This window comes from Floridaenema aerugineum BLCC-F46 (assembly GCF_041929345.1).
GTDB classification, from domain to species: Bacteria; Cyanobacteriota; Cyanobacteriia; order Cyanobacteriales; family Aerosakkonemataceae; genus Floridanema; species Floridanema aerugineum.
Window position 1 is genome coordinate 1 of record NZ_JBHFNQ010000003.1, and the last position, 56,791, is coordinate 56,791.

General features: G+C 40.4%; 44 protein-coding genes and 2 pseudogenes. 17 read left to right on the forward strand and 29 right to left on the reverse strand.

Annotated elements, in window-relative coordinates; translation table 11 throughout:
- From ACE1CC_RS00075 to ACE1CC_RS00085, 3 genes and pseudogenes are all read right to left on the reverse strand, one after another.
- Window positions 1-1,602, reverse strand: a pseudogene (locus ACE1CC_RS00075) (hypothetical protein); the annotation flags it as partial.
- Window positions 1,603-1,832: 230 nt separating this feature from the next.
- A complete protein-coding gene (locus tag ACE1CC_RS00080) occupies window positions 1,833-2,147 on the reverse strand; it encodes an NfeD family protein (protein ID WP_413268435.1) in 315 nt (104 codons plus the stop codon).
- A gap of 205 nt (window positions 2,148-2,352) precedes the next feature.
- Window positions 2,353-2,634 (reverse strand): hypothetical protein, encoded by a 282-nt coding sequence (locus ACE1CC_RS00085; protein ID WP_413268436.1) that lies wholly within the window; start codon window positions 2,632-2,634, stop codon window positions 2,353-2,355.
- Between the two features lie 132 nt (window positions 2,635-2,766).
- On the opposite strand from ACE1CC_RS00085, the gene ACE1CC_RS00090 reads away from it, so the two are divergent.
- Window positions 2,767-2,895, forward strand: a complete 129-nt coding sequence (locus ACE1CC_RS00090) for a hypothetical protein (protein ID WP_413268437.1) — start codon at window positions 2,767-2,769, stop codon at window positions 2,893-2,895.
- A gap of 25 nt (window positions 2,896-2,920) precedes the next feature.
- On the forward strand, window positions 2,921-4,885 hold the full coding sequence (locus ACE1CC_RS00095; RefSeq protein ID WP_413268438.1) for an NB-ARC domain-containing protein: 1,965 nt from the start codon (window positions 2,921-2,923) through the stop codon (window positions 4,883-4,885).
- 223 nt (window positions 4,886-5,108) lie between these two features.
- Here the strand turns inward: ACE1CC_RS00095 and ACE1CC_RS00100 are convergent, their stop codons facing one another.
- Window positions 5,109-5,336, reverse strand: coding sequence for a hypothetical protein (locus ACE1CC_RS00100; RefSeq protein ID WP_413268439.1), 228 nt, complete (start codon window positions 5,334-5,336; stop codon window positions 5,109-5,111).
- Between the two features lie 147 nt (window positions 5,337-5,483).
- Here ACE1CC_RS00100 and ACE1CC_RS00105 point away from each other — a divergent pair, with 147 nt between their 5' ends.
- The 3 genes from ACE1CC_RS00105 (at window position 5,484) to ACE1CC_RS00115 (ending at window position 9,010) form a co-directional block, all read left to right on the forward strand.
- Window positions 5,484-6,476: a DUF1822 family protein gene (locus tag ACE1CC_RS00105; RefSeq protein WP_413268440.1), complete on the forward strand. Its 993-nt coding sequence runs from the start codon at window positions 5,484-5,486 to the stop codon at window positions 6,474-6,476.
- A 103-nt stretch (window positions 6,477-6,579) separates the two neighbouring features.
- Window positions 6,580-8,139 (forward strand): CHAT domain-containing protein, encoded by a 1,560-nt coding sequence (locus ACE1CC_RS00110; RefSeq protein ID WP_413268441.1) that lies wholly within the window; start codon window positions 6,580-6,582, stop codon window positions 8,137-8,139.
- 352 nt (window positions 8,140-8,491) lie between these two features.
- The gene (locus tag ACE1CC_RS00115; RefSeq protein ID WP_413268442.1) at window positions 8,492-9,010 is read left to right on the forward strand and encodes a DUF2690 domain-containing protein; all 519 of its coding nucleotides are present in this window, start codon (window positions 8,492-8,494) and stop codon (window positions 9,008-9,010) included.
- A 172-nt stretch (window positions 9,011-9,182) separates the two neighbouring features.
- Here ACE1CC_RS00115 and ACE1CC_RS00120 read toward each other — a convergent pair whose 3' ends face one another.
- The 5 genes from ACE1CC_RS00120 to ACE1CC_RS00140 all read right to left on the reverse strand — a co-directional run bounded on the left by ACE1CC_RS00120 (window position 9,183) and on the right by ACE1CC_RS00140 (window position 15,271).
- Window positions 9,183-10,157 (reverse strand): tyrosine-type recombinase/integrase, encoded by a 975-nt coding sequence (locus ACE1CC_RS00120; protein WP_413268443.1) that lies wholly within the window; start codon window positions 10,155-10,157, stop codon window positions 9,183-9,185.
- 33 nt (window positions 10,158-10,190) lie between these two features.
- Window positions 10,191-13,079, reverse strand: a complete 2,889-nt coding sequence (locus tag ACE1CC_RS00125) for a bifunctional DNA primase/polymerase (RefSeq protein WP_413268444.1) — start codon at window positions 13,077-13,079, stop codon at window positions 10,191-10,193.
- A gap of 485 nt (window positions 13,080-13,564) precedes the next feature.
- Window positions 13,565-14,206: a hypothetical protein gene (locus ACE1CC_RS00130; RefSeq protein ID WP_413268445.1), complete on the reverse strand. Its 642-nt coding sequence runs from the start codon at window positions 14,204-14,206 to the stop codon at window positions 13,565-13,567.
- Window positions 14,207-14,374: 168 nt separating this feature from the next.
- Window positions 14,375-14,857, reverse strand: coding sequence for a hypothetical protein (locus ACE1CC_RS00135; RefSeq protein ID WP_413268446.1), 483 nt, complete (start codon window positions 14,855-14,857; stop codon window positions 14,375-14,377).
- 195 nt (window positions 14,858-15,052) lie between these two features.
- A complete protein-coding gene (locus ACE1CC_RS00140) occupies window positions 15,053-15,271 on the reverse strand; it encodes a hypothetical protein (protein WP_413268447.1) in 219 nt (72 codons plus the stop codon).
- Window positions 15,272-15,418: 147 nt separating this feature from the next.
- Here ACE1CC_RS00140 and ssb point away from each other — a divergent pair, with 147 nt between their 5' ends.
- Together ssb and ACE1CC_RS00150 are read left to right on the forward strand one after the other, a co-directional pair.
- Window positions 15,419-15,829: a single-stranded DNA-binding protein gene (gene ssb, locus ACE1CC_RS00145; protein WP_413268448.1), complete on the forward strand. Its 411-nt coding sequence runs from the start codon at window positions 15,419-15,421 to the stop codon at window positions 15,827-15,829.
- Between the two features lie 28 nt (window positions 15,830-15,857).
- Window positions 15,858-16,169 carry a single-stranded DNA-binding protein gene (locus ACE1CC_RS00150; RefSeq protein WP_193979129.1) on the forward strand — a complete coding sequence of 104 codons (312 nt, stop codon included), beginning with the start codon at window positions 15,858-15,860 and terminating at the stop codon, window positions 16,167-16,169.
- Between the two features lie 141 nt (window positions 16,170-16,310).
- Here ACE1CC_RS00150 and ACE1CC_RS00155 read toward each other — a convergent pair whose 3' ends face one another.
- The 4 genes from ACE1CC_RS00155 to ACE1CC_RS00170 form a co-directional block, all read right to left on the reverse strand.
- Window positions 16,311-16,940, reverse strand: a complete 630-nt coding sequence (locus ACE1CC_RS00155) for a response regulator (protein WP_413268449.1) — start codon at window positions 16,938-16,940, stop codon at window positions 16,311-16,313.
- A 24-nt stretch (window positions 16,941-16,964) separates the two neighbouring features.
- Entirely contained in the window at window positions 16,965-17,987 is a 1,023-nt protein-coding gene (locus tag ACE1CC_RS00160; RefSeq protein WP_413268450.1) for an ATP-binding response regulator, read from the reverse strand.
- Entirely contained in the window at window positions 17,980-24,318 is a 6,339-nt protein-coding gene (locus tag ACE1CC_RS00165) for an AAA family ATPase (RefSeq protein ID WP_413268451.1), read from the reverse strand. The genes ACE1CC_RS00160 and ACE1CC_RS00165 overlap by 8 nt, the downstream gene beginning before the upstream one ends.
- A gap of 257 nt (window positions 24,319-24,575) precedes the next feature.
- Window positions 24,576-34,271, reverse strand: coding sequence for an nSTAND1 domain-containing NTPase (locus tag ACE1CC_RS00170; RefSeq protein WP_413268452.1), 9,696 nt, complete (start codon window positions 34,269-34,271; stop codon window positions 24,576-24,578).
- Window positions 34,272-34,820: 549 nt separating this feature from the next.
- On the opposite strand from ACE1CC_RS00170, the gene ACE1CC_RS00175 reads away from it, so the two are divergent.
- Together ACE1CC_RS00175 and ACE1CC_RS00180 are read left to right on the forward strand one after the other, a co-directional pair.
- Window positions 34,821-35,450 (forward strand): DEAD/DEAH box helicase, encoded by a 630-nt coding sequence (locus ACE1CC_RS00175; RefSeq protein ID WP_413268453.1) that lies wholly within the window; start codon window positions 34,821-34,823, stop codon window positions 35,448-35,450.
- Complete coding sequence (locus tag ACE1CC_RS00180) at window positions 35,414-35,833, forward strand: Zn-binding domain-containing protein (protein WP_413268454.1); 420 nt, start codon at window positions 35,414-35,416, stop codon at window positions 35,831-35,833. Before ACE1CC_RS00175 ends, ACE1CC_RS00180 begins: the two co-directional genes overlap by 37 nt.
- Window positions 35,834-35,904: 71 nt before the next feature.
- On the opposite strand, the gene ACE1CC_RS00185 is transcribed toward ACE1CC_RS00180, so the two are convergent.
- The 5 genes from ACE1CC_RS00185 to ACE1CC_RS00205 form a co-directional block, all read right to left on the reverse strand.
- Window positions 35,905-36,204 (reverse strand): hypothetical protein, encoded by a 300-nt coding sequence (locus tag ACE1CC_RS00185; protein WP_413268455.1) that lies wholly within the window; start codon window positions 36,202-36,204, stop codon window positions 35,905-35,907.
- A 2-nt stretch (window positions 36,205-36,206) separates the two neighbouring features.
- A complete protein-coding gene (locus tag ACE1CC_RS00190) occupies window positions 36,207-38,360 on the reverse strand; it encodes a GTPase (RefSeq protein WP_413268456.1) in 2,154 nt (717 codons plus the stop codon).
- Window positions 38,361-38,418: 58 nt separating this feature from the next.
- A complete protein-coding gene (locus ACE1CC_RS00195) occupies window positions 38,419-38,877 on the reverse strand; it encodes a hypothetical protein (RefSeq protein ID WP_413268457.1) in 459 nt (152 codons plus the stop codon).
- Window positions 38,878-38,986: 109 nt separating this feature from the next.
- The gene (locus tag ACE1CC_RS00200; RefSeq protein ID WP_413268458.1) at window positions 38,987-39,340 is read right to left on the reverse strand and encodes a hypothetical protein; all 354 of its coding nucleotides are present in this window, start codon (window positions 39,338-39,340) and stop codon (window positions 38,987-38,989) included.
- Window positions 39,341-39,432: 92 nt separating this feature from the next.
- On the reverse strand, window positions 39,433-41,730 hold the full coding sequence (locus ACE1CC_RS00205; protein ID WP_413268459.1) for an ATP-dependent nuclease: 2,298 nt from the start codon (window positions 41,728-41,730) through the stop codon (window positions 39,433-39,435).
- Here ACE1CC_RS00205 and ACE1CC_RS00210 point away from each other — a divergent pair.
- A complete protein-coding gene (locus ACE1CC_RS00210; protein WP_413268460.1) occupies window positions 41,713-42,927 on the forward strand; it encodes a tetratricopeptide repeat protein in 1,215 nt (404 codons plus the stop codon). The genes ACE1CC_RS00205 and ACE1CC_RS00210 overlap by 18 nt on opposite strands.
- 30 nt (window positions 42,928-42,957) lie before the next feature.
- Here ACE1CC_RS00210 and ACE1CC_RS00215 read toward each other — a convergent pair whose 3' ends face one another.
- From ACE1CC_RS00215 to ACE1CC_RS00245, 7 genes are all read right to left on the reverse strand, one after another.
- Window positions 42,958-43,161 (reverse strand): hypothetical protein, encoded by a 204-nt coding sequence (locus ACE1CC_RS00215; protein ID WP_413268461.1) that lies wholly within the window; start codon window positions 43,159-43,161, stop codon window positions 42,958-42,960.
- A gap of 269 nt (window positions 43,162-43,430) precedes the next feature.
- Complete coding sequence (locus ACE1CC_RS00220) at window positions 43,431-43,880, reverse strand: PIN domain-containing protein (RefSeq protein ID WP_413268462.1); 450 nt, start codon at window positions 43,878-43,880, stop codon at window positions 43,431-43,433.
- A complete protein-coding gene (locus ACE1CC_RS00225; RefSeq protein ID WP_413268463.1) occupies window positions 43,877-44,161 on the reverse strand; it encodes a hypothetical protein in 285 nt (94 codons plus the stop codon). Before ACE1CC_RS00225 ends, ACE1CC_RS00220 begins: the two co-directional genes overlap by 4 nt.
- A 73-nt stretch (window positions 44,162-44,234) precedes the next feature.
- The gene (locus tag ACE1CC_RS00230) at window positions 44,235-48,032 is read right to left on the reverse strand and encodes a CHAT domain-containing protein (protein ID WP_413268464.1); all 3,798 of its coding nucleotides are present in this window, start codon (window positions 48,030-48,032) and stop codon (window positions 44,235-44,237) included.
- A gap of 32 nt (window positions 48,033-48,064) precedes the next feature.
- Window positions 48,065-48,859, reverse strand: a complete 795-nt coding sequence (locus tag ACE1CC_RS00235; protein WP_413268465.1) for a DUF1822 family protein — start codon at window positions 48,857-48,859, stop codon at window positions 48,065-48,067.
- 3 nt (window positions 48,860-48,862) lie between these two features.
- Window positions 48,863-49,489, reverse strand: a complete 627-nt coding sequence (locus ACE1CC_RS00240; protein ID WP_413268466.1) for a hypothetical protein — start codon at window positions 49,487-49,489, stop codon at window positions 48,863-48,865.
- A 318-nt stretch (window positions 49,490-49,807) separates the two neighbouring features.
- Window positions 49,808-50,023 (reverse strand): copper chaperone, encoded by a 216-nt coding sequence (locus ACE1CC_RS00245; protein ID WP_413268467.1) that lies wholly within the window; start codon window positions 50,021-50,023, stop codon window positions 49,808-49,810.
- A 187-nt stretch (window positions 50,024-50,210) separates the two neighbouring features.
- On the opposite strand from ACE1CC_RS00245, the gene ACE1CC_RS00250 reads away from it, so the two are divergent.
- Both ACE1CC_RS00250 and ACE1CC_RS00255 read left to right on the forward strand, forming a co-directional pair.
- A complete protein-coding gene (locus tag ACE1CC_RS00250) occupies window positions 50,211-51,044 on the forward strand; it encodes an aldo/keto reductase (protein WP_459563773.1) in 834 nt (277 codons plus the stop codon).
- 75 nt (window positions 51,045-51,119) lie between these two features.
- Window positions 51,120-52,364: a family 1 glycosylhydrolase gene (locus tag ACE1CC_RS00255; protein WP_413268469.1), complete on the forward strand. Its 1,245-nt coding sequence runs from the start codon at window positions 51,120-51,122 to the stop codon at window positions 52,362-52,364.
- A gap of 18 nt (window positions 52,365-52,382) precedes the next feature.
- Here ACE1CC_RS00255 and arfB read toward each other — a convergent pair whose 3' ends face one another.
- Entirely contained in the window at window positions 52,383-52,799 is a 417-nt protein-coding gene (gene arfB / locus ACE1CC_RS00260; protein WP_413268470.1) for an alternative ribosome rescue aminoacyl-tRNA hydrolase ArfB, read from the reverse strand.
- A gap of 84 nt (window positions 52,800-52,883) precedes the next feature.
- Between arfB and ACE1CC_RS00265 the strand changes: the two genes are divergently transcribed.
- Together ACE1CC_RS00265 and ACE1CC_RS00270 are read left to right on the forward strand one after the other, a co-directional pair.
- A complete protein-coding gene (locus ACE1CC_RS00265) occupies window positions 52,884-53,150 on the forward strand; it encodes a Precorrin-3B methylase (protein ID WP_413268471.1) in 267 nt (88 codons plus the stop codon).
- 222 nt (window positions 53,151-53,372) lie between these two features.
- Complete coding sequence (locus ACE1CC_RS00270; protein ID WP_413268472.1) at window positions 53,373-54,032, forward strand: hypothetical protein; 660 nt, start codon at window positions 53,373-53,375, stop codon at window positions 54,030-54,032.
- Between the two features lie 27 nt (window positions 54,033-54,059).
- Here the strand turns inward: ACE1CC_RS00270 and vapC are convergent, their stop codons facing one another.
- From vapC to ACE1CC_RS00285, 3 genes are all read right to left on the reverse strand, one after another.
- Window positions 54,060-54,467: a type II toxin-antitoxin system tRNA(fMet)-specific endonuclease VapC gene (gene vapC, locus ACE1CC_RS00275; RefSeq protein ID WP_413268473.1), complete on the reverse strand. Its 408-nt coding sequence runs from the start codon at window positions 54,465-54,467 to the stop codon at window positions 54,060-54,062.
- Complete coding sequence (locus ACE1CC_RS00280; RefSeq protein WP_413264659.1) at window positions 54,464-54,688, reverse strand: hypothetical protein; 225 nt, start codon at window positions 54,686-54,688, stop codon at window positions 54,464-54,466. Before ACE1CC_RS00280 ends, vapC begins: the two co-directional genes overlap by 4 nt.
- Window positions 54,689-54,818: 130 nt before the next feature.
- The gene (locus tag ACE1CC_RS00285; RefSeq protein WP_413268474.1) at window positions 54,819-55,484 is read right to left on the reverse strand and encodes an SDR family oxidoreductase; all 666 of its coding nucleotides are present in this window, start codon (window positions 55,482-55,484) and stop codon (window positions 54,819-54,821) included.
- 123 nt (window positions 55,485-55,607) lie between these two features.
- On the opposite strand from ACE1CC_RS00285, the gene ACE1CC_RS00290 reads away from it, so the two are divergent.
- The 3 genes and pseudogenes from ACE1CC_RS00290 to ACE1CC_RS00300 all read left to right on the forward strand — a co-directional run.
- Window positions 55,608-55,907 carry a GIY-YIG nuclease family protein gene (locus ACE1CC_RS00290; protein ID WP_413268475.1) on the forward strand — a complete coding sequence of 100 codons (300 nt, stop codon included), beginning with the start codon at window positions 55,608-55,610 and terminating at the stop codon, window positions 55,905-55,907.
- 14 nt (window positions 55,908-55,921) lie between these two features.
- Window positions 55,922-56,284: a DUF6876 family protein gene (locus ACE1CC_RS00295; RefSeq protein WP_413268476.1), complete on the forward strand. Its 363-nt coding sequence runs from the start codon at window positions 55,922-55,924 to the stop codon at window positions 56,282-56,284.
- Window positions 56,285-56,302: 18 nt separating this feature from the next.
- A pseudogene (locus ACE1CC_RS00300) lies at window positions 56,303-56,650 on the forward strand (DNA polymerase III subunit gamma/tau); the annotation flags it as partial.
- Window positions 56,651-56,791 lie beyond the last annotated feature (141 nt).

Here is a 56,791-nt window from a genome sequence, read left to right on the forward strand (position 1 = left end):
GCCTGTACCGCCATAAAAGATGTCGTTTCCTTTTTGTCCCCAAAATGTGTCGTTTCCACCTTGACCGTAGAAGATATCCTCGTAGTCTCCTCCAGTCATTTGGTCATCGAATTTTGAGCCGCTGATGATTTCGATATTTCCCAAAATGTCTTGATATCCAAAGCCATTCTCATCGGTAATTTCTTGATATCCAAAACCATCTTCTACTTTGTATACGTCAGAGTCAGCAAATTTATCGGCTTTAATCTTGATTCCGCCGGAACTGCTAGAATAATCAGCAATGTCTTTATCTCCTGGGCCACCATTTAAAATATCGTAGCCTTTACCACCAATTAGGGAATCATTTCCATCATTTCCCCACAAAACATCATTACCCTCTTCTCCTTTGATTTCATTAGGCCCGTTGTTGTCTTCTATCCAATCTCCATACTTCGTACCGTTTGTATTAGAGGTTTTGCCGTTAGGGAAGTAATATCCTGTTGGGTTTATCTTGGCAAAAGAGTCACTGAAATATTCTTTTATTTTTGGTTTCCAAATGTCATTGCCTATGTAGCCATCGGGATTCACATCGCCATTTTCTTGAGTATTTGTATGGAATTTAAAACGATTATTTATGGCAATTGGGATTGCCTGAATAATGTGAGATATCTTAGAGAAAGCACTTGATATCTCGCTGGAATTCAACTGCAATTCAACGACAGGATCTTTGCCATAGTTACTTGCTTGAAAGCCGCCCCAATTATCTATTCCACCAACAACTTGGTATAAGGTTGGGGAGCCAAGTGCGATAATTCCAACACGTGAATTTGCCTGAATTCCATAAATCTCTGATAAAGCATCTTCAAGGAAAAAATTTCCTTGGGAGTGACCTAGTAAAATAGCAGAATTCTTTTCATTTTTAAGCCAGTCTGTTAATTGGGGCACTAAATTTGTGTTAATTGCACTGCTAGGCCAAGTATCTTTGAACCAGTACTGGTTGAGAGCTTCTTTACCATCAAAGTCATTAGGAAGAGCTTGAATTAAATCATCAATTTGATTGAAGGGTGTAAACTCAAATAGAAAATCCAAGACTTTTGCTTGAAAATTATCATCGGCTGCAAGAGTAGCAAAATCTCCACCACTAGAGATAAAACGACTAATTAAATCAAAACCATCTTGAAACTGTTCGACAATTTGAAAAATTCCATCAACGCCAGTGAATCGCTCAACAGCTTCTTCAATAGCTTCCTGGAAGAGAAACAGAGTTACAGATTTAATAGTTTCACTCCAATCATTTACAACCGAATCATTATAAATTGGATTAAACCAAACTGAAGTTGCATAGTTAGATGTATTTGCTTGAAATACACCTCCATAGTTGGAGCCATTTTCAGCATAAGCATTTTCTGTCAAATTGAAAGTGCCTTTAATGGCAGGGACGATTTTATTTTGAAAGTCACCGGAAGAAACAAAAATTCCATTGACGAATACAAAACTAGTTTTTCCAGATTGTCTTACCCGTTCATCGAAAACTTTGTAACCGTCAAAGTTAGTGCTGAAGTTAGGAGTAGCCATGATTATTTTTCCTCTTGTGATATATACAAAACTTTGTGAATATTGCAAAGTGAAACTATCGACACAGCGATCGCATTAGCAATCAGCACCGTAAAGTAGATATTGCACTTAGTAGATAGAGGTTAGGTTGGTGCGATCGCCTCAACCTTTTTGTTGTTTCCAGTTTCTTTCGGGTAAAGTCTCAGTAGTTTTACGTGAAAATTTTGTTTTGTTTGCAAAACTTTACAGGAATAGCGTAAAAGTAGAGCAAAATAGAAATTCCTACGAAACTTCCTGCCTTAAAATGTTGAAACAAATGGTTCTACGAGCAGAGTAATATTGTTAATTCCGACTACATGAACCATCTGGCCTGGAAGCAGGATAATTTTGCGCTCGCACTGAGCAAACCACCAAGAACCTCGAAAATAAACCCTTCCACGCTTGTAGGGGTATATAGCTACATCAACAATCGCTTCCTCTTCTGGATAGCTGAAACTTGAATTAAGTGGAAGCTTTCTTGAAGTATTGATGCTTGGTTTTTCAGCCTCAACAGATTGAAAGCTTTTGATGATGTTGATGAAAGTTTCTAACAGTATTTCTGTAATTTTTGTCATCGCATTGCTCCTTAAAAATCAAAAAACCGGAAAAGCGGATATTTGCTCCACTTCACCGGCTTTGTGAGACTCACACCCATCAATAGCCAAATATGCAACTGGTATTGATTTGTTGTTCGTACTATCTCAGCATTGTCAAAATTTTCAACCGTGCAGTACTATCAACAAATAAATATTTAGAATCTTGTCTTGCAGTCAATAAAATCTACTTTGATGTCCACCTTTTTACGTCTTCGTCACTAAATACGAAACGGTAGTGAATCGAGCCTTTGAGAGTTACTCCAATTTTATTATGCTTTATTCTTTCGCTATCAATTTCCAAGTGTCCAAAACCTGTCTCTTTCCAGGTTTCAAAAAGAATGTTTGCGAAGCGATCAAATAATTCATTAATGGGGTTAGAAGTACTGTCCGACGGCGATACAGTTAACTTCTCCTTAGAACTCTTGATAACTTCCAGTCTTGGCAAAGCTTGTTCCTTTTGCTGCATAACGCCTCAGAAGTTGATTGACTATCAGAAGAGTGCTAGCTCTGGTGTCTCACAAAGTAGCCTCACTTTGTATAAGTTAAGTATATTCATATATATCTTGTACCTGTCAAGCTCAAAAATCAAAATTTACAGATGTTTACACGGATAGGCTCTTCTGAAGAGGTTTTCGCTGCCGAAAGCTTAGAGATGATACTCTGTGGTAATCAGCTAGAAGACCAAGCTATAGGAACATTAGCTCACATAGTAGAATCAAAAGTGTGATGTATTAGCTGTCAATTCTAAGTAAATGTTGACTTCCCAAGTTCCCCAAGACTTTTTAAAAGCTGTAGCAACTGAACGTGGTATATCAGATGGCGAGCTAAATGCTCTGTCTTTGGCTCTCGATGGTAAATCGACAACAGAGATCGCCACCCAACTGGGTATTACTGGGATCGCCGTCCGAAAAAGACTGGGCGAAGTTTACAGAAAATTTCAGATTGCGGGGAGTGGACCTGGAAAATTGGCAGAACTCAGGCATCAACTTCTTTCCCAGTATCAAGGACACCCAGTTCTAAATAATTTTTACTCCTCTAACACTGTTGCCAATTCAGAGGTAATGATCGACCCGTCCTTTGCAGACACCATCCGCCATCAAGACTGGGGTGAGACACCTGATGTATCTGTGTTCTACGGGCGCACCGAAGAGCTAACTATGCTCAAACAATGGATTGTACAGGAGCGTTGCCGCTTGATAGCACTGCTGGGCATGGGGGGAATTGGTAAAACTGCTTTATCTGTGAAGCTTGCGAAACAGCTTGAAGATGAATTTGAATATGTAATCTGGCGATCATTACAACTTACCTCACCAATCCAAGAAGTCTTGACCCAGCTGATCCAGTTTGTTTCCCAACAGCAGGCAATCAAATTATTACCAGATATTGATAAGCAAATCTCCATACTAATCGAGTATTTACGCCAGCACCGTTGTCTGTTAATACTTGATGACGTAGGAGTTGTTCTGCAAAATAGACAACTAAGTGAACACTATCAGAATGAATATAAATATTATAAAAAATTAGTCAGACAAATCGGAGAATCACATCATAATAGCTGTTTAATACTGAACAGTCGAGAAAAACTTAGTAAAATTGCTTCATTAGTAGAAGAAGAAAAACCTGTGCGAGTCTTACAACTTAGCGGTCTGGAATTAGAGGATGCCCAAAAAATTTTTTGGTCAGCTAAAACTTTTGCTGCTACAAAGAAAGAATTAGCACAACTAATTAAATTATATGAAGCAAATCCCTTAGCTTTAAAGACAGTAGCAAAAATTATTCCCGATTTTTTGAATAATAATTTAGCAGATTTTTTGCAACAAAACTTTTTAGATATTAGAAATATCATCAATGATTTCTTAGAAGAAAAATTTAAATTGACCGAATTAGAAAATAAATTAATGAATGCGTTAGCAGTTAACTTACAACCCTTATCTGTTGAAGAGCTGCAAGCAAAACTCAATTTTTCAGAAGACTTTCCTCAGTCGGTGGTCACTTTAGAAGTCATAAATATTCTAGACTCACTTAACCAACGAGGGTTGATAGAAAAACAAATGATATTGGGAGGCAATAAATTTATTCTACATTCTGAAGTTAGAAAATATATTAATAATATATTAATAGCTAAGTATCTTAATAAACTAGGATTTAAAAAATATATTGATGGAGAATTTAAAAGCGCCAAGTTTTATTTGAAGTGGGCAATTAGCTTTAATCCAAATTTAGCCGCAGCACATTATAATCTAGCTGCAACTTATGAAGAGCTAAAAGATTTACCGAATGCCCGCATTCATTATCAAGTAGCTGCCAAGTACAACAACCGGGCCGCAGATGCGGCCATTAATAACTTAGCCCGGTTGGAAATTTTTAGAGGCCACAGTACCGTAGCCATTGACATGATTTTACTAAAGTTGGATCAGGTTAAGGATGCTGAGATAAGCTCATCGCTGCACAAAAACCTCGGTTGGGCATATTGGCTACAACAGCGCTATTCCGAAGCGGAGCAACATTTGCGAAAAGCGATAGAATTAGACAGCGATCGCGCACCCGCTTATTGCTTATTAGCAAAGGTGCAGGAAAGCCTTGGGGATGAGCAAGGTGCCTTGATGTCATGGGAAAACTGCCTCAACAAGCAACCAGAAAAGACTATTTGGAAATCTCCGGAATTAGATACTTGGAGGATTGAAGCACGCCAGCGCCTAAATAGTGAAAGCAACTAAGATTTTCTACTAAAATACAGGAGCCAGAAAATCTAGCTCTGCCTCCCCATCTCATATACTAAAACAGTAGACCTCTTGCAGAATTCTTATTTTCGATTCACAGAACATTGGCTCTTATTAGGTTCTGGCGAACATATCACTAAATTAGCCAACCTCTGATATAGAAAGGGTTTCATAGTAATTCCGCAAGAGGTCTAGTATACTCTAAACCAGCTAAAAGCTCTTACTTGGCAGGAACAATTGGGTCGTCATCATCACCTTGATTCTTAGTGTCTTTAGCTTGGCTAGTCTTTGTATTATTCACCTGAGCTATTTGCACAATTTGTTCCCTGCGTGCTGTCAATATTGATGCTGAAGTAAGAGCCACATTATAGTGACCTGTTCCGAAACAAAGGTTTTCTAGCAGCATCACTACGATCGCTTCAGATAAAACTTGTCGTCCAGGTTGCATTGGTTTAACTCCGATTTCAATCAACACCCCCATGAAATCCTGATGACAACTGAGTTAAAATCGGAGAAAATTATTTTTATTAATTTGATATTGAGTTGGTATTAACTTACATTTAATATAATATTTGTACCTATTTCAGATATCTCTATGAGTCGCTCAGCCAGAGTGCATAAAGACTATATACAAAAAGTTAAATTTTGTTTACGACGCAATGGCTACATACGCCAGATAGATTTAGCTGAAAATTTGAACTTATCCCAATCGACTATTAGCAATTTTCTAAATGGCAAGCCGATTGATTATCTAAATTTTTTAGAAATTTGTGCAGCTTTGTCACTAGAATGGAAAGAAATAGTAGATTTAGAGACTCAGGACGAAAACTCATACTCACCCATCAATTTGCAGTCCGAACCGGAGCAAACGTCTCAAGCCAGAAGTAAGTTATTTATTGAATTGAAAGGTAGTATTGAGGAGGTTGACAAACCATTAGTTGATGCTCTTATTGCTCTTTTACAAGAACGATCGGAAGATATGTCTTTAACCTTGCAGAGAATTAAGACAGGTAGTGTCGTGCTAATTTTAGAAGGTTCCCAAAAAGGTTGCGAGCGAATTGAGGCTATGTTTAGAGAAGGTCAGCTGGCAGAATTATTGGGTATTGATGTTTTATCGGCGCGGGTTGAGCCTATACCAGATCTATCACCCAACGAGATACTGGAACAGCTAAGGCAAGAGCTTGAGAATCTTTTTAAGGTAAACTGGCAACCAGCAGAATTGATACTAGCTCGTAGTGGTATACGTTCTAATGAAATTAACGCTAATGCTGTAGAAAACAGCGTGAGAAGAGCTAAGGAAATTAACTTAGGAGGAGAGCAAGCAGCTGTACTAGCCGTCCAGATGATACCTGAATCTGAGTATGAAATAGGTATATGCGTATCAGTTTATCCCTCTAGCAATGCCATTCATCTCCCCCGTGGTTTACAAATTATAGTGTTAGATGAATTTGGAACCCCCATCTCAGATTTGCAGGAACAGGCCGGAAGTGCCGCCGATTCTATCAAAATCGAGTTTGAAGTCGAACCAGGAGAGCGCTTTGGTGTCAGAGTGGCTTTAGGAAATGTTAGTATTACGGAAGATTTTTGAAATTAGGTAGATAGATTTATCTAGTAGATCTATTTAGAAAGAGGAATGATAGTATAACTAAACACTGTACGCTTTAAATATTAGCTCTCATAAATAACCAGCAATGGCTAAACTTGTTGTCCTTAATCTACTAAAAGGAGACTTTGAGCAAGGGTTCCCTGCCATCCTGGAGATTGGAGAAGAAGGATCTAGAGCTGCGCTCGCAATTAGAGGCTATTTGCCAGGGACACCTAAAATATCTGAATTATTCTGTAAGTGGCAAGAAGCCTTTCATAGCAAGGTCAATCAGGGGTCTAGCGGTCAATCTGGAATTCGGTCTCGCATTACAGTTAGAAAAGTAACCAAATCTTCGTGCCATGATGCAGCAAAGGAATTAGCCGCATACCTCAACGACTGGCTCAAGTCTGGAGGAGAGTGGCAAAAAATTCGAGATGGCTTGCAGCAGCACTTGAGCAAAGACGATGAGATTCGAGTCATTATTCAAACCGAAGATTTCCGTTTGCGGCAACTCCCCTGGCAAGCCTGGGAAATATTCACCGAGTGTTATAACCAAGCAGAAATTGCTTTGAGTGCGCCAGAGTATGAATCCCCTACTGGAAAGCTAAACAGTAGGAGGCAATCAAGAGTTAGAATCCTAGCCGTTCTCGGTAATAACGACAATATTAATATCGAGTTTGACCGACAAGTACTGGAGCGCTTACGCGAACAAGGCGCAAAAATTGAGTTTCTTAACCAGCCGAAACGAGAGGAGTTACTTGACCGACTTTGGGATGAACGAGGTTGGCATATCTTCTTCTTTGCCGGACATAGTTCTAGTCAACTAAATGGTGAAATTGGTTGGTTTAATATCAATCAAGACGAAGCCTTAGAGATCAAGGAGTTAAAAAATGCCCTAAAAACTGCTATTAAAGGTGGGTTACAACTAGCGATTTTTAATTCTTGTGATGGCTTGGGATTAGCGAACCAGCTAGCCAAGTTGCATTTACCTCAAAGTATTGTCATGCGGGAACCAGTGCCGGATCGCATGGCGCAAGAATTTCTGCAAAATTTTCTTACCGCCTTTGCTAATGATAGATCTTTGTATGCCTCAGTACGGGAAGCGCGGAGCAAGCTGGAAAACTGGGAAAAGGAATATGCAGGGGCTAGTTGGTTGCCTATAATTTGCCAAAACCCAGCAGTATTACCTCCTTGTTGGCAAGATTGGTGCAGCAGACCTCTTAGTCATCTATATAAAATATTTTTTTTATTACTTGTAGCTTCAATATTGTCACTAGCAATAACTGTAGTTAAAACTACAGTGCTAGACAAACCTTTATGTAGTGGCTCTTCATGTATTGGACGCGATCCAAAAGACAATAAATGTGATAGAGATGCAATAACAGTAACATCCAGAGATCGAGAAATTTCCCCTTCAGTAGTTAAGGTTGAACTGAGATATTCAAAGCGATGCAATTCTACTTGGCTCAGGACTACGGGAGCGCTTGTTCCGAGGGTTGATTATTTAGAGGATAGTCAAGGGAAAAAATATCCGAATACTCCAGTTCCACATACTCATCCTGTATATTACAGCAATATGGGACCAGGCAAAATTGAAATCAAAGCCTGTACCCAACTCCAAAGTGGCGAACCAAAATGTACGGGCTTGGTAAATCCGTCCCTTTGATTCCCTCTATTCCACAAATTGATTATATAAAACGCAAGTGATGCCAAACAACTGGCATTATTAAACAAGCCATCTTTACAATAACTTTACACAAGCTTCACCGAGAACTTTAGCTAATGCTCTAGCTAAAACCTATGAACAGTCAGTTGTTTGATTATTTATAGACTGCAATTTATTGTGTCTTAAATTATCCAAAGTGTTTTTTTGGTAAAGGTTAAGTGAAATTACTGATTTTTTTTATTAATTATGATACTCTCTCTAAAAATGTTGAACATAGTTCAATAAAAATAAACTATGTATTGAGTGCAACTCTATAAAAATTTATTGCTACAAGAGTTTGACGTTTTAGGTTATGGTTATCCTCAAAATATTCATATTGGGAATACAATTAAAGTTTTATGATTCTGCCAAATGTAAGGAAAATTTATGTAAAAAGGCAAAGTTAGGCTTCACTTTGACTGAAATACTGCTAGTAATTTCTATTATTGGAATTCTTACTGCTATTGCTATACCTACTTATTTGAAAATAATACAGAATTTCTCTGTATTATGTCGGGAAGAGTCATGTATTAATCGCGATCCTAAAGAGCAAAAATGTGACAAAGATGCTAGAACAATAGATGTAGATATATTACTTGATGGGAGTATTATTGAACTTAGATATTCAGGTAGATGTAATGCTGCTTGGGCTAGAACTACAGCTCCTAATGGTTCCACAATCTATGTAGAGGATTATCAAGGTAACAGATACGGTCAATATACAATTCCAACTGATGAATTTAGAGAGCATTACGGTGATATGGGTCCAGGCAGTAACCTGAAAGCTTGCGTTCAATTTTCAAATGGTGAAGTGATGTGCACAACTAATTGATATCAAGTCCGGTAGTAAAGCACAGTGGCATGGCGGCGGGTGTTGCCTCTTTAATGGTCGGTCATATTGACGTAAAAGCTATGCTAAAAAGAGATTATTACTTTTTTACTTCTTCTTTTTTGTTTAAGTTCCGTCAGTGACTTCCCAGCAGTTTCATCTAACAGTTCCTCGCTCAAACTTCATCGGTAGTCACTTCTACCAATTCTGCATCGATATTTTCACCCTCAAGTCCTTGATGTGCAGCAGGCAGTATCCCCACAGTTGTTCTTCCCTCAACCTCCTTAGTAGAAATCGCCCCCAAATACAAAGCCGAACTATCTTGAGGACGGGCGTGCAAATAAAGCCCCGTCGTGGCAATCGAACGATGCCCCAACGTCGCCTGCACCAAATGAATCGGCGCACCTCTTTCCAACGAATGGGACGCATGAGAGTGGCGCAACCAGTGCGGTGAAACATTCTCCTCAATCCCCACCCGATGAGCTGCCTGCCGCACAATCTGCATCACCTGCGCTCGCTGCAAATGTCCAGACGACTTGCGACTCTTAAACACCGGGTCTTTTGACCCAGCATAGCCCTTTAACTCCATCAACTCCTGCCAAATATCCGGTGGCAGTAGCACCACCCGTGTCTTATTCCCCTTCCCACAAACCGTAACCTGACCGCACTCTCCACGCGCCCTTAAATCCTTCCACTTCAAGGCGCACAACTCACTCACTCGCAGTCCTGCCGTATAAAGCAATCCCAACATCGTTCGATTGCGAGGATTTGGCTCCGCCGCAATCATTGCCCTTACATCCTGTTCGCTCAAAATCCGCTCGCTCAATGCCTGCTTCGGTCTGGGCGATTTTACTAATGCTGCCGCATTCAACGGCAGTACCCCCAGTGCATGACCGAAATTGAGTAGCGACTTCACCACCGAAAGATTTCGTGCTGCCGTTGAAGCCGCCTTTGTCTGTCGGCCAATCAACTTATTAAACGCCTGCACGTCAGCCAGTGTCACCTCAACTAAAGGTTTGCGGACAAAGGCGAGAAACTTCTCGGCGGTAGCGCGATAGTACTGCTGCGTTTGGGGAGAAAGCCCGTCTAGCCACTGTTCGATTAGTTGGTTGTCTGCACTGACACTCATCGGTGCTTGCGGAAGTGCCATATTCCCCCTCAAATTCCGTTACGGGTTTTTTAATCAACCGCTTGAATTAAGGCATTTTATTGCATTTTCATCATACAATACAGCCCTGGCGTATGTTTGTGATAAGTCTTTGTTTTCGTCAAACCATTGAGTAGAACGAGTCTTACCTCCAGCTTGTTCAATTAACGTTTTGATTACCTTTTTGCTATAGGGCAAGTCAAAATTTTCTTTGAGTAAATCAAATACTCCTATTTCAATGGCAATGGAACGGCAGTGACCCAATTCGTCGTTGCAGCGTCGGAGGTTCCAACCGCCGAGTAAATTTTCCGCTTGGGCGGTCATCATCACGCCTAAAAAGTGGGTCAGGGCATCTTGGGAGGATTCCTCGTCGTTGGCATTTTGGCACAAAACGTCGATGAGATAACGTTTGTGTTCCTCCGGGTTGAGTCCAGCTAAGGTAGCTAATTTCATGGTGTAAACACCAATCAGTGCCAATGAGGGGGCTACACGGTCATGGGCTAGAGGTAGGTGTTGAATTAGTTCGGCGGTTAATTCGTTAACTTCTTGCTGGGGATAGCCCAACTTGATGATGCTGGTAAAAGCACCACTAGCTTGTTTTTGTGCTTTTTTTAGCTGATTCCAAGCTCGGGGGTCGGCATTTTTGGCTATTGGTATCCACAGGCGGATGAGACGGCTGAGAGTAGCGGGTAGCTTTTCACCACAGGCTTTATTGGCATTGATGATTAACGCGCAATGTGGTTGTTGGACGTTCCAGCGTCGCTTGCGAGCAGTAGCGTTGTACCAGTTGCGTATCCATTGTTCTAGTTCGTCATAAATTTTGTCGGGTGGGTCATCTAAGCAAATGGGTAGGGAACCGCAGAGTTTGCCCTGTTCCCAAAGTGCTGAAGGACTAATGTCGCCGACTATCGCCCCAGAAATCCATTCATGGCCAAATAAGCTTAAGCCGCATTCAACTGCGATCGTTTTTCCGCCTCCCGGTGGGCCGTAGGTGTTAAGAATCGGGAAACGTCCTTCAGCTTTAATAATAGTTTGGAAATGAGCAGCAGCAGCACAGTAGCCGAGTACAAAGAAAGCAGGGAGGAAGTTGGAGCCAAAAAACTGACGCATGGCGCTTACCAATTGCGGTAGGGCTTCAGGATTCGGGGGTGCAATCTTGGGTGACTTAATTTCATCAGCACCTTTCTCGCTAGCTCCCAAGTTTGGATTCCAGCAAATCCCAGTCTCATCTTCTGTGGTGGGGCTGCCATCTGATTTAAATTGGCCGTCTTTGAAGACCCAAATCCCGTTGTCTTGCTTCCCTACACGCTCGGCTAGTTGATAGGTTTTGCCTTCCCGGTAACGATAAGCTAATCGTCGTTCCCGTAGTAAAGCTTTGAGTTGGTCGGTACGAAGGTTACAGGATACATCAACGCCCAACCCCTTTTCGATCGCTATCTCAAAGTCAACGGCTCGTTTGCAATCTGAACTGGAGATGACCACACGCTTCTGCCAGCCGTCTGTGCTTCTTTTAACCTGAAGTACATAACCTCCCGGTTCGCCTGCTAATTCGCGTTCGATGGTAAAGTCAAAGTCACATAAGGGAACGAATTTGCGAAGTTTTTCTTTGATTTGATTACCTTTGGTATCAACTTCTGGTATTGTTTCCCCGGTGACGGCATTGACTTGCATCTTAATGACGGTTTCAGTTTTCCACAAGCCAATTTCACCGTTATGAGATTCAGGAGCAAACCATTCGTTAGGTTGTTCGAGGTTGTTGCTACTTTCTTGGTGTTGTTGGTTCCAGGAAGTGAGTTTTTTAATATGTGATGGACACAAAGCTTCGTAGGTGGCAGGAGCTAGGCGGCGAATTTTCTTCCAACAGCTAACATCTCCACCTTTGCGTTCTGCGGCTGGCGTGCAACTAGCTTTGTCAACTGTTTTGACGATTCGATTGATGCGGTCTGCATCAAGACCGAGCAATACCCCAGCTTGATGAGCTAAGGATTCGGCATTACCGCTATAGTTGATTCCGTATTTATGGCAGTAGTTTTCCCAACCGTACCAGTCAGCTAAGGCTGTAGCTAAAGATGCAGAGCGATCTCGACAAGGGTCTTCGCCTCTCAAGACAGTGCGACTGAAATCACTACAGAACATATCCAAACCGATGCTGCTATGAATTGGTTCGCGGATTTGGTTTAGTTGTTCTGACAGTTCTGGTGGTTTTTTGGGACTGCTAGAGGGATAGATACCAATAGCTAAGAGCGATTCTACCTCGACTGGGAGGGCGCGATTGATTGAGCGGTATGGGTTGCCGGATGGTCCGATTGTGGGAGCAAGTACGGTGAAGCGTCCCGCACCTAATGCTTCTCCTATATGCTTTCCTGCGGGTGCGAGGGCGAAGTTGGTAAAGTCTGGTGTTTTGAGAACTCGCACTCCAATTCGCCACCCATTACTTTGGGTGCGTTCTAGCCAAGTTTGTCTTAGTTGAGGATGATTTTCTAAGATAGCTGCTAGGGCGGCTTCGTAGGCTAAGTCAGAGTCAAAGTGTTTGGTATCGAAGTCAAGCCAGATTGTATTGTTCCAACCTCCTAGCGTTCCTATGCCATTGTTGGGATTGGCAAACCACACTTTTAATTCTTGCTCGTTTGGCAGGCGTTTTTGATATTGCCTGTGATTGATGAGATGAGGTTTGCCTTTCGAGTCTAAGTAACTAGGATTTTTACCAGTGTAAAGCGGTATTGGTTGGAGGTTGTCGTCGAGCGGGCAGTAATCCCCAGTTTTGTGGTTTAAGTTTTTAGTTTTAACAACTTTGTGGTACTCTCTTGGGTCTTGGGCAGGCGCAACTGGCAAAGCTGGATAATTATGGTTGCCTAGCCACTCGATTACCTCAAGGATATGGGGGTTTGGGCTAATGGCTCGATTCGAGTTGAGGTTGCTATCCATTAGTCAATTACCTCCGTGGCTAGCTCGTTGCTGACCATTTGCTCAGGTTGTAGCAATGTCTGAACGGGATGCAATCGGGCTAATGCCGAGTTATAGACTCGAATCAGCAAAGATAGGGTATCAGTTTTTGAGTGGTAAAAGGATGTGTTTCCCTGCATAGTAGCTCTTTCTCTTGATGTTGACCAAGAGCCTGAGAAGGAGCCTGCCGAGAAAACTATTTCTTTGATTACACGAATTAGTTACTAAAAAACGGGGATATTTGTACCAATCGTGCTATTCTAGAAATGGATGTGTTTTCCTGGGCCAGGCTCTAAGCATTTGATACTTTTCCCTGGCTCCTAGCATTTGATTAAAATTAGAATACCTCAGCTAGGTTCATATTGTCATTAGACTATTTAATCAACCAAGAGATTTTGTTTGATTTTTCTAGTCTAAGAAAAACTAAGTAGGGCTTGCTGAAAAAGAGCGAAAAGCTGGGATTGGCTTCAACTTTCTGGCTTTTTCCTTTGTTTATTACCTTTCTTAGATTGCCGCTTTTTGGTTGTCTCGATTTTGGATTTAAATACCTGTGCAATAAATTTAGCTTCTTTTAATATCAGTCTGTCGGCTTGGCGATAAACCTGTAACTCCCAAAATTGACCATAAGCTTCTTTAGGCATAGTACCGACAAGAGTTAACAAGAAGGGTTGGTCGTCTTTTGTCTGCTCTGGGGCATCAGATGATTTAACATTGCGGTAAACTCGAACGACAAACTTATCTGCTTTGCTGTCTATATAAGTTACTATGCCACGGACTGTAAATTGATCGACGTTGTTATGAACAATTTCTAAGTCTTTGCCCATCGGTGGTTGGCGAATTGCTCTTAGGGCGAAGTGAAGATGTGGGGGTTGTAGTTTGGTACGAGGATAAACAATCCAGATATGGAACCCCTGCAATAGTTCTTCGTGTTTTTCGAGCAAGGAGGTAGCTGCGCCTAATAGATTAGCAGGAGCCATAAAGCCATCTTCAGTGACAAAAATACCTTGGCTGAAAGAATCCTTGCCAGGTAAATACTGTCCTCGCACTAAACCAACAGCTTGGTAGTACAGCTTTTGATCTACTTGGACTGGGGTTGTATAGTCAGTCATTAATTCCCCACCTTTGGGTTACCAGTGTTACTAAAGACAATGTGAGCAGTTAACGAAAGCCTTAAACCTCACCTTCTATTTAACGGCATAGAGACAGAAATTTGCTAAAAAATTAATTTTTTATGGAAGAGGATTGATAGTCTGCTCATTTACCAAAAAGGAAATCCTTTAAGGGTATTCAATCAAAAGAGGTTCTTCCGGGATAAATCGAGATGAATAATGAGATTTTTTATGTAAGCCTTTAAGAGAGGCAATTTCAATAGGTTTTTCTAAAGATTCTAATTCTTGCACTTCCCAAAATACAGCCCAGGTAGGCTTATCAGTTAAAGTAGAAGGCGGACGAAACTTTTTATTACCTGGGTATCGACCATTACGAGAAGGGACATGACCAACATAAAGACCATGCCACGATACTTGAGTGTGTAGAGGTTGGTCGGCTGTAGAATCGCTGGCATAAATAAATACTTCTACTGATTGTAATTGCCGTAATTCATCGATTTGACGAAACACTTCAAAAGCCATACTACCAAAAGCAAGTTTAACTATTTCATTATTTGGCTCGTTGCTAAGTTGAGCCAGGGTTTCTTGTCCCGAAATCAGGTGGATTTCTGGAACTGGTGCCAGAATTGCAAAACTATTGGTTGTAGTCATAAATTCATATTATTTGTCATATTTTAACTAGAAAATATATTATACATTGAATCTGGCAAAATAAATCAAGGTAAAAGTTTTAATTAATCTACTAATACCACTTGAAACTAATTATTTATGCCTTTTTACAAAGAGCGGTTTTAGGAGGCAATTTTTGGGGCTTGGTAATAACACTATCTTGAACTTAGCAGTCAGCTAACTTTGAGAACTAGATTCCTGTTGCTGCGTAGCTAAACGTTGTGTCCTTCTTTGATAAAAAGCAGCCAGTGGACTATTATGAAACTCAGCATCTAAGCGAGCATCAAGTTCATCCAAACCAGCAATTAAAGTATCCCAACGCTGGCAGATTTCTTGTAACTTAGCAATGTGATGCGATCTGGTTTGGGCATCAGGAATTTTGGGTTGATTACTCATGGCAGTTTAAAATGTCTCCTAATTTTCTCTAGTTTTGGCTTCTGTAACAACAAACCATAATAGACTATTTTATAACAAATATTGCCCAAATACTGCTTGTAAGCACCGCCTGACGGCGAAAGAATAATGATGTTTACAAAGTAAGTTATGACTACAACTATTGATACCAACAAATTGCCTGAAGAAGCAACAGAAATACCAGCACCAAATCTCACGCTTAATTCTGTTAACTTAGTGGGAAGAGCAGGTGCTCAACCGGAAGTGAAATACTTTGAATCAGGTAGTACCAAAACAACAATTTCAATGGCAGTACGCCGACCTAGTAAAAACAGTAATCCCGATTGGTTCACCATAGAATTGTGGAACAAAGCAGCAGAAATTGCCGCTAATTATCTGCGTAAAGGTGATTTATTTGGCATTAGTGGCTATCTGAAAATAGAAACTTGGATAGACGAACACAATGATTGCTCTCGCTCCAAACCAGTGATTAAAGCCGATAAAATCTACTTACTTGGTAGCAAGCACGCAGATAACGCTTTAGACAATGATGCCTTTTAATACTTGATTACCGGGAGTTTGTTTAACCATGAATAACTGCACTTTAGCATTGACAATCAGCGAATTACCAGAAGTTCGTTATACGGCTAATGGTGATAAAACTGGACAAAGTGTTGGCGAATTTTACAGTCCCCACCATCATGAAAAATCTCAACCTTCACCGCCATCAGAGATTAAAATAATTACCTGGGGTGAGAGTTTGACAGAGCAATTGTATAATCTAGAAATTGGCAGACAATACATTATCAGCGGACGACTTTCAACTAATACTGTTGAACGTGCCGAAGGATTTAAAGAAAAAAGGGTAGAGTTAATAGCTGAACGAATTTTCGGCGTTTAGTCGCTACCCAATTAATGTAGAAGTTGCCTCACGGCAGTAGTGCGGGAACAATTTACGCACTACTGTTGTAAAATCCAAAACCGCAACTTCTTTACTCAACACCAACTAAGGTATCTCAACGACAAATATCGTACTATTAAACTACAAACTGGCAATACCCCGTTTCAAAGCGGCGATCGCGGCCTGAGTGCGATCGCTTACACTCAATTTGCCTAAAATATTGTTAATATGAAACTTAACTGTACTTTCGCTAATGTGCAAAACAGCACTAATTTCCTGGTTGCTTTTCCCAGCAACAATTAAGTGAATAACTTCCAATTCGCGAGCGCTTAATCGAGGATTACCCATGCGTTCTGCTAACTTTACTCCTATAGTCGGTGGAATGTACTTTCCCCCAGCAGAAACAGTACGAATTGCAGCAAACAGCTGATTAGGCTCGGCATCTTTGAGTAAATAACCTTTAGCACCAGCCCGCAATCCTCGATAGATATCTTCATCACCATCATAAGTTGTCAGCACCACAATTTGAGCGTTAGCAAACTCCGCACAAATAGCAGAAATCGCTGCTACGCCATCCATTTTGGGCATTCGTAAATCCATTAATGTTACATCAGGTTGATATTGAGAAAACATTTGTACTGCTTCCTGTCCGTCACCTGCTTGTGCTACAACTGATAAATCTGGTTCCTGTTCCAACAATGCTACTAAACCTTGGCGCAAAATCGTATGATCGTCTGCAATTAAAACGCGAATCGGATTGGATTTATTCATAATAATTGGCACCCTGATTTTAAATTAATTGAGTTTAACAGAAACCATAATTTCTGTTCCTTGTCCAACTTTGCTGGTGATAGTTAATTCTGCGTTAATGCGATCGGCTCTTTCCCTCATCCCCAAAAACCCGAAACCATTACTAAAATAAATAGTATCCAGATCGAATCCTTGTCCATTATCTTTCACCTTGAAAATAAACTGTGCTACTTCATAAATTAACTCGATTCGGATTGTACTTGCTTTGGCATATTTAAAAGCATTTGTTAGTGCTTCCTGTCCAATTCGCATTAGATTATTTTCTACTTCTAATGGGAGAGAATATGCTGTACCGATTACTGCAACCTCGGTACCTGTTTCCGTATTTGACGACATTTGTGTAATAATTTGCAACAGTGCAGTATATAAGTTCCCACTTTCTAACAGTTGTGGGCGTAAAGCTTCTACCGATCGCCGCGCTTCAGCTAGTCCAATTCTCGCTAATTCCTGTGCTGTTTGAATATGCGAAAGCACTTGTTTTGTATCTATCATTATGGCTCGTTCTGATGCTTTTAAATGCACAATAATTCCTGTAAAAGATTGCGCTAAAGTATCGTGAATCTCTCGCGCCATTCGATTGCGTTCTTGCAAGATATTTTGGTCAATGAGTTGTTGGGAAAGCCTCTTCAGACGCAATTGATTTTCGACTCGAATTAAAACTTCTTGTTCTTGAAAGGGTTTAGTAATGTAGTCTACACCTCCTAGCGAAAATGCTTTTACTTTATCCAATACATCTTGCAAAGCACTGATAAAAATTACGGGGATATCATGAGTTTGTTGAGAAGTTTTTAATTGTTCACAAACTGTATAACCATCCATTTGTGGCATCCTAATATCTAGTAAGATTAAATCAGGCAAATTAGACTGGATAAAGTTGAGAGCTAATTTACCACTAGGAGCCAGATGAATTTTGTATTTAGCCCGGGATAATATTCCACTTAAAAGCTTCAAATTATCAGGACTGTCGTCAACAATTAAAATAGTCTCTTGGTTGTTTTCATTATTCATCTTTCTGTTCCAAACGAGCTATTAAATCTAATAGTTGTTCATACTGGAAGTTTTCCACACTCGCCTCAATTTTGCTGGCTAATTGTCGATCAATCTTCCGAATTTTACCAATAACAGTTTGGATTCGTTCTAAGTCGAGATTAGTAATTGCTTGCTGAAGATTAAGCAAGAAATCGGAGGGTAATCCAGCTAAGTTAGATTTTGTCAATATCTTTTCATGGTTAACAGATGTACTAACTAATTCAAAAATGAACTGTACGCCGATATGCTTTTGCAAAAGTTCAAAAATATGTTCCTCTCTAAATGGTTTGCAGATAAAATCATCACAACCGCTAGAAAAGATTGGGGCTTTCTCTTCTTCAAAACTACTTGCAGTGACAGCAATTATTGCTGTAGCTTGACCATTAATGGTATTTTTAATTTGTTTAGCTGCTTCGTATCCATCCATTACTGGCATCCGCATATCCATAAAAATTAAGTGTGGCGAATATTCCTGCCACATTTTGATTGCTTCTCCCCCATTTGCAGCTTCTAAAACTTCAAAACTGAAAGGAGAAAGTAGTTGAACTAACAGCTGGCGATTATCAGCAGCATCGTCTACAATTAAAATGCGATAGCGAGGCTGATTGGGTGCTAGTGCGATCGCTCTACGACTAGCCTGTTCCTGTTGATAATCAGCAGTTTCTACTGCTTTAGCTTTAATATCAAATTTAAACAAACTACCGCGCCCTACTTGGGATGTAACAGTGATTTCACCACCCATTAACCGGACAAAAGCGCGGGCTATTGTTAATCCTAAACCCGTTCCTTGTTGAGATTTTTCACCTGTTTTTGTTTGCACGAAAGCGGCAAATAATTTCTCTAATTCATCTTCAGCAATTCCTTCACCAGTATCTTCTATTTCAAAATAAATTCTTTGAGTTAGTTCTTCGGTTTTAATCCTTATCCAAACTTTACCTATAGAGGTAAATTTAATTGCATTAGAAATTAAATTAATTAAAACTTGGCGTAATTTAGTTGCATCAGTTCTAAGGTACTGGGGAACATTTTGACTACATTCTATTAACAATTGTAATCCTTTATTCTCAGCCTGATATTGAAACATATTTTCGAGTTCGTTGAGCAGGCGGTGAAAATCAAAATTTGTCTTGTTTAATGTTGCATATCCGGCTTCAATTTTAGATAAATCTAATACTTGATTAATCAAGACAAGTAAATGTTCTCCATTACGGGAAATGATATCTAAGTATTCTTGATATTGTGGAGAGAGGGATAAAGGACGATTCATTAATTGGGAAAAGCCGATGATTGCATTCAGAGGTGTTCGCAGTTCATGGCTCATATTTGCTAAGAAAATACTTTTAGCTTTGTTCGCTGTTTCAGCTGCTTCTTCGGCTCGTTTTCGCTCGATAATTTCTCTTTGTAATTCGCAGGTGCGATCGCTTACTTGTTGCTCTAAAGTGCGGTTATAATCAGCTAAAAGTTTTTCTGCTTGTTTCCGTTCGGTGATATCTTGAAATGCAGCGATTACATAATTAATTTTACCTGTTTCGTCAACAACTGGCGTACTGGAAACTTCTAAAGAAAGAATCTTATCAGTTCGGTGAAAGTCCATATCCTCAATTTTAACAGTCTCTCCCGCTAAAGAGCGAACAAATGGTAGCTTTGCAGTCGGGTATAATTGATTAGTTCCTGCTAGATACAGTTGACAAGTTTCTGCTAATCCTTGAGTATTTACTTCGGGAATAATGTTGATTCCACTGAGTTGGTGTGCAGTTTGATTGGCGTAAATGATTTGTCCGGTGGTATCATGTACAGTAACCCCAATTGGCATGGCATTAATAAATTGAGTTAATCGGTTTTCCCGCTCTTTAACTTCAGAGTAAAGTGTAGCATTGGTAATGGCGATCGCAGCTTGTCCAGACAATAATTGCAAAATTTCTAAACGTTCGGGAGTAAATGCTTGTGTTGTCACCCGATTTTCTAAATAAACAATTGCACTTAGTTTTCCTTGATTCAAAAAAGCTGCACATAAAATAGATTTTGGTTGTGTGTTTTTAATATAAGGATCGTTGGTAAATTGTCCTTCACAGGTAGCATCATTTATTACCACCTTTTCTTTAGTTCTGGTAACATAACAGATAATCGATTCTGCTAGTTTTTGGCAACCTTCAACGGGAATAGATTGTAATACAGCTACCTCTTCATTACCTAAAATTCCTTCAGCTTCAATCAGTAATTTCCCTTGTTTTTCTAAGATTAAATAACCAACTTGAGCGCCGACATTTTCCATTAAAATCTTCATTAATTTAGACAGCAGCTTGTCGAGAACTATTTCGCCCGAAATTGCTTCGGAAGCCTTCATTACAGTATCAATATCTAAAGAAGAACTCGAACGATTACCAGTAGTTGATGTAGTGGTTGAAATTTCTTTATTTATCTGCTGATTAATGGCAAACAGTTGGGGATATTGTGTTTCCAAATGTTTGACTTTAGCCGCCGCACCCCAAAGTTGATAGTAATAACGAGCTTCCTGCATATAAGCCTTAGCTGTTAGTTCTTTATTTCTGGATAAATAGAACTTTGCTGCTAGTTCGTAAGCGAGGGCCGCTTCATTGATATACTCGTTTTCTTTAGCCAGGGAAATAGCGCGATCGTAATAATTCATTGCTTGCCTATCTTTGCCAATAACCCGACAAAGTTCAGCTTCCACAAGCAGATATTTATGCAAATTATTAATCGGGGCATGATGGGCCCATTTCTGCATCTTTTTCTGGTTGGAAATCACCTTCTGGATCGGGCGTTTTCGCTCTGATTTTTCAACCTCGGTAGCCATTGCCAGACGTGCTAGGGAATTATAAAAATAGAAATGGGCAACTAAGAGAAGGGCTGCGATACCATCTAGGTATTGTTCCGCGAGTTCAGCATTTGCGATCGCCCGTTTTACATCGCCAAACAAGAAGCAAAGCATCAATTTAATGAAATACAGATAGCAAATTGCAGTACGATCGTTTCTGCTTTTAAGCTCAGGTAACATCACCTTTTCGTCGTAAGCATTGCCGACCAAATCATAGAGATTTTCGGTTTTGTCGAGCAAATTCAGGACAGCTTGATGGAATAACTCTTGCAACTCAATAGTTCTTTCTTGTCCTATTTGACGCATAACCTGAGCATAGTCAGCCATTTCTGACTCTAGTTGCACTAATTCCGAACCGCTAAAAAAAGCATGGTAGCAGTATTGATGAGCAGAATAGGCAGCGTATTCCAAATCTCCTGTTTCCAGTCCAACTACGTAACTTTCCAATAAGGGTTTTAAAGTTTCTTTTACAGGCTCTATCCAGTGTTTAATTACGCCATTTACTATCATGTATGTCTTTGCTTGAATTTCTTTGGCATTAAGTGAAGCGAGTAAGTTCAAGGCGAGTTGACCGAATTGATAGCCAGCCTCAATATCTCCGACAGAGGCACAGAGAATTATGGCATAACCACTGTAACAAGCATAAGCCGATTCAGGTGCATTCCCCCACTTGATTGATAAGTTGACCTGTTCAAATACAATCAATGAGAACAGCAAAAATGAGGTGGAATAGCTAGCAGAAATAATGGCATTCAAAATCCGCATCCGTGCTTTAGGGTGAGGGGCGGTCATTATCGGCAAATCAACCAAACTGGCGATCGATCTTCGCCCTATTATTAGCTTTGTCCGCAGCAGTCTCCACCAAACATCGGACTTGCTTGGTTGTTTGGGCAACCTTACCCCCAGCAAATTCAAAACTTCTAAGGCAATATCAATCGATTCAGTAAATTTATTCTGGGCGTTACAAGCTTGAATTTTGATTTCATACACTTTCACTTTGTCTAACACTGTTTTAGCTTTTGACAGAACCACCTCGATAAATTTTTCCATCAAAGTCAACTTATTGTTAAGATAGGCGGCTTCGGCAGCTTTTTCGTACAGTGAAAGGATGAGATGATACTGTTGCTGCCAGCTATCGGTTGCTAACAGTTCTATCCCAGTTTGTAAATAATTCAGTGCTGGCTGATACGCCGCTGATATTTTCGCTTTCTTGCCTGCAATCAAGTTTAATTGCGCCAGTTCATCTCTTTCTGATTGCTTGGTAATTAACGAGGTGGCGAAATTCAGTTGATTAACAATGTCAAAAATTTTTTCTTCTCGCTTGTCGGAAGGAGTATTTTGCAGCAGCATTTGCCCAATTTGTCTATGCACAAATGGCTTATCCTGTTCGGCTATTAGGGAATAAGCTGCTTGTTGAATTTTGTCATGTATAAACTTGTATTCTAGGGATTGGGTACTGGGTGATTTTTCCGCAAGTGCTAATTCCACATCCCCCATATTACCGAGTGGCACGACTAGATTTTCTACAATAGCTGCGTGTAAGTTTTCTACCGTTTCTTGCAGGGATTTTTGACAAATTGAGGCTAGCGATCGCAGTTCAAATCGATTGCCCGTACAGGCGGCTATTTTTAGCGTTTCTTGGGTATTCTCTGGCAGATTTTGAATTTTGAGTACCATCAAGTCAACTACATTATCAGTAAAGTCTTTTTCTTGTAGTTGCTCTATATTCCACTCCCATTTCCAAGAATTTAAGTTAAAGTTAAACAGCCTTTCTTTATAAAGCGAGTTAAGAAACTCATTCATAAAGAAAGGATTACCCCCAGTTTTGGCAAACACTAATTTAGCCAAAGAATTAACTTCATTTTCACCGCAATTGAGGGTATCTGAAATCAATTGAGTGACGATGGATAAATCCAAAGGTGACAAAAAAATGCGATTGACACTGGCTCCTGTTTTAATAATTTCCTCAATTGTCAAGCTCAATGGATGAGCAGGAGAAACTTCGTTATCTCGATACGCGCCGATTAAAAATAAACCAGGTGTCGTACCACTCATCAGCAATTCCATAAGCTTTAGAGATGCTCCATCAGCCCACTGTAAATCGTCTAGAAATACGGTGAGAGGATGTTCTGAGTTAATAAAGACTTTAATAAAACTCTGAAAGACTAATTTAAAGCGATTTTGGCTCTCACTTATCCCTACTTCTGGTAAGACTGGTTGCTTGCCTATAATTAATTCTACTTCAGGAATTACATCAATTATGACTTGCCCATTTACACCTAAAGCTGTTAATAATTTTTCCTGCCATTCTTTTAGTTTTACTGTGTTTTCAGCTAATAACTGTTTGACTAAATCTCGAAAAGCATTGACAACGTCACTGTAGGGGATATTGCGTTGATATTGGTCAAATTTGCCAGAAATAAAACAGCCGCGCTTTTGAGTAATTGGTTTATAGATTTCTTGAACGAGGGCTGATTTTCCAATGCCTGAATAACCTGCAATTAAAAATAGTTGACTTTGGGATGAAACTTGCTCGAAAGCATTTAAAAGAGTTTCAATTTCTCGCTCTCTGCCATAAAGTTTTTGTGGTATTTGAAATTTATCGGAAATATCTTGACTGGCTAGGGGAAATTTCGATATATTTTGAGTGTTATTTAATTGATTTAAGCATTTTTCTAGGTCGGCTTTAATTCCGAATGCACTTTGGTAACGTTCCTCGGCATTCTTTGCCATCAATTTCATTACAATCTCCGACAGGATTTGGGGAATTTCTGAGTTAATTTCTGATGGCGATAATGGCTGTTTAGCAATGTGACAATGAACTAATTCTAGTGCATCAGTGCTGTCGAAAGGTAGTTGGTAAGCGAGCAGTTCGTAAAAGGTGATACCCAGGGAGTAAAAATCGGTACGGTAGTCTAAACTGCGATTCATTCTGCCAGTTTGTTCTGGCGACATATAGGGGAGAGTTCCTTCTAAAATGTTGGGATTTTTCAGGGTGGGGTTTTCTCGTGTAAATTTTGTAGAAATGCCAAAGTCGATCAGTTTTAGTTGTCCGGTAGCTGGATTAAAAACGATATTTGAGGGGTTAATATCTTTGTGGATGATGTTGGCGGCGTGGAGAAATGCTAGACTTTCGGTGGTGGCGATCGCTATTCGTAAAAATTCTTCTAAACTAAACTTTTTCTGTTTCATCCAAATTTTTAATGATTCCCCCCCAAAATCTTCAACAAACATGACGAGGGTGTTTTGGTAAGGCTTTAAGTCATAAGCTTTGATGCAACCAGAAAAATTCAAGGATTGAGTAATTTGATATTCGGTGCGGTAGCGTGCTAGTTCTTGTGGTGTGGGATAATTTTCTTTGAGGATTTTCAGGATAACTGGTTCGTTATCTGACTGTCGGATGGCGCGGAAAACTAAAGAATTAGCACTTTCGTAGATGCGAGTTTTGACTTCAACACCTGGAATACTGAGCATATTGCGGCTGTTCTCCTGAAAAAGCAGATGCGGCTAAATCTGTCTCCAGGTAGATACTTGTCTTAATATGAAAGTGTATTTTTTGTTTACGAGATATTAATGACAAGTATTTACCTATTCGCACGAACTTAGCATAAGTTTGCTTTTTCAGGTAGAGGGATGTCAGCCCTATAATTGGGAGTGCGATCGCTCTTTTTTAGAGTCTTAAGATAGAACTTCGCTCGGCAGGCTGCTCTACCGTATTTTAACCATCAGTATTAGTGGCAAGAACTCGATGGATTGTTATTTTGTGGCAGTGGTTCAGGAACAAATATGTACTTGTAAGGACAAGATGGGGGATTAGATTTGACTTTAACTAGTTGAATCTTACTATCCTTGCGATCGCCTGATGGTAGAAATGCCACGTTCTGGCTAGAACCATTAGCAGTAAAACTTTCTGAACGAATCATTTTCGCTACTCCTTCGCGGGTAGGTTCTTTTCTAATTGCTGCAATCAAAGCTTTAGCTGCGTCATAAGCCATCGCTGTGCGCCAGTTAACATCTCCTTTCCAAAGCCTGGTAGAAGTAGTTGAAAATTCTGTATTTCGGTTTGCTCCAATATGCCAGGGAATACCAACCACCATCCCGTTTGCCTCCTTTCCAGCTTTTTCTAAAACTACAGGGCCATACACATCATCTCCTGCTAAAAGCGGAAGTTTGTTTTTGTTTGCTTTTATAACTTCAAGAGCTTTGTCGAGTTTTTCGATACTTGGCATTAATACCAATACTTCAGCACCTTGCTGAATTGACCTTTCAACCACTTGATCTGCCATAAAATTAGAATCTGATAAGTCTATTAGCTTTACTTGCCCATTTTTTGAAGTAACAGCAGATTCAAACTCAGAACTAAGAGATTTGCTATACTCGCTTTGCTGGTTATAAAACACAACAGCTTTTGTCTTATTGAGCGACTTCAACATATACTCGGCTAACCTCTTTGCAGCTACTTTGTCACTCGGGACAGTACGAAAAACGTATCTTCCAAGAACATCATTTGATAATTCAACAGAAGTGCTAACTGGAGAAATTGCCACTAATTTTCTATCGTTATAAATCTTGGCTGCTTCTCTAGTAACATCGCTAGAAAAATGCCCTACAACTCCAAGCACATTGGGATTGTCGGCAAGCTGTTTGGCGATCGCTTGAGCAACTTCTGGCTTGTTGCGATCGTCTGCAATTAACACTTTGAATGGTACTTCTCTACCTCCAGTCGTTCCTACCCATTTGTTATAAAGTTCTTGAGCTTGAGCAACACCCCGGAGAATTTCTAGGGAAATGTTGAGATCGTTTAGGGGAACCGAGACTGCAATGGTGTAGGATTCCTGGCTCCCAATTTCAGCATTATTCAGGTAAATTCGGGTTTCTGGATCGTTGGGGTTGCTTAATAAAGAAGCCTTTAGTCGTTCGGTAGCGGTATCAAAGTCACGAGAGGCGATCGCCTTTACTCCAGCTTGCTTGTCAGGATTTGTAATGGAGCGAAGTAAGATTTTCTTATTAAAAGCGATCGCCTTTACCCCAGCTTGTTTGTCAGGATTTGTAAGAGATGGAAGTAAGATTTTGTTACCAATGCTGATTTCCCCACGTTCTTGAGGCTGATTGATTTCAGACTGATTAATTCCGTCGCACAGATGGCGATCGCTATTTTTTTCATCAAGTGTTGCTAGATATTCACGTACCCAATTACAACTTCGCTCCATCAACTTATCGAATGATTCAATTGGTAGTAACTTAGGATTTCCTCGCTCTCCTACAGTAGCCAATAGCTTTCCATCTTGGCTAAAACTAATACTTTTAATTAGACCTTGATCCGTTTCCCAAGTTGCCTGAGCCTTACCTTCTAAGTTCCACAGACGAACCCTCCCTTTTCCATGAGCACGACCTCCTATGGCCAGTTGTTTACCATCTTGGCTAAACTGCACAAAATCGATCACGTCTGAATCCCCTGTCCATTCCTTAACTGGAGTTAGAGATTGTGGACTGTGTTCTTTGGATGACAAATTCGACAAGTCCCAAAGGCGAACCTTATAGTCAGATCCAACAGTTGCTAATAGCTTACCATCAACGGTACAACTGATACTGGTGAGTCCGTTTATATGCTCTTTTGATGTTTCTGCAAGAAGATTGTTCTCTAAGTCACGCACAAAGGCTTTATCTAGACCTTTTATCACTTTCAGCCCCCTCTCTTTCAAGTTGCAACTATCATCAGTCGGGGGAACGTCTTCTCTCCTATCTTCTATCACTTCACCCTGCAAAGTCCACCAACGGACAGTACCGCTATCTGTTGTGGTTGCTAATGTCTGACCATTTGAACTAAAAGTAACACTTTTTACCTTGTCTTGATTAGCTTTTAATTCCACCAACTGCTGACCAGGTTGTAGGTTCCACAAAGCTATATTACCGTTATCTCCTGCTGTAGCTAGTAGGTTACCTTCTGGACTAAAACTGATATCGTGGAGAGAATCTGAACTTCTTAGAATATCTTTCTCATTTGCTTGCACGTCCGATTCTTTCCAATCAAAAAGGTAGACAAAACCATTATTGCGAGCGATAGCTAAGTATTGACTATTTGCAGGACCAAAACTAATACTCCACCCTCCCCATAGCCCTCCCGATTTCGGCAATTTTTGCTCTGAATCAGATCCCTGTTTCCAGTTCCATAAATGAGCTACGTCCCAATCTCCGGTAACAGCCACAAACTGGCTATCAGGGCTAAAACTAACACTCCTGAGTGGAACTCGATAATTTTTCGACTCTTGCAATTTCTTACCTTTTAAGTTCCAGACGCTGACTGTTCCAGCACCTCCAGCAGTAGCCACAAATTGACTATCCTGACTAAAATTTACACTCAAAATCTGACTTTTCTCTTTTAATTTTACCGATGACTTATCCTGCAAGTTCCAGATAACCGTACCGCCTCCTCCAGCGATCGCCAATAGTCGTCCATCTTTGCTGAAACTAATACTTTGAATCCAACCAATCTTGGCATCCCACTGGTCTAATTCCTGTCCTTCAAAGTTCCACAAGCGAACTATGCCTTTGTCTCCTGCAGTTGCTAATAACTGATTTTTATGACTAAAATCAATACTCTTAATTTGTTTAATTTGACCTTCCTCCCCTTGCCATTTTTTCAATTGCTTCCCCTGTAAGTTCCACAAGGCTATACTGCCGTCATCTCCTGCTGTAGCTATTAGCTGACCATCCGGGCTAAAACGGATTGTGACCTTGCCAGCTTGCTCTGAATGTTTCAAGCGGTTGCGTTCTCTTACTGAATACACTGCCTTTTGTAGAGTTTCCGTTACTTCATTTTTAAGCTGACCATCTTGTTTGAATAATGATAAAAGCGGCAGGAGCCAACTCTCCTTTAAGACTTTGCCTGCTTGTAAGCTTGCCATCAACGCATCCAAATTTTGATTTAACCGCAAGTTTGCTTCTGAGGATTGTCGTAAGGCACGTATTTGCTGTATCTTTGCCTGCTCTTGACCATACCAAGCCACAAGTGCCGCAATAGCCAATACAATTGTCACTCCCCATCTGACCATTTGCCAGAATGTGCTTCTGGTTCCCCTGGTAGTGATGCTTTCCTGCAAAAAGTAAGTCTCAACTGCGTTTAACCAGTTGTCACTTGACTCGTGAATCTCTTTAGCTAACGGCAAGCGCGGATCGTCCCACCAGAGCCACTGTGATATCTCCGAAAATGATCTGGCAACCCTTTTGCCACCTGAAATGAAATCTAATTTCTGAAAATTTCTGTTAATGGCCTGTATATTTTGTTTCTCGCTAGTTTTCGTATTTTCTTGTCTGTTTACCGATCTACCTGGCTGAGAAGCTAATTTGGCTTGTTTAGCTTTTCTAACGTCCTGCCATCGGTTAGAAGCATCGGTCAAGTCTCGTTGCAAGTCAAGCTGGAATTTCTCCAGCTTCTGCTTTGATTGCTTGTTCCGTCGAAACATATCTCCAATGCTAAGTAGCTTCCACCCAAATCCCTGTTTTTTCTGAGACTGCAAGCTTGAATTGGTTTTTTCTTCCGTTTCATCGGATTGCTCTTTCGCCCCATCTAACCAAACTCTAACTTTTTCCCATTCACGGACTAAAGCATCATGAGCAGGCTCAACATAGTCTTGACCTTGGAGATTTTTGCCTTGCACTAATAACCGAGCATCCGAGAAGCGCTTGATTACTTCTGTGCATCGCTTGTTATCTTGTGGATCAGGATACTCTAGCTCTAAAACCAGTACCCGTCTCCTCGCTATCTCACCGCTATCGAAAGCCACCATTCGCAGCATCACCCAGCGTAATATCCTTTTACGAGCTTGTGCTTCCGATTCTTCCAGTAGTTGATCTTTATCATCTTTTGCCAGCTTATCGTATTCTTCAGTTGCTCTGCGCGTTAGGGATCTGGTTACGCCTCCAATCTCGTTATAGTCATCCCAAGTGATCGTGCGATCGGGAGTCGTATGGTTCTTCAGCGCATCTATAAATCGCTGGGCTAGCTTGCGATAAAGTTCACTCAAGGCAAATGATAGTAATGGTAATGCTCCTGGCATATCTGCAACTTCATGAATTAGTTGCTGAACCAGGGTACGGTTGTTCTGTTGTTGCGAGTCGAATAGAATAGCTTTGGTCGCAGCAGGAGCCTCAATCGCTTCTTGCAACTCCTCCCGCGTCATGGGCGGTACAATAAATCGTGCTGCATTCCAAATACGTTCCTCATCTTTGAGTTTTTCTTGAACATCTTGCGACTGACTTGAAAGTTGAGCATTCAGTAGCGGCAGATTTTTATGCTTTTTGAGTTCAGTTTCAATGCTGTCTCTCAACTGGGATTCAAAGTCTGACCGCAACGTTAGAACAATACGTAATCTATCTGAATATTTTTTTAGCAGCTCGGCTAGTTTTTGCAGAAACTTCTCTCGCTCATCCTGCTCGCGGCACTGGGTCACTAACTCTTCAAACTGGTCAATGACTAACAGAAATTTTGTTTGAGCAGGGATGCTATCCAAGTTTTTCTCTTTGAGTGCATTTTCCCATGCTGTTACAGGTGACGTTCCAGGATTAATCAGAATCGGAGTATCATTCCACTTTTCATGTTTGTGGCGATGGTTTTGATTGTCTTGAGTTGATACCAATACCTGCAACTGCTGTGCTTCTTCTGGCGATCGCTTGAGATGGGGAATCAAACCTGCTTTGACTAGACTTGACTTACCAGAACCGGACGCACCCAAAACAACGGTTAGGGGACGTTCGCACACGCGATCGCAAAGTTCTTCAATTAACTTAGTTCTCCCAAAGAACAGTTGGCTATGCTCTTCCTCGTAGGATTCTAAGCCTCGGTAGGGATTGCTTTCTTTGGTATCCTCCAGAGTTGGAGCAGGAGGCAGTTTTGTTTTGTCGAAGTGTTTTGTGAGAAAGACGTACACGCCCTTGTCGTGTTTTTCATCTACTATCCATAACCCAGGAGTCTGACGTTTGTTGCGTTGAGCCGTTTCTAACTCAATCTGGTATCGCACATACTGATACAGTTCATCAGCAGTAATGATTCCATCCCCTTGTGGTTTGTCATCTTTAGCTGGCGGATACGTATCGGCAGTCCCATTTTTTAATCCATTGATCAAAGCATTGGCAAAGGGGGAGTGCGAATCGGCTTCAGAATCGCGATTATTCTCCAGCACCATCTCATCAGCAGCCTTCTGATCGTGTGCTGAAGAAGTGATAACTTGCCATGCTGGGTCGTGAATAAACAAGTCATAATTATCTTTGAAAATCTCCCTGACATGACCGAACTGCCGTGTACTAGACCACCGGAATGCGCCTGAATAGCAGCAGTCCAAAATAATCAAACAGTGGCGGCAGGGCAGTTCTGCTAACACTGTCCTCAACTCGCTCATGGGTAGATATTTCTTAGTATTCCCAAGTTCTGCATCCTGCGGAATTAGAAAACCCTGTGGACCGTCCTCGCTGTTGATAGCAATGCCGTGTCCTGCAAAATAGAACAGAAGGCGGTCATCTGAACCAACCGTTTTTTCGAGAGTCTCCAGCAAAGCTTTGAGGTTTTTTCGGGTTGCATCCCCATCTAGCCATGCCTTGTTTTCAACCCCGCTGGCTGACTTTGATGGCGAAATCAGCGTATATTCATGTTCGCTCTCCAAAATTTCAGCGATTTTCTTCGCATCGTTAACTGCGGTTCGGAGTGGTGGAATTCCTGAGTGGTAATCATTAATACCAATAACCACAGCATAGCTGTTCTCAAAACCTGATTCTGATTTAGAAGTTGATGGAGCGGTAATGTCTGAGATTGCTCTCTTAGTCGATTGACTTGTTAAAGGCTCCTCTGGTGGCTGAGGTGATTGCGGTTGTAGTGAAGTGTTTTCCTTGCCTGGGTTTGGATTATCCCCTGGAGCAATAGGGGGAGGAGAGAGAGGCGTTTTTGAAAGAGTTGTCGAACCAGAATAGTCAGGAAAAGCTCGAGCCACAGCCCTTGCTAAGGCATCTAAACCAGCCGGATGTCGGAAGTATAATAAATGATTGCAAGCAACTTGATCCTGAATGTAAGCCTCTGGCGATCGCTCCTGTGGTACATTGATAATGCTCTTCACAGTTACGGCAATATCATTAACCTCCCCCATAAAAGGAAATTCAATGGCTCGATGCCAAGTTTTCTTAAGAGCCGCGTAAAGTTGATTAATTGCTTCTTTTTGTTCCGAAATCAGAGAAGTATTTCCAGCGATAATACTGTAGGGACACTGCGGATCAGCACAGTCTTTCAACTCTTTAAGAAATTGGGATTTGGTAGGGTGCATCTCATCCAAATTGATATCAATCTTCTCAATCAATGCAACCAGATCCCCCAGCAATTTCGCAGGAGGTATCACAGAAGACAGCGGATTCAATACAATCCCAAGTGCAAAAGTAGCCAAATCTTGCACCGCAGACCAAGGGGAGCCAGCATTAGGAGTTCCCAACATAATTAAATGTTGTACAACTTGATTACCCTGCGACTGCTCAATAAAGCTGCGGGAGACCAGTCCACCCATTGAGTGAGCTATAATATGCAATGTCTTACCATGATTGGGTGTCAGACCAACCGCAGCCAGTTTATCCCTGAGTTGCTTACCAAGCTCTTTAATTGGTGTATTCAAACTCTCATAATCAAACGTCAGCACCAAATCATAAATCTCAGCTAGAGATTTGGATTGCCCATTCACTTTCACTTTGGCTTGTCGTACACTTGGCACCATACTTTCCGTATCGCCGATGATACCGTGAATATAAATAACAATGCGTTGGGCTTTCTGTACTGCTACTTTGATTTGCTGATGGTCTTCTTCGTAGTTGATAGTTCCATCCTCAGCAACACGGGCAACTCTCAGCTTGGGGTAGGGAGAATCATGTCCCAGGTTCTCATATATTATTTTTTGGAAGTAAATTAGGATTGAACCACCGAGGCTGCGCTTCTTTTCGCCTGATATTTGCTCATTATCTAGTGTCGGTAGTCGTTCTATCCGAATCTCAGTGTTACCATCTTTTCCTTTCCCCTGTCCTAAAGGCAGCCAGAACTTCCCATCGTGAGCAACTGGAAGTATGTATTCATCCTGTGTAATGGATTTATTAACAGACAGAACCAATGGGTTTTCGGGAGTCACAGTCCCAATACTATCATTGTCATTCACCTGCAACTCCAGCACGCTTAATCCTGAATCAACCCCTCGGCTAGCGGTGAACTGGAAGGGCTGCGTGTAGTCACCCAAAATTAAAGGCAAAGTAGGATTGCCTATATCTCGCGTTGATGGTGGAACAGAGGATAGGCGAACATTTGCACGTAAACCGGAGTGGGGCAGAATAGTTACTCCAAAGGAGAGGTCAGTAGGAACTTGGTGATTAAGTGAAACAGCATCTTTCGGTCGAACTGTCGTGATGCTAAATTGGCTGGTTACCCAATCATCAATCTCCTTAACCACACCAAATTGTCGGGACTGAATTTGGTACATCAACAAATTAAGCGTATTGAGGCGACTTGGGAGTTCTCGTCTCCCACCACTCAGCTCAACATTGGAGGACGACAAATCATCCTGACAAAGAAGGGTGGCATCAAACTCTGCTGTACTGATGATCAGCTTGAAGACATCCTGATATTCTGTAACTCCTTGTTTCCAAATTTCGTCTGGTACGCTCGCAGGAATATGATCTTGCATTTTACGGTTGCCATTCCAAATACCTGCCCAAACCTCTTGTTTTGGTTCAATCCACAAACCACCATTCTGAGCCAGTTCGCCTTGAGGGAACAAACGTGGTACGCTCACAGAATAGTCTTCCGCTACATCCAGAATGGCGCAGAAGAGCCGTTGATCGTAGGTGTTAGTCAGCTTAACCTGGAATGTCGGTTGCTGCCATTTACCGTTTTTGTACTCATACTTCAGCCGCAGATGAGAGTCTTGAACCTCCTTGCCATTACGGTAGATCTGAACCTTAACCGCATTAGCCGGAATTTGGCTTTCAGGATTAGCCAAATCAATCGTTGTTGTCCAGCGGGCGATGTGTTCCAAATTTTTTACAGCCCTAAAGGTTTTATCGTATCCTTTAAGGGGTTCTACTAATGGGCGATCGTCTGATGGTTTGGTAATTACATACCGCCCATCCTTTGTCAAAAGACAATACTGAGCTTTAGTCAGTTCATGTTCTTCCCGAATATAAAGTGAGGGTTTCTCGCCAGGACCCACCTTTTGAAGTTGTTGCCGTACTAGTTCTAATGGTGCTGGATCTCCTTCCAGATAAATCCCTATGGTTGGAGGCGGCAGAGTGATAGCGATCGCTTTTAGTATGGTATCTTCTGTCAGGTTTGTAGGCTCTTTGGTGAACTTGACAATACTCTTATCTGGTAGCACATCAATAACTTCAACTTCACCATCTGGCTCAGACAGTTGTCGTATTTGCTCTAAAGTACTGCGTTGAGAATAAAGTGCAAGTTTAATAGGAATACTGCTAACTTTTGGTAAACCATGTACTGCTCCCCCATCAATCTCCCAATTATCGCCGTTATGACGCAAGGTAAAGAAAAGCTCTCGGGGCTTAATAATGTCTGAGCCACCCAGAAATGAAAGATTGTCTAAATCTTCGGCATGATTAGCTTCTAATCGCGGAGTTTGATCTTTGATCCGGCTACGGACACGGGAACTGACTTCCTTGAAAAATTCGCGGTAGGAGAGGTTGCTACCAGCTTTGTTCAACGCATCCAACAAAAAGTAAGAAAAAGCACCTCTGGTTTGACCATCACCAGAATATTCACTTGCTCTTTCGCGATCCTGGCAAGCTGCTAACAGTATATGTCGTCCCTCTGGCAAGTCCCAGCCATCTCCGTGCTTTTGTGAAAGGACTGCTGCATCATCAGCAAAAATAAATTCGTTAATCTTTCTAGCCTGCTTGTATGCGGGAGTATGGCGAAGTTTCTGCTTCTGTTCAACATCTCTTGAACCAGAACCAGAATGGCAGCAATCCAGTACTAAGAGAATGTGTGGATTGTGTTCAGCAACTTTAGCAATCAGGTAGCGCAATTCCTTATTGGCTAAATCCCTAGCACTGGTACGGCTATCCCAACACACAAGTGTTTCAAGTTTACCGTCTCGCTCTGAATAAGAGAATTCTGGGGGTGTAGGTTCCTGCGAACCATGCCCACTATAGTAGAATAGTACAACATCATCTTTATCAGCCTGACTTAGGTGTTTTTCAAAGCCGTCAATAACTGCCTGTCGGGTAGCTTGTTGATTAATTAAACATCTGATCTGCAACCGCTTCTCCGGTTCCTCAACTCTCGTTTTTAGATAGTGTTCGATTGCTCGAATGTCGTTAACACATCCCTCTAGCTTGCCTACTTCATTAGGATAATCATCAATGCCAACAAGAAGTGCGTAAATATTACGAGTCATATTGTCACTCCAAAAATACAAGTTGGGGTTTATCTTTCTTTGGATTTCAATGTTAAGGAATAAATTTCCTGCTACTTATCAATGGGTGCAATTTCGCTCAAATATGCAGGCGGAATTATTTTTGGCATCCCATTCTCGGCATTGAGTTAGGTTCTTCAAGTTTCAAAACAACCAACAAGCTTGTGATTATTTGTGTACGTCTCTATAAAATCACTCTATGAGGTAAACAGAAGAAAGGAGCTAACCCATTGTTGAGTTCTGAGCCTCTAAAAAAGGTTAGTTCTAACCTTAACCCTAAGTTGGGGAATAAACCTAAACTTTTGGCCAGGTGTTTTTCTTATTTCTCAGAGGTACTGTGTACTATGTAAAGGTGTGCTCAATGTTGCTATCAATACCTGATAAACTTTACATGGAATGGCTGAAACAAAAAACACCCCAATATAAGCATTTGCAATTAGCTCTTTTATAAACGAAAGATTCCTGGCTTTTTCTAATATTTCTGCCTAACGGCATCAGGAGGGAGAAATATTCAGTTAGGATTTTGTCTTCATGAATTCCAATTCAATCCCCAACTATGCTGCATTAATAAAAGCAAGTAAAGAACATCTCCATCCCCCAGATTGGTTGGCAACCGGGAAATCAATTTATTCTACTAAACATGGATTAGGAGAAGTTGTCGGAATTATTGGTAGTCAATTAGTTGCTAATTTTAGGAAAGAAAATCAACCAATTTCTTTGAACTGGGTATCAGCAATCGCATCTCAAGAATTAATGCCAAGTTCTGAATCACCACAACCATTCTTGGGTGCAGGTTTTGAAGAAATTGGTTTGGGATTAGCAGAAACTATTGCTTATACAGAAACCATTCCCCCTATTGATGGTACACTGTATCCTATTCCAGATGATTTACCAATTGCACTTTCTAATTCATTAAAAGCTGTGGGAATCGAGCAAATTTATTCCCATCAATTAGAGTCATTACAAGCGGTGCGTCAGGGAAAAAATATCTGTATTTTGACACCAACAGCTAGTGGAAAAACTTGGTGTTTTAATATTCCAATTCTGGAATCTTGTCTCACAAGTAATGCTACTGCATTATATCTGTGGTGCAAGTACAAATCAATGCAGCAGGTGCTAGTATCATGGCACGAGAGGTGCAGCATTTGCAAACAAAAATAGGGCGAGAATTACCAGAAGTTCCCGCAGCTTATGCACCATTATGGACGGCATCCCCGACTAGCATTGCACTGCATAGCATCGGACATCAAATTATCTTTGCTGTACCATTGGTGATTCTGAGTTCTAGTTTAGATTTGAATTATTTGGTGACAGAATCAACAGAAACGATTGGCTATTTTTATGATGCTGTAGCTGATGGTAATGGATGTAGTGAAGCAGTGTTTCACCAGTTGGAAAAGTTTGCTCAAAGTGCAGCATCTCTAGCTCGTAATTGCAATTGTGAAGCTGGTTGTCCCAGGTGTCTTTATCTGCATTCTTGTCCCCAAGATAATGAATCTTTGAATAAGCAGATAGGGTTGAAACTCTTGGAGGCGATGTTTTGAGGAAATTTTTATTTCTCATCAAACATAGCTTTTCCAGCATTTAGGAAAAGCTATGTTTTGCTATTTCGAGGTTAAACTACATTTCCTAATTTATTTATTAACCGCAAAATCCGCTCAAAATCTTGACGAATAGTTAGCAGATTTTTTACCCATTTGTTTGCCGAAGCGATCGCTAATTCTTCTTTCTGACGAGCCAAAGAAATTTTCTTCTCAACGTCACCATAAATTTTAGCTTCAACTTCAAAAAGTTGGGTTTCAATTTGACTTTCGAGGTGTTTAGCAATTGAGATAAACTGACTAGTAATTTCCTGGCGAGCTTCAGCCAATTTCTTGTCCAACTCTTCTTCTTTTTTCACGGCATGAATATCCATAGCTACTGAAAAAACTCCCAGAATTGGCCCGACAACCACACCTTCGCAGTAGTCTTTAGCATCGATAAAGCAGATAGTCGCTTTTTATGTTTAGATTTAAAGAAATTTGAAACCATATTAGCAACGATACCTACTCCAATAAATACCCAGCCGATAGGAGCAAAGGGAGTAAATTGTAGTAGACCACCAAATAATGTTAAAAGGCTTCCTCCAATTCTCATAAAATGACGCATAAAGGTATCTGAATCTTGGGTGGTAAAATTAAAATTGCCCCCGCCTAGTTGAGCAATAAGTTGTAATTCCTTCCCAATCTCTTCAATTACTTCTGCAACTTTTTTGTTAAAATTTTGTCCAACTTCTTTATAAGCTGTATCAATACGCTCCTCAAACTTTATGTTCTTAAATTTTCTATTCCACCCCTGCTTCAAACCTTCCTCGCTAGATTCCCAGTAGTCTTCTGCAAAGTAGGGTATGGCATTGAAAGCATCTTGAAAAACAGCTTCTATCTGATGCCGTAAAGACTCGATAGAATCTTTTTCTGCTTTTTTGATGTTTTTTTGGATAGTTTCGCGCTTGTTTTTGAGCGTGTCGGTTAATTTTTGATAAACTTCTGCCTGTTGTGATACCCATTGGTAAGGATTGTCGAGCGCACCAACTGTAGAACCAAGTAAGGTTTGCGATCGCCTAATTACTCCATACTCAACTAAAGACAAGCGAATAGAGTCGAGGAAATCCTGCATTCTGCTTGCTTTGAAAAGCTTATCTTTTTGCTGTTGATGTTCTGATTCCCGTGACATTTGTGCAGCCAAAAGCATTACGGGAACAATGGAAAAGTAGTCATTAGCATAATGCTCTTTGGCATAACGATGAATACGTTCAATATGTCCGCCAATACCACTTTTACCATCTATAGTAAACTGTTTATCTGGATCTTTTAAGAAATAGTCCAACCGTCGAGTATCGCGTAAATTATTTTTGATATTCAGCAGAACAATTAATGGTTTAGCTTTTTCTTTCAGCAATCGCAAGAAACCAAATTCAGTTTCTTGAATACTGTCATTCGTTACCACATAACAAACTACATCAGATTCTTCAATCACGCTTTGGGCAATTTCTTCATCAGTTTTGCCACCAGGAGCACCAATACCAGGGGTATCAATAATACGAATATTCTTCCATTCATAGACTCGATTAAAACGAGTCGTGCGTTGCTTACCTACACCAATGGCATCCCAACCTTCACCTGTAATAATGGCATGGAGGGTGCTTTTACCAGCTTTGGTTTTACCCATAAAAGCGATGCTGAAATGGTTAAGAGCGCGTTGTTTGGCAGCAAGTGATTCGCGTACAGTTTCAATCTCTTTAATAATTTCGGCTGTGAGAGCTTTTCTGGTAGTTTCGAGTTGTTTGGCTACTTCTGCTGCACTTTTGGCTTGACTATTACCGCTGGTTTTTGTTTGGAGTGTTTGTAGTTCGTTTTGAATGCCTTTTCCTAAGTTATAAAGTGCTGAAGAAGCTGCTTTTAAAGCTACTTCTGCGAATTTGTAATCTTCGTTAGCAATGGTGGCACATCGCTCAATAGCTTCATCATATTCTGGCCCAGCTAATAATATTTCTTTTCGCAGTTCCTCAATTCTACGTCCTACGTTTTCGGGGGCAATTTTTGCTAAGTTATCTACTAGTGTGCATGACAACAGAGATTCGGTTCCTTTGAGGAGACGCGCACCGAAAGACAGTTGTGAGGGTTCGTTTTCTTCGTTGATAGAACGGTTAGTTGTAAAGCCTTCTGCTTCTTCAATTAGCTGCTGTAATTTCTTTTTAGACCATTTCCAATGCTGCGCTACTTTTTCCACCATTTCCCGTTCTAATGGTGAAAAGAAACCATCAATATATGCGAGTGCTAGAATTTGTCGCATTGCTTCAGCTTGCTGACTTCGAGGCACTTGAAGTGCTATTTCTGTTATAGATATTTGTTGTTCATCTTGAGCGAGTATTTTTTCCATTTCTAAGAGCGTGCGTTGTCCAGCTTGGGTTTTAGTTGCTAGTTCCCGTAAAGCTTTCGACTCTTCACTGTGAATTTGTTGGTCGGCACAGATTATATGTGTTAGTAGTAAAAATGGGTAATCTAGTTGTTCGGAGATTTTTGAATCGGACATCTTTTTAGGGAATGTGAAGTGGTAAGAATTGAAGTTAGTAAATTTAGCTAAGTGTTAATCATTTTGGCAAAGAAGGTGGTGGTGGGGGAGACTGAGAAGGTCGAGGAATGTAGGTAGGTTTGGGACGACAAGCTTCTAGAACGGCGTTTCTAAATTGATCTACTCGTTCCGATTTTTTATAAAACAAAATTACATTGGTTCTGGTGGTGTAAATGGCAATATAGCGCTGTTTAATAACAAAGGCTAAAACAATAAAGATAATGCCAATGAAGAACCAGAGGGTAAAGATTCCTAACCAAAATAGCCACCAAGTACAGCCTTCTCCAATTTCAACTCCTTTGACATCTTGAATGGGAACGACAATTTCTTTAGTTTCTAATCCGAAAAATTCTTCAGATTTAGTTTGTAGGGTATCACCGACAATTTTGATAGTTAAGCTGCCACTGGTTTGCACAGCAACTACGCCGACAAATTGACCGGAAGTACCGCTGATTTGAGTAACTGAATTAGATTTCATTTTTTGGCTGTTTGAAAGTAAAATAGCGACAGGACTCATGTGAATTTGAGAAATCTTTTTTATTGAGTCCTGTACTTAGTCAACAAAATTAAAAGTCAATTATTGAATATTAGGAATAGGCAATGGTGTAAAAATAACCTCGGCCTTCTTGACTTAAACGGGCTTTGCCTAATGCTACTAAGACTATTAATGTTTCCTGAGCATAATAGTCAAGTTTCCAACCGTATGTATAGGGAAGATTCAAGTTTTTAGCGACTGGTTTGAGAACAGTAGAAGCATCTTCTTTGGTAACTTTATAACCTTTTAATTTGTTATGTAGATACTCCACAGCTTTGTCAGGAATATCATAAGAGTAAGTTACTTGTTCTCTATTTGGATTAACTTGCTCTACTCGGTAAAAATTTTCTTGATAATAAACACGGCGGCGGTTACGTAGTTTGACTTGTCCAACAAATTTAATCAATTGTTTCTCCTGTTTTATTTGAGCAAGCGCATATAACAAAATTTATTTCTGCGAAAAAGTCATGCTAGGTAATTTACTTACTTCTAAGTAAATTAACTTTTAGTATTAAAACCTTTAGATGAATTTTGCTTGTGTCTTGTGCTAGATTTAGTCGAGCTATTTTTAAACTGATTACTTGCAAGAGACACTTCGGTTGCGTTTTGATTGAGGGAGTTTTTGTCATTCCGTCCTTTATAGTGGATCTTATTGACTTCTCTCTCAAACTTTTTGTAGTCAGCAATTGTTTCAGTTGGTTCTAAATCAAGCTTGTATTGATCTCGGAGTTTTTGAATACCTTTTTTAGCTTCAATACCAGCTGGACTGTCATCCAATATATTTTCCATTTTTATAAAAAGCTCCGCTGCATCTATGTGCCTTGCTGACTTGGGATAATCGCGGAAGAAGGTTGCTTTAAGCTGACGTATTTTCTCTGAAATACGCTTATCGTTAAATTTTTGCAATGCAGCAATCTTCATTTCATTAAGACATTTAAAAAGAGCTTTAAAATTATTCTGAAATTCTTCAATGCCATTGATTGCATTGTTCTGCTGGATAGTATCGATTACACTTCTGGCAAAACCAACTTTGTCGATTTGAAGATTCTGTTCTTTAAAGCAAGCTTCGATTGCTTTAAAAACGGTTATATTCTCTATTAATTTAGCATTGATAGCATCTTCAGTAATACTTTCAATACTACTCTTATTTGCATGAAAAACCTTTGCGTAGCTGCGTGCAGCTACTACACATATTGGTAATGGTATAAGGTCTTCTAATTCAATTGGTATCGTTTCTTTAGAGGATGTAAGCGTATATTCATTAGACCACTCCTTAATTTGTAGGATAAATTCCTCACTTAATAAAGGTTTTTCATTCTCATTTTTGGGAAGATTATTTCTTGCTTCATAACTTTCACGATTGCTGTTTAAGAGTAAAATCATTGCTGGTTGCTGCTCTATATTTTGACCAAGGGCTAAGTAAACCAAATAAGGTATATTTGATGCTACCCCGGCTGGAATTATAGTGAGGTGATTCAAATCCAGGGGATTTAAATCCGGCGTTTCCAATTCTGATACATCACGACAAGAGTTTAAATGTGCAGCAGCTCCTGCAATTAGTATTTGTTCAGAAAGACCTTCTACCATTAAGTTACAATTACCAATGAAGGCAGTTTCTCCTACAAAAGCTCCAAAAGCGGATCTCAATGGTTCATAATGATTTTTTGCTGCATCTTCTACTACTCTTGTTCCTTCGTCTTCCACTCCTTTCTCTAAAACGCGAATACGTTCAGCATGGTTTTTGTCGATAAGAAAGGGAGAGTGAGTGACATAAACTACCTGAACTGGAGGCTTACCATCTTTACCATCTGCGAAAGCTTTAAAGATTTTAAGTAAATCTTGTTGTGCTTGGCTTGATAGGTAAGCATCGGGTTCATCCATCAACAAAATTTCTGGAGCTTCATTTTCTAGTTTATGAGCTTTGTACTGAATATAGTAGCTTAAAAAATACTTCAATCCTTGGCTTCGCTCTGAAAAGGAGTATGTAGTGCCAGTCCGATCCCTTATTGCAAACCTTAAATGGTAGTTATTAGCTGACACTACCAAACGAAAATCACGGTCTTGAACCCACCAACTCGGAAAATTAAGATTTTCTTCTAAATTTTTGTTAATTCGATCAATGATAGCTCCACTGTATCCCTCTTTTCCAGCTTTCAACAAGTTATTAGTAAGTTCTAATAAAAATTCTGGGTCAACATTAGCAACCTCACAAATAAGTTTGTAAGCTAGATCAAACTCTTGCTCTCTCCTTTTGACTTCATCTCTACTCATGCCATTATTTTTCAAAAGCGTTATTAGGGTGTTAATTGTTTGAACCTCATTCTCAAGTTCAATAGGAATTTTTAAGAATTCAGTAGGGGCTGACGCTCGTACTTTATGCCCATCTTCCTTTGTACGCCATCCAGTGTCAATACCTTTTTGGCTTGTCAATGAGGACTCACCAGTAGCAATGATATCAAGTATTTTGTCAATCTCTTCTCTTTGCCATTGTTCAAGTAGAGTAGTTACTCGACCGCTTTGCTTTTGACCTTTGGCTTGTACTCTTATACGCTCAATTGGTACGCTATCTGGAAGCGCTACTTTTGAGTCTATACGGAAAGGTTTGGGTAAAATTTTAGAAAATAAGTTTATTTTTTCACGATTTACTGGGTATTGCTTATAGTTCCCCTCTCCGTTAGGTAAATAAATAATTAAATTGGTTTTGTTTGTACGAAAAATTAAAAACCAATCGAAATTTTGTTCTTCTGATGGTATATCAGCAGCCTTCCTAACTTGATCTTGCTCTATATCAGACAAATCCTTCCATTCATATCCAAAATCAGGAAACCTATATTCATTTTTTGTTACTGTAAAAAACTCAGAATTACGGCAGAAGTCTTCACCAGTAATAGCTTCTCCACCACACTTAAAGTATTACAACTCAATGGCTTAGACGAAGAAAGCGCCCAAAAAATTATCTATTCAGCCAAAAGGTTTTCTAGTGGCTCCGACTCCAGTCTTTTTGACGAACTGATTCAAATCTACGGTGGCAATCCCTTACTTTTAAAGATAGTTACCGCTAACTTTGCTGACCTGTTTTCCGGTAATCTCACCCAATTTATCCAGCAAACTACCTTAGTTGTCCAGCAAATTCTCCGAGATTACTTGCAGAAAATTAATGCCGATTTAACCGAGTCGGAAAATTACCTAATTTGTTGGTTAGCCTTAAAAAGTAAACCAGTTTCTATTAATGATTTGAAATCAAATCTAGCTGGTGTTGTAGAAATATCCGAATTGCCCTCTGCTTTAGAGTCACTCATCAAACAAGCATTTTTAGGAAAAATTGAAGATGGTTTTATTTTGGGGCGAGAAATCAAACAATACATGACGCATCAATTAATAGCTAAATATTTCAATCAACTCGGACATAAAAAATATTTAGCGGGGGAGTTTCAAACGGCGAAATCTTACTTAATTCAAGCTATCAGATTTAACCCTGATTTAGCAGCATCTCACTATAACTTAGGCGCTACTTACGAACAGTTGCAAGATTTAGAAAAAGCCCGAATTCACTATCAAATCGCTGCTGGATTTAATAACCGAGGGGCTTATGCAGCTATTAGTAATTTAGCTCGTTTGGAAATTATTTCGGAAAATTTAGACGCAGCAATTACTCTGATAATGCCGATTTTAGAGCAAGTTAAAGATGAGTTAGTGCTAGCGGCTTTACACAAAAACATTGGTTGGGCTTACTTTCTCAAAAATCGCTATGATGAAGCTGAGGTACAGATTTTGAAATCGCTAGAGCTAAATAATCTTCATCCCCCAACTTATTATATTTTGGCGCAAGTGAAAGAGACTCAAGGAAATATGCCAGAGGCGTTAGTTTATTATGAGGATTTTTTGAAATGCGATCGCAGTGGCAAAAAACCTCAAGGAGTATATTGGAGACTGCCAGAATTAGATGTATGGAAAATCACAGCACGTCAGCGCTTGAATTCTTTTAATAATTAGCAGTCTCCGAGATTAAGGTTTTACAGAGAATTAACTATAGTTAGGTGGAACAATGGGATCGTCATTTCCATTCCCGCCTTTTCTAGCTTGAGGCTGAAAAATCTCTACTAATGGTGCATGGGATATGAATTTATCAGATGCAGAAAATTGTTTTTCACTAGCAATGTTAATTCCTAAAGATGCAGGAATAATCATGCCAAACATGAAGAGAGAAGATAAAATTGTAGGTGTCATTGTACCCGTTTCTCCGTTAAATAAATCAGAAGTTTTTGGAGAAGCGAGTTGGCCAACTGCGCTTTTTAATTAACCAGGGCGTAGTCGAAAAATTATGCAGGTTTTGGGAAAATATTTTTTGGACTCAGAAACCAGGATTTTGTAGAACTTGTTTGTAGTAGGCACGCTTAGTGCTATTTCTGCTGATTAGCTGTTGATATAAGTCCAATTCTACTGGATAAAATATTATAAGGGTTGAAATTTTAACACAGATAACTATATTGCTCGTACTAAATCCCAATGTTTTGCCATAAATCGGCTGCAATAAAACTCGACAAATGCCCTACATTTGTTGTTGCAATCACGACATTGGAAGCCGCTAGAGTCATAGCCTGGGCAATCAAAATCATATCGCCGTCAATCGTTTTATCCCCCGCCGTTGGTCGTCCCTGCTGGCGAGCCTCTGCCCAAAGATTGGCAGCTTGACGCATAGCAGCGGTTGTAATTGGCAAATATTCAGTGATTTTGGCTAAACTATCTAAACGAGAAATTCCCTTTATTTTATTAGCTCGCAACAATTCACGACGAACTTCGTAATCCGCAATCTCTGGAAGAATAATTCGACTGTCTGATGTGATATGAGATTGAAGCCACTGATTACAAGCAATACCTTGAGCAGAGAGTTTGGGATTGGTAATTAGTCCAATTGGGCCAGTATCTAATACAATAACTTGGCTCACCAAGTCACTCCTTTCAATTCCAAAGGAAATAATTTGCGCTCAGAAAGCCGATCTTCATCTAATACTTGGATCAGGTATTGTCCTGTTTCTTGCTGTTCCTCAACATCCTCGTCATCAATCCAACTTTGAAGTACATCAACGGCTTGAGCTTGTTTTTGCTTTAATAAAATAGATTGTGTTAAAAGCTGCAAGGCGATCGCCTCAACGGAAAGCCCCTGTTGTTCGGCTTTCTCATGGAGATACCTTTCTAATTCTGGGGGTAGGTTGAGGGTTAATGTCATGATGCTTTTTGAGATATAAACCCCCATATTTTAACATTCTAGGTTGGCGTAGCCTTTATTAAGGCTATTTGAGTTAGCGCAAGCCGGAACAGGTAAAAGCAGCCCAGTAGAAGGGATGGGAGAAGGGGAAAGCCTCTTGACTCATAGCCTTAAGCCGATTTTTGGTCTGGCGAATGCGATCGCCAGCTTTAAACTGATGCTTGTACTCTTCATCCCATTTCAGATAATCTGGGGTATCTTTGGGGTAGCGATCGCGATTAGCTTTTGCTTCCTTACGCGCCTTATCTAGTTGTTGAAATTTCTCATCCAGCAGCAAATTTATTTGAGGTTGGTAAACAACAGCGAGAGTTTCCCCACTTAAAGAGCGTAATTCTTCTTGTGCTTGTTGCAAAGCTGCCGGACGACACGAACCTTTCTGTCGATATTGGTGATAAAAAATCGAAAATAACGCCGTTGCTAAGTCGTCAACCGCCCAAAGGGTACTAACTACGCTTCTAGCACCCGCACACAAAAAGCCACTAGAAATAGTTAGCACATCGTCTGTAATTTGCATTAAACCAAGATTAGTTTCACAGCAGGAAAGAAACACATCTACTAAATTTGGCAGTCGCCATCCAGGTGTCAGCAGTTGTCCTAGCGTAATTGTTCCATCCCCTAATTGCAACTTTGATTCTAGAGGTTTATCAATGCGAGATTGAGCATGGTGACTGTTGATAATTCCTTGAACTTGTTCGATCAGCTGGCGATAATTGTTAACAGTAGCTTCCCTACGACCTTTGAGACGTAAATGTGATGGAATGCTGTACATTTGTGCAATTCGATCGCCTTCAAAGCTGGAACATGGTAAGTCTTCTGTAGCATCTTCAACTGTTCCATAACTCAAAATAGTTTCTACTTTGGGGCGCTTTTGGCAAAATTCTAAGATTTGGCAACTAGGAGCATAGCGAATTAGAAATTTGTCTCCTAGATATTGACCATCTGCGAGCGGTAAAGCAGCAAATGGTATATAGTGTAAATTTATACAAGGTATTATAACAATTTCTTCGATACCTTGTAGGTGATTGCTAATTAAATCATCAAGCAAAAGTCGTTGGGAAAGGTCTACTAGAAAAGTATTAAATTGAATAAGCCATGTTGCTTTTAACTGTTTTCGCTCAGTTTCAGTTTTGGTTATGTCAGAGGTGGCTAAATAGGATAGAAGCCAGTTATCAAAAATTCCGCGATCGTGTAAAGTTTCCAAGCCTTGACCTGGACAAATATGACAGCTTATTTTAGTTTGGCGGACTGTAAAAATATAAGTATCATCATAAGTGCTATAAAAGCTCAGAATTGCAGTTGTCTGATTGGTGATTAATTGCTGTATATTAGCGAATTTAGGGCTATCAACTTGGATTTGACTAACTAAAACTGGATCTAGCTCTCTTAGCTTTTCAAAAAGTTGTTCTTTTTGTTCTTCCCAAGCTTTGATGTTTTGGTTGTAACTTTCCCAAGCCGCACGGTTGTATTGGCTGAATTCAACTTCTGCTAATAAGTGAGATAGGGAATTATTGGCAATTAAATCTCTGTTTTGATGGCGAGTGAAGTATAAGCGATCGATTTGTTTGTGTAGTCTTTCATACTCCTGCAAATGTTCCTGTAGTTCTGGAGTAATTTCTTTAGCGCAATAAAGGTCATTACTTACGATTAAATCTACCAAATGCCGAGAGCGCGAACGTTCTACATACTCAATAGCTTTATCTAATCGTCCAAAATTAATGCAAGTTTGTACTAATTTCATGTTAATATTAAATACTTGTTGCATTAATTTTTGCCGACGTTCGTCAGTACGAAACCAAGAGCGTCTAATTTCTGAAGCTTCAATGGCAACCGTGTAACCTTCTATTGCTTCTTCCCATTTATTAACAGCAAAAGCTGTGTTTCCTAAATGATTTCCTGTCACCATGGAATGAAGGGGAAAATTAATAGGAGTGAAGATTTCTAAAGCCGAGCGAAAACAGGTAATTGCGGCATCAGTTTTTCCTATTTCTTGATAAGTAGTACCCAAATTCATTTGCAGTGTTGCCCACATTTGAGGATATGCTTCGCGAGTATACACTTCCAATCCAGCTTGAAGATAACGCATTGCTAATAGCAGATTTTCAGCTTTTTTCCCCTTAATCCGTTTACAGTAAGCATTACCCAAGTTACTTTGAATTTTTGCCCAATCTAAGGGAAAGGTTTCGCGAGTGTAAACTTGTAATGCTGCTTGAGATGCTGCGATCGCATCTTCTATATTTTGTATATTATCGCCCAACTTTCGCAGATCGTAAGCTGCACCCAAATTCAATTGGATGGTAGCCCATTTGTGAGGAAAAGCTTCACGAGTAAAAACTGAAAGTGCTGCTTTGTAGCAACTAATCGCCAGTTCAATTTCTTCTGTTCGATTATTTTCAACTCGGTGGAAATATGCTCGACCTAAATCTATTTGAGTTGTCGCCCATTGTTCTGGGAATGTATATGGTGTATAAATTAATAAAGCTGATTGGAAAGCCGCAATCCCTTTCTCAAAATTTTCTACTCTATCGCCTTTTATCCGTTCGCAGTAAACATTACCTAGATCGCTATGAATCCAAGCCCATTTTTCTGGATTTGCCTCCCGCGTATGAACTGATAATGCCTCTTGATAATCAGCGATCGCTCGTTCTAAATTTTCAGCTTTTTCACCATAAATCCGCTCTGAGTAGGTTTTAGCTAAATTAATTTTTGTATCAGCCCAATCTATTGGTAATGTTTCGTAAGTGCGAACTTGTAAAGCCGTTTCATAGTAATAAATTGCCCGTTCCAAGTTGAGAGCGCGATCGCCATAAATTCGATTCAAGTAAGCGCTACCTAAGTTATTTTGACTCATTGCCCAGGCTTGAGGATCTGCATCGCGAGTCCGCACTGATAGGGCTGCTTCGCAGGCAATAATACAGGCTTCTAAATTATCAGCTATATTACCTCGAATTCGATGTAAGTAGGCGCTAGCAAGGTTATTTTGGACTGCTGCCCAAGTTGGCGGAAATTCGTGGCGAGTATATACTTGTAATGCTTTTTGGTAATGAACGATCGCTTGTTCTAAATTATCAGCACGTTCGCCCTTTATTCGTAGTGAATAAGCATTACCCAAATTAGTTTGAGTTTCTGCCCAATCATAAGCCATCATCTCACGACTACGCACTTTTAAAGCATTTTCATAGCAACGAATTGCTTGCTCTATATTTTCAGCCCGTTCGCCTTTTATCCTGTCGCCGTAAGCAACTCCTAAATTATTTTGAACACTTGCCCATTCTTCTGGAGAAATGAATTCTGTTAAAAATTTTGCTGCTATTATATAGCCAGTAATAGCAATTTCAATATTAGTAGCTCTATCTCCTAATGTAAATTTCTGAATTATGGTACTAAAATTAGCAATAGTAATTGCAACGCTTCTTGCGCTTTCTGGGGTTGCTTGAGCTAGAGTATCATTGCCAAAAATTTCCAAAACTTGAGCCAAGCTATGATTCAGCTTATCTAAGTTAGATTTCAAAAATGAAAAAATAACTTGTGGATTTGCTTGGTTTTTGGCAACTAAATCTAAAACATCTAATAGGAAGTCGCGGTATACTTCGGGAGTATCTACCAAAGGACTGCTCATTGCAGATTTAAGTTTAACAGCCCAGTCACGCAACCAAATTGCAGTATTTTGATTGGCTTGCAATTCCAATTGTATTGCTAACTCCTCCATTACTTGCAACAATCCTGAATCAATCAGGGTAACATTAGCTATTAAAACGTCCTTTTCTTTTTCAACAGGAGCATTCAGTAAATTTTCTATTAATTTGAAATAAGCATCTCTTCGTTGCTTTTCCATAATTTCCTAATTAAATAACTTAAAAATTACCCTTAAATAAAGTCAGTATTTGACCAAATTTCTGACAGTTTTTCTATTAAGCTTTCAGCTAGTTCTAATAATTCAATGTCAGTTTCATCATCAGTCACAAATTCCCGCTCAGTTGCTACACCAGTAGCAGTTCCAGCTAAAATATCTTTGATAGCATACGGCCTTTCTGAATCGAGTTCTATGCGCCAAATACGTTCTAGCTGGGCAGCAATTTCGGAAATTTGATTATTTGCCATTACTTCCCGGACTCGCACGGCAACTAGATCATCACCTTGCAAAAATTGATTTGCTACTTCAAGGCGATAGAGATAGTCTATTAGATAATCAAGAGTTTGGAGATTGGCAATTGGCACAAAAGTTGGTGGATTTGAGGCATCAACCATTGGAGCAAATCCCAATAGTTTCGCCCGCTCTAAGTGTTCCCCAAATTGGACTGCAAAATAACCAATTCTGTCTTCTGTTGCTTCTGATGGGATAATTAAAACTGTTTCTCCTTCCCAAATAGGACGACACTCTAATTTACCAATACCAGGAAGCATCAAATCAGCTACATCCCATCTGCTACATAAAATGGGATCGGCGCTATCGCTTTGACTAAAATTTGGTTCATACCCTTGCCATCTCAGATAACTATCAACGGCATAAACAGCTAGAATATTTAGGAAAACTCGTTTTCCTATTTGATGTTTATCTCCTAAAGTTGTTAGTTGCATGGCTCTTGCAGCTAATTCTCTGGCTAGGGTATGAGATTCACGACCAAGCGGAACTGCGAGCGGAAGTATTTCTGTGTTGTTCATAATTCAAGACTCAGATTTGTATCCTAACTCTATAGCAATTTCTTGCAGGAGTGGGCGACATTTTCTTTCCCAATGGGATTTAAGGGTTTGGTAGTTGATGGAAAGTTCTTTGGCGAGTACGGTAAATTTATCAGGTGGACTTTTTAGCAATACTCTAGAACTGAGTAATTGACAGTTACAATCTGGATAGCTTTGAGGGTGACAATTCCGCAGTTTTTCTTGTGGATCTTCCCTGACATACTGTTCGAGTTTCAGACCAATTATTTGCTGTTGTTCTCGTTCTATTTGTTCAATATAGCCGTCAATTCCGCTGCGGGTGGGAATTTGAAAACCTGTTGTTGGTAGAAGTTCTAGTAGAGAAGTTTCGCTTTGATGATCTCCAATGGGTGCATCTAAACTGTAAGTGCGATCGCTCTTGCCTTGTAAGTATAAATCTTTAATTCGCCAGTATAGGTAGCTGTTAATCCATTGCAACAAACGCTTTTGAACCAAAGGTCGATCGGGATTAAAATCTTGACACATTTGACGGTTCACCCATTCAAAGGTGTTATTTAAAGCGTCTAGGTAGTCTGGGTGAGATGATTTACCCAACCCTGGTAATAATTGAATTTCCCTAAGCAGCAGATTCATAGCTTTTTGCCTTTTTGGGCTTTTCCAGGGGTGCTGACATATCTGTGCAATTAGTTGATACAGCTGTTCATCCATAGATTACCAAAACTCAAAAGAGATAAATTTTATTATTTCCTAAAATAAGTTTTTTAATAGATATCTCTAAAAAAAACTGAGTAATTAATATATTACAGTATATATGCACTTTTGCCGATAGGATAATTCTATCTACAAAAGTGCATAAAGTTATATGAGGCTGTTAGGAGTAATTTGCACAAACAAGTACGATTTCAGTTAGGTAAGTAGAGGGGTTACTAGTGTTTGAGATGGGTAAGAAAGTTATTCTTTAAGGGAATGTCCAGTAGCAGTAATGGCTTGTTTAATTGACTCTTCAGAAGCAACAGGTTTATTAGAGTCAGGTGACTCTATTGTGATTGTCTTAGATTCTACATCTACTTCTACCTTGGCAGTAGGATCTACTGTGGCAATAGCCTCAGTCAGATTTTGTGCTTCTTGCGAATTGGTAAGAGTGGGAACGTTTAATTTCAAAGACATAGATAGATTTTAATTCCTTTCTAGTAACGAAAAGTTTTCTTAACTTTAGAGATAGATTTGGACTGTGGCATCTATCATTAGGAATTAGTCGTATGGAAGAAGAAAACTTAAATTTTGCTCATGATAATATAAGGGTTTGTACCCGCTTTTTAGGAATTATGGAGGTGTGTGAAAGATGGAAACAGTCATGCGAAATCTTGAGTTACCCTCTGGACAATTAATTCCTGTTCTGGGCATGGGTACATGGCAGATGGGGGAAAGTACAAAAAATCGTCAAAGTGAAATTGATGCCTTACGTCACGGGTTGGATTTAGGTTTATCTTTAATTGATACGGCAGAAATGTATGGAGAAGGGGGTGCAGAAGAAGTTATTTCACAGGTAATAACGAATCGTCGTGCATCCGTGTTTTTAGTCAGCAAAGTTTATCCTCATAATGCTTCAAAACAAGGAGCAATCGCTGCCTGCGAACGAAGCCTCAAACGCTTAAAAACAGATTACCTCGACCTTTATTTACTCCATTGGCGCGGTTCTATCCCATTAGCGGAAACCCTAGAAGCATTTCAAACTCTGCAACAAGCAGGTAAAATTCGCAGTTATGGCGTGAGTAATTTTGATGTGGAGGACATGAAAGAAGCTAGTCAGTTGAAGGGGGGAAAGGAAATTGTTACTAATCAAGTCCTCTATAATCTGGCACGCCGGGGAATAGAATGGAACTTATTGCCTTGGTGTCGGGAACGTAGCATCCCAATCATGGCATATTCTCCGATCGAGCAAGGGCGTTTGTTGAATAACCAGACACTTAATGCGATCGCACAACAACGCCAAGTCACTGCGGCTCAAATAGCTTTAGCCTGGGTATTGCATCAGGAGAATGTGATTGTAATTCCCAAATCTAGTCGGATTGACCATATAGAACAGAATTGTGCAGCATTGGATTTGAAACTAAGTGCAGAAGAACTGAATGCTCTGGATACGGCTTTTCCACGTCCTAGCAAACCTGTTCCATTAGAAATGCTCTAATTTATCTGACGTTGGATAGTGCCTCAAATGGACGAGACTACCTACGATAACGATTAAATATACCAGAGCAAACGTATGACTCAACGACCTGGAATCTTCCCCACGTTCTTCATCTCTGGCTTTGAGTGCTCGACGTTTCTCTGGAAGGATAAGAGACGACGGAATCTGATAGAAGAGACACAGCACGATCGCCATGCACAAGAAGATTATGAGATACTGCACTCGTTAGGGATTGATGTGGCACGGGAAGGAATACCTTGGCCGTTAGTCGATCGTCATGGCTGCTACGACTTCTCTATGATTGACCCGATGATTGAAGCGATGCAGCAGACGCAAATTCTTCCTATTTGGGATCTTTGCCACTACGGGTATCCAGAGGATCTCGATCCATTTAGTGATGAATTTATCGATCGCTTTGCCCGTTACTGTCGCGCCGCAGCCGAGTATGTGATTCCCCGCTTGCATGGCCCCTATTTTTTCACGCCGATTAATGAAATTACCTTTTTCTCATTCTGCGGGGGAGAATGGGGTTGGGTGGCTCCATATAAAACCACAAAAGAAGACCGTTTTCGCTTCCGTTTAGCCCTGTGTAAGGCGGCGATCGCAGGAGTTAAGGCAATTCGAGAAGTGGAACCTACAGCCAGGATGATCCACATCGATCCGTTAGTTCAGGTAGTAGCACCGCGCGATCGCCCGGATCTAGTCGAAGCAGCAAATCACGAAACCTATGTGGACACATTCCTAGCATGGGACATCCTTTACGGAAAAGAACACCCTGAACTCGGCGGTTCCCCAGAAATTTTAGATATCGTTGGCGCAAATCATTATTCTTTTGGTCAGATGGAATACCGGGAACAAGGCCCACATCAGGCACTCGACCCCCACGACGAGCGCATTAAACCGCTTCATGACTTAATGCAGTGGCTGTGGGAACGCTATCACCGACCGATGATTATTGGCGAAACTAGTGGCATGGAAGCAGGCAGAGATGAGTGGCTAAAGGACGTAGTGGAAGAGTCTCTAGCGGCAGTGAATGCAGGGATGGAACTGCATGGGATTTGTTTATTTCCTGCTGTTGATATGCAGGATTGGCATACTGGAAGGTGGTTACACAATGGGATTTACGATTTGGTACAGGTTGGGGATAATTTACAGCGAGTGCCTTGCGAACCATATATTGCAGAGCTACGACGTTGGCAGCAGGAATTCAATCGTGTGACGACGCTGGATGCTGACCCCTTGAGCGACCCAGTAGAACTGCAAGATGTGATTGACGCGGCTAAACGATTACAGCCAGAACCCGATCGCAATTGGCATTAAAAATTAAATTCGGCACTTTCATTCATCTGTTACTTTTCCTCGCATTGTCTTAATCTGACTTCGCTTAGTTTTGCTATCCAGACGTTTTCTTTGAGAACTCCGAGTCGGTTTGCTCTTTTTTCGGGGTTTGGGGAGTGCGATCGCACTTTTAATCAAGTCTTGCAATCTCTGCAATGCCTCTTCCCGATTCTGCTCCTGAGTGCGGTGTTCTTGAGCTTTGATGACAATGACACCTTCTTTAGTAATCCGCCCGTCGGAAAGCTTCAACAATCGCTCTTTGTAAGACTCAGGTAACGAGGAAGCAATAATATCGAAGCGCAGGTGAATGGCAGTTGCTACCTTATTAACATTTTGCCCTCCTGCCCCTTGAGAGCAAACTGCACTCATTTCAATCTCCTGTTCTGGGATGCTTACTGTGTCAGAAATGTGGATCATAATTCAAACTAAATCAAATCGAAACAAGAGCAGCTGCCTTCATGGTAAACGTTAGGATTGGGGATAGCGCGTTCTGATTCAAGTATGGCAAAGTCAGAAGAACTACTCACGGGAGAAGCACTTGTTAAGGAAGTTTGTCGGCGGATTCGGGTAGCTCGCAGTTATTGGGATGCCCACAACAATGCTGCTTGTCGGGGAGAAAGAGAGCGAGCATTAGCCCTTTACAACACGCTCACTAAAGAACAAAAAGACCAGATTCCGCAGCAGTTGCGGGTATGGTTGCGTTATCGCAGTGAAAAATACTTCGGCGCACACCGCACACCACCAAAGTCGAAACGAAAATCAAAGTAGTGCTTTGCTCTTACGGGGTTTGGGTAAGCCGACTCAATTATTCAGTAAAGATGTATTGCCTAGATTGATTTGGAGTTTAGCTAGGGCTTGCAAATTCAACTCATTTTGGGTTTTCATCCAGCCGAGTGGTTCAATATACTAATTTCGGCGTAGCGTGAAGATCTGCGGTAGTATATGTTAGCTTGAGAGCGTAAAGTACGCTGCCTTAGTTACTAAACAGGTATGAAATGGGACGAGTATCCAGAGAAATTTTGGCATTGTAGAATACAGATAAATGGTGTTAGAAACAATGAAGACGCTTTTCTCAGCGATGCCACTATCCAACTGGTTCGGGAGCAAATTGTTGAACCTTGGATGCAACATAGACCCTTCAATGTAGGAGGAGTAGTAATTAGAAACTCAAGTCAGATAAAAAAAATTAATATTGTGCAAACATCTCAGCCTTGCAGTTTCTACGCTGAACTACGCGAGAATTGGAGAAGAGAATTAGAAATCGAAACAGGAATATTAATTGGTTTGAGTCCAATTGATGAAAGATGTACTCCTTTTGGTGAAGAAACGGCAAAAGACTACACTCATGAGCTGTTATTCAGTTTGAAGGCTGAAACTGACTTGTTGAACGCTGAAACTGACTTGCTGACACCTGATGAAGAAGTAGAGTATCAGATTGAAGAGCAAGATTGGTACGCACCAAGTCTTCCAGCAACTAAGGAAATTGCAAAAGAAGAAATCGAACGACTAAAAAATGAAGTCGATATTGTCATTGTTACTGCAACCAATGTAGAAATAGAGGCAGTAATGCGCTTACTAAAGCCTTTTCCCAGAAGAAAAAACAGCTACTTCCTTAGTGCATCATGTTTTATCCCAAAAAACTGTACTTGATTCACTCTAGGGATTACATAATTATTTTTACGCCTCAATTTCCCAATCCTCAACCTGCAACCCCTCAATCCGCCCAAACTCCCCTGTATTATGTGTCACCAGAGTTAAATTATTTGCCAGAGCGATTGCGGCAATTTGTAAGTCATAAGCTCCAATGGGTATGCCTCTAGTTTCTAACTGTGCCCGAATCACCCCAAAGGTAGTAGCGGCGAGATCGTCAAAAGGGAGTGAAACAAATTGCGCCAAGAATGCTTGCTGTAGGGCAAAGTTGCGGTCTGGGTTGGCACTTTTCATCGCTCCAAAGCAGAGTTCTGCTTTGACGATTGAACATACAGCTATCTCTTGAATAGGAACCGCCTCAAGCCGCTGCTTTAAGTTCAAATTTCTGCCTTTTAGATAAATAATGCAGACATTTGTATCAAGAAGATATTTCATTCTAGGGGTTCGCGCTCAGGTTGTTCGTTTTGAGGATGTCTAATAAATGAGTCATCCTGAATGCACCCGTAAAACTGTGAAAGAGATACGGCTTCAACACCTTTGGGCAGACTAGTTTGATAGACAATGACAACCTCGATATCTGTATCTTTCATATCAGGTAAATGAACCTTCAAAAGACCATCGCTACCGATATGGGATTTTAGTGTGATGCTCTGCATAGTTCTTATTCCCTACCTACAAACCGATCTCCTCATCCAATTGTTGCAAAATTCCCTGTAACTACGCTAGCTATGGCAGAGCTTCCAGTTCATCTGTATAGACTCCAATGCTTGAATTAGGCACACAGACTTACCACGGCAGCACCTCACCATTAGCGTGCCAAAAAGTACCTGTATTTTCCAGCGTCAACTCATCAATTCGTTGCAATAAACCCTTTACCGAGTCTTCAGGCGTAATCCCACTGGCAGTAAAATTGGTCATCCGAGTTTGCACTAAACCAGGATGTAGTATCGCCACCGCAATTCCACGCGATTTCAAGTCATGAGACAGCGACTTACCTGCCATCGACAACGCTACTTTCGACATCCGATAACCATAAGAACTACCAGAAGTATTGTCCCCAATCGAACCCATCCGACTCGTCATCAGCACAATCTTAGAACCTGCATAAAGATTTGGCAGTAGTGCATGAGTAACTCTTAAGGTTCCCAGAGCATTCACCTCAAACTGCTCTCGAATGCTATCAAAATCCAACTCTTCTAATGTGACGCGCTTGATTATTCCCGCATTGTTAATCAACACATCAATCCTCGTATCACCCAAGCGAGTGACTAAATCTGCAACCGAAGCATCAGAGGTAATATCAATACCTTCTTGAACCTGCACCCCTAACTGTTTTAATTCCTCAGAAGCACTACGGCAAACAGCAATCACAACATCACCTCGTAGTTGCAATTGACGACAGTATTCATAACCAATTCCCCGATTAGCACCCGTGACTAAATAAGTTGCCATACTTCACTCCCTAAAACAACGTCTACTCTCTTTGAAATTGTAGTGTTTCTAAATACTAATAAACAGATGTTTTTTTGTTGCTCACGCACTGAAAGGAATTGATGATTTTGTTGTAACTTTCGCATGGTTTATTTACTACATTTCAATCAACGCATCAATCCTACTAGACCAACCCAACATTATTTAGGATATGCCAAAGATTTGGATGAAAGAATTAGAGAACATCGGCTTGGTAGAGGTGCAAGGCTGTGTCAAGTAGCAAAAGAACGGGGAATAACTTTTAGATTAGCAGAAGTTTGGATTGGCGATCGCTCGTTAGAAAGAACACTTAAACGGCAGAAAAATAGCCGAAGATTTTGTCCAATTTGTCATCCCATCAATTCCAGTTTTGTTCCGGCTAACGCCATTAAAGGTGAGAATTAATAGGAGTAAAATTGATGACTTTAACCCAAGCAGAATTAGATGCCTTTAACGGAACTGATAACATTTATCAGCATTCTTTGGGCAATATCTATTATACCGATGGAGTCAAGTATTTAGCAACTCAAGGACAAGCATTTTGGTTACTAGATGCCATTGCTTCCTATCAAACACCACAGCTACTTTCACAACAAGATTTAGCCGAATTTCAACTTTGGCAATTAACAGTAGCACCAGATAAATCTGCTGTCCTCACTTGCCAATCAGATAGTAACAACGAACCAGTAGTTACCCAAAATATTCCTTATACAGACTTTCCCCTAACTACTATCAAGTTGTACTTAGCCGACCAAATCCTACTATTACCATCCGAGTATTAATTTCAGAGCACCACAACAATGTACATCCCATTTCATCAGAAATATCGTCCTCAAACCTTTGCCGAATTAGTAGGTCAAAATGCAATTGCTACTACCTTAACTAATGCCATCAATAGCCAACAAATAGCACCTGCATATCTATTTACTGGTTCGAGAGGCACAGGAAAAACTTCTAGTGCTAGAATACTGGCTAAATCTCTCAACTGCCAAGCAAGCGAACAACCAACGGCAACACCATGCGGTAAATGTGAGATTTGTCAAAGCATAGCATCTGGGTCATGCTTAGATGTAATTGAAATTGATGCTGCTAGTCATACCGGAGTAGAAAATGTCCGAGAAATTATCTCTGCTACTCAATTTACTCCCGCCTGACGGGGTGACAACTATGGCTAAAAGGTAGACCGGATAAGCATCTCGGCTCTTCGACCTCGCTGATAATAAGGTCGTTTATGTGGACTTAATGACATTAATTGAGCAGTTTGTTCATTCAATAAAGTCAAAGATTCC

Bases quoted from the DNA above. Each gene is read 5' to 3' on its own strand.
- ACE1CC_RS00155 (WP_413268449.1), bottom strand. From the start codon at position 16,940: ATGAATAAATCCAATCCGATTCGCGTTTTAATTGCAGACGATCATACG.
- ACE1CC_RS00265 (WP_413268471.1), top strand. From the start codon at position 52,884: ATGGCAAAGTCAGAAGAACTACTCACGGGAGAAGCACTTGTTAAGGAA.
- ACE1CC_RS00165 (WP_413268451.1), bottom strand. From the start codon at position 24,318: ATGCTCAGTATTCCAGGTGTTGAAGTCAAAACTCGCATCTACGAAAGT.
- ACE1CC_RS00150 (WP_193979129.1), top strand. From the start codon at position 15,858: ATGAATAACTGCACTTTAGCATTGACAATCAGCGAATTACCAGAAGTT.
- ssb (WP_413268448.1), top strand. From the start codon at position 15,419: ATGACTACAACTATTGATACCAACAAATTGCCTGAAGAAGCAACAGAA.
- vapC (WP_413268473.1), bottom strand. From the start codon at position 54,467: ATGAAATATCTTCTTGATACAAATGTCTGCATTATTTATCTAAAAGGC.
- ACE1CC_RS00120 (WP_413268443.1), bottom strand. From the start codon at position 10,157: ATGGCACTTCCGCAAGCACCGATGAGTGTCAGTGCAGACAACCAACTA.
- ACE1CC_RS00270 (WP_413268472.1), top strand. From the start codon at position 53,373: ATGAAATGGGACGAGTATCCAGAGAAATTTTGGCATTGTAGAATACAG.
- ACE1CC_RS00190 (WP_413268456.1), bottom strand. From the start codon at position 38,360: ATGTCCGATTCAAAAATCTCCGAACAACTAGATTACCCATTTTTACTA.
- ACE1CC_RS00245 (WP_413268467.1), bottom strand. From the start codon at position 50,023: ATGTCTTTGAAATTAAACGTTCCCACTCTTACCAATTCGCAAGAAGCA.
- ACE1CC_RS00160 (WP_413268450.1), bottom strand. From the start codon at position 17,987: ATGAATAATGAAAACAACCAAGAGACTATTTTAATTGTTGACGACAGT.
- ACE1CC_RS00110 (WP_413268441.1), top strand. From the start codon at position 6,580: ATGGCTAAACTTGTTGTCCTTAATCTACTAAAAGGAGACTTTGAGCAA.
- ACE1CC_RS00215 (WP_413268461.1), bottom strand. From the start codon at position 43,161: ATGACACCTACAATTTTATCTTCTCTCTTCATGTTTGGCATGATTATT.
- ACE1CC_RS00100 (WP_413268439.1), bottom strand. From the start codon at position 5,336: ATGCAACCTGGACGACAAGTTTTATCTGAAGCGATCGTAGTGATGCTG.
- ACE1CC_RS00085 (WP_413268436.1), bottom strand. From the start codon at position 2,634: ATGCAGCAAAAGGAACAAGCTTTGCCAAGACTGGAAGTTATCAAGAGT.
- ACE1CC_RS00255 (WP_413268469.1), top strand. From the start codon at position 51,120: ATGACTCAACGACCTGGAATCTTCCCCACGTTCTTCATCTCTGGCTTT.
- ACE1CC_RS00135 (WP_413268446.1), bottom strand. From the start codon at position 14,857: ATGACTACAACCAATAGTTTTGCAATTCTGGCACCAGTTCCAGAAATC.
- ACE1CC_RS00290 (WP_413268475.1), top strand. From the start codon at position 55,608: ATGGTTTATTTACTACATTTCAATCAACGCATCAATCCTACTAGACCA.
- ACE1CC_RS00115 (WP_413268442.1), top strand. From the start codon at position 8,492: ATGGTTATCCTCAAAATATTCATATTGGGAATACAATTAAAGTTTTAT.
- ACE1CC_RS00095 (WP_413268438.1), top strand. From the start codon at position 2,921: ATGTTGACTTCCCAAGTTCCCCAAGACTTTTTAAAAGCTGTAGCAACT.
- ACE1CC_RS00280 (WP_413264659.1), bottom strand. From the start codon at position 54,688: ATGCAGAGCATCACACTAAAATCCCATATCGGTAGCGATGGTCTTTTG.
- ACE1CC_RS00240 (WP_413268466.1), bottom strand. From the start codon at position 49,489: ATGAATCTGCTGCTTAGGGAAATTCAATTATTACCAGGGTTGGGTAAA.
- ACE1CC_RS00125 (WP_413268444.1), bottom strand. From the start codon at position 13,079: ATGGATAGCAACCTCAACTCGAATCGAGCCATTAGCCCAAACCCCCAT.
- ACE1CC_RS00285 (WP_413268474.1), bottom strand. From the start codon at position 55,484: ATGGCAACTTATTTAGTCACGGGTGCTAATCGGGGAATTGGTTATGAA.
- ACE1CC_RS00080 (WP_413268435.1), bottom strand. From the start codon at position 2,147: ATGACAAAAATTACAGAAATACTGTTAGAAACTTTCATCAACATCATC.
- ACE1CC_RS00105 (WP_413268440.1), top strand. From the start codon at position 5,484: ATGAGTCGCTCAGCCAGAGTGCATAAAGACTATATACAAAAAGTTAAA.
- ACE1CC_RS00130 (WP_413268445.1), bottom strand. From the start codon at position 14,206: ATGACTGACTATACAACCCCAGTCCAAGTAGATCAAAAGCTGTACTAC.
- ACE1CC_RS00185 (WP_413268455.1), bottom strand. From the start codon at position 36,204: ATGGATATTCATGCCGTGAAAAAAGAAGAAGAGTTGGACAAGAAATTG.
- ACE1CC_RS00230 (WP_413268464.1), bottom strand. From the start codon at position 48,032: ATGGAAAAGCAACGAAGAGATGCTTATTTCAAATTAATAGAAAATTTA.
- ACE1CC_RS00225 (WP_413268463.1), bottom strand. From the start codon at position 44,161: ATGACATTAACCCTCAACCTACCCCCAGAATTAGAAAGGTATCTCCAT.
- ACE1CC_RS00175 (WP_413268453.1), top strand. From the start codon at position 34,821: ATGAATTCCAATTCAATCCCCAACTATGCTGCATTAATAAAAGCAAGT.
- ACE1CC_RS00295 (WP_413268476.1), top strand. From the start codon at position 55,922: ATGACTTTAACCCAAGCAGAATTAGATGCCTTTAACGGAACTGATAAC.
- ACE1CC_RS00140 (WP_413268447.1), bottom strand. From the start codon at position 15,271: ATGAGTAATCAACCCAAAATTCCTGATGCCCAAACCAGATCGCATCAC.
- ACE1CC_RS00195 (WP_413268457.1), bottom strand. From the start codon at position 38,877: ATGAAATCTAATTCAGTTACTCAAATCAGCGGTACTTCCGGTCAATTT.
- ACE1CC_RS00235 (WP_413268465.1), bottom strand. From the start codon at position 48,859: ATGAACAACACAGAAATACTTCCGCTCGCAGTTCCGCTTGGTCGTGAA.
- ACE1CC_RS00170 (WP_413268452.1), bottom strand. From the start codon at position 34,271: ATGACTCGTAATATTTACGCACTTCTTGTTGGCATTGATGATTATCCT.
- ACE1CC_RS00180 (WP_413268454.1), top strand. From the start codon at position 35,414: ATGGCACGAGAGGTGCAGCATTTGCAAACAAAAATAGGGCGAGAATTA.
- ACE1CC_RS00250 (WP_459563773.1), top strand. From the start codon at position 50,211: ATGCGAAATCTTGAGTTACCCTCTGGACAATTAATTCCTGTTCTGGGC.
- ACE1CC_RS00090 (WP_413268437.1), top strand. From the start codon at position 2,767: ATGTTTACACGGATAGGCTCTTCTGAAGAGGTTTTCGCTGCCGAAAGC.
- arfB (WP_413268470.1), bottom strand. From the start codon at position 52,799: ATGATCCACATTTCTGACACAGTAAGCATCCCAGAACAGGAGATTGAA.